Source organism: Dactylosporangium sp. NPDC005572 (assembly GCF_040605515.1).
Classification (GTDB): Bacteria; Actinomycetota; Actinomycetes; order Mycobacteriales; family Micromonosporaceae; genus Dactylosporangium.
Genome location: NZ_JBEXCY010000085.1, coordinates 1 through 45,562, shown reverse-complemented (window position 1 = coordinate 45,562; position 45,562 = coordinate 1). Strand labels below are relative to the sequence as shown.

Here is a 45,562-nt window from a genome sequence, read left to right as displayed (position 1 = left end):
ATATATCTCTTCCCCTACATCAATCTCTTCCTAACCGTGGGGTCGGGCTGCCGGGCGGGTGGCGCGGGCTGCCGGGCGGGTGGCGCGGGGAGAACATCGACGGCCGGCGGCGCCGGCGCGGCGACCGGAGAGGCGGTTGCGACGGGCACGGCGGCCACGGGGGCCGGCGTGACCACCGGCGCGGGCACCGACGCGACCACTGGCGCGGGAGTCGATGCGACGTGCGGCACTGGCCCGACGTCCGGTGCGCGAGCTGGCGCGACGACCGGCGCGGGAGCCGGTGCGACGGGCTGCGGAGCCGGCGCGACGGCCGGTGCGACGGGCGGCGCGGGTGCCGACGCACCGATCCGCGGAGCCGGTGCGACAGGCGGTGCGACGGGCGGTGCGGGGGCTAGGGCGACGGGCAGCGCGACCGATTTCGCGGGGGCGTGCAGCGCGCCCTCGGCGACGACGAGCTCGGGCTGGTCGAGCACCGTCGGCGCGATCCGCAGCGCCCGGTGCAGGAGCGTGGCGGCGAGCGGGATCCGCGACGAGCCGCCGACGAGGAAGACCCCGGCGACGTCCTCCGGCGGCACGCCCGCGGACTGCAGGACCGTGCGGGTCAGGTCGGTGGTGCGGTCCAGATGGGCCCGGGCGGCGGCCTCGAACTCGGTGCGAGTGAGATGGACGCGCCGGTCGGCCAGCGGCACGTGCAGGTCGCCGCGGGGGTGCCGGGACAGCTGCTCCTTGACCGACCGGGCGGCGGACCACAGCTGCTGCCGGGCCAGCTGGTCGGCCGCGGTCTGCGGCCAGTCCAGCCGCTGCCAGGCCGCGGCGGCGTCGGCGCCGGTCACGCCGCGGGCGTGGCGGACGACGACGGCGTCGAGGTCGAGACCGCCGACGTCTTCGAGGCCGGCCGATGCCACCACCTCGAACCCGATAGACCCGTCAGGCCCGGCAGACGTGCCAGGCCCGCTGGAGGCCGGCCGCACGACGCTGACGTCGAAGGTGCCGGCGCCGAGGTCGTAGACGACGACCGCTCGGCCCGGCCGGACCCGGTGGTCGAGCACCGTGGCGAAGTAGGCGGCGGCGGCCACCGGTTCGGGCACCAGCCGTACCGTGCCCAGGCCGGCCCGCTCGGCAGCCTCGGCGAGGATGCCCAGCCGGGCCCGCTGCCACGCCGCGGGGTGCGTCAGCACCACCTCGTCGGGCCGGCCGCCGGCGACGCGGGCGGCCTCGGCGCCGACCCGGGCCAGCACGGCGGCGATGAGGGCGCCGACCGGAACCTCGCGCTCGCCGAGCCAGACGGTGCCGTCGTCGATGCGCCGCTTCGGGTTGGCCTCCAGCCCGGCCGGCAGGCCCACCGCGGCCCGGACGGCGTCGGCCCCGACGAGCAGGTCCGCGTCGCCGTCGGCGAACACCGCCGACACCAGCAGCGGCGAGCCGTCGAAGAGCAGTGGCCGCGCCCGCCCGTCCGGGCCGGCCAGCGCGGCGACAGTGTTGGACGTGCCGAAGTCGATCCCCAACCGGTGCCCGGCCACAGTCACGCGCTCACTGTAGGGGACCGGCCACGACGTGAGCCAGGAGGCGGTCGGCGAGCTGGCTGCCCCCGTGCCTGGAGTCGGTGGTAAACCTGATGGATGGGGATGATGGGGGTGAAGGCGGTATACCGGTTAGCCGGTATAGGGGAGTTGTGCTGGCGTCGAGGTCGTACCTCAGTGGTACGAGAGAACGTGGATGTAGTAGTTCTACACCCCGTTGAACACGCCCCGTTTTGAACAGGTGATTCCCATGACGACTCGCCCGGTTGACCCGGTCCTGAGCATGGCACTGTTCGTCTCTGACGCTTCCGCATCCGGCGACCTGGACGATGTCACGGTTCGCGACACTGTGCACCGCACGCTCGACCAGCTCGGGCCGGACGAGTGCTACGCCCGCGCCGCTGAGGTGTTCGGTGACCGTCCCGAGGTGGCGCTGGGTCGCATCCAGTGGGCGCGTGAGCTGTGCGCCCGTGCGCTGACCCCGACCCTCGCCGGCGCAGCCGCCTGACGAACCGCCAGCGCCCCCACATACCAGTACGCCGAGCTGCGCTCGGCGTACTGTCGTCTCGGCCTGAGGGGCGGGCCGGGGCATCGTCAGGTGTGCGAGTGCCAGGTGTCGAACCACGTGAGCGCGTCCTCCTCCGGCACATCGACCTGGCCGGCCAGGTCGACGAGGGCCTTTCGGACCCGCTCGAAATCCGTGTCGCGGAGCTGCGCGTGGTCACGGCGGAGCTCCGTGAACGTGGCGAGGAACCTCCGCAGGGTCTGCCGGCCCCGCTCCCGCCGGCGGCAGACGCTGTACAGCGCGGTTGCGTACGCGCCGGAGGCGGTCACCCGCGCCGCGCGGCAGCACCCCCAGAACCGGAACGGGTTGTCGACGTTGGCCCGCAGCCACAGGCCCGACCGCACGTGCCGCAGGCGCAGGCTGACCGGCGTGTGGCGGTACCGGGCCCGCAGGTTCGCCGCATCGGCCCGCGAGACGCCGTCGACCAGCAGCTCGCGCAGCTCGGGCAGGTTGGGCAGACCGCCGGGGTCGCACCGGTGACCGTCGATGAGCGCGAGGCGGCGCAGCCGGGGCAGCGCCGCGAGTGCCGCGGCGTCGTCGAGCCGACCGCCGACGTCCGACCACGACACGGTGAGGTCCGTCAGGTTGGTGAGCGTCGAGAGCGGACGCAGCGTCACCCCGTGCCCGGCCGCGACGTGCAGCCGCTCCACTTCGGTGAGGCCGGGCGGGACGCCGATCCTCGACGCCGAGCCCCACGTGCGCAGGTCGAGGTGGCGCCCGGCGTCGAGCGCGGTGACGGACTCGGGCGCGGCACTCTCGCGAAGCACGCACGACCGGACGGTGTCCGGCAACGCCAGCGTGTGGACTCCGCCGCCGATCTCGACGGCGGCCACGGCGGTACCGGTGAGGTCGACCTCCGGCGGCGGCTCGCACCACACGACCGTGGTGATCCCCGGGCGGGACCCCACCGCGGCGCTGAACCCACGGTCGGCGCCCCACCAGGTGAGGGCGGTGACGTCCAGCGCGTCCAGTGCCTCCCACCGCACCGGACCGGTCATCGGTACCGGCACCGCGCTCCATGCGGACAGCTCCAGTTGCCGGATGCCGGCGGGGACGGCCACGGGTCCGGCACCGAAGTCGACTTCGACCGTCCGCGGTCCCGGGTCGCCGTCCCCGCCCGCCGATACGTCCACAGCGGCACGATACCGCCGGGTTACCGGAAGCCCAGGGCGCTCATGAGCAGCGCGGCGACGGCGTCGCGGTGTTCCGGGGTGTCCTGCCAGCGCAGTCTGCGGCCGGCCTCGACCACCACGCCGAAGCCGGCGTGGACCAGCACCCGGGCCCGGCGCGAGTCGAGCTCCGGGCGCGCCGCGCGCAGTTGCTGCTCCCATACGGCGATGTGTTCGCGCTGTGCGACGACCAGCGGCCGCTGCAGGTCGGCGGGCAGGCCGGCGAGCTCGGCGTTGGCGACGCTGGTGAGTGCGGTGTGCTCGAAGCTGTACGCCACGTAGGTCGCCGTCAGCGCGGCCACCGCGTCGTGCGGGTCGGCCGTCCCGCGGAGGTTCTGCTCCACTGCCTGGGCCAGCAGTGCCGCCGCCTGCAGGCAGGCCGCCGCCAGGATGTCGGCCTTGCCGGGAAAGTAGCGGTAGATCGCGGACGGGACCAGCCCGACGGCCTCGGCGATCCGGCCGTTCGTGACGTTGGCGAAGCCGTCGCGTTCGAACAGCGGGATGGCGGCGGCGAGGATCTCGGAGCGCCGGGTGCGTGCCACGGGCTGGGCGGGCAGGTCGACGAGGCGCGCGATGCCGGTCGCGGCCGTCGGGTCGGTCGCGACCACGCGCAGGGCGGACGCGACCAGCAGCTCTTCGAGCCGGCGTTGCGCGATCGAGGTGTGGTGCATCGTGATCGACGCGATCGCACCGAGGGCCGCCACGGTTCGCAGGTGCTCGCCGGGGAGTGGATGCTCCCGCTGTACCGCGGTCGTCACCCGGCCGACGACGTGCGCGAACTTCGCCCGGAGTACCTGCCGGTCGCCGCGCTCGAGGTACCGGGCCTCCCACCGGTAGACGCCGCCCGACGCGCGATGGGCGACGGTGACCCGGGCGGCGGCGGCGAGGACGTCCGCCAGGGAGGCTTCGGGGTGTACCTCGTCGAGCGCGGCGACGAGCCGGTCCACCATGACGTTCGCGCACTCGGCGAACAGCGCGTACTTGTTCGGGAAGTGCCGGTACAGGGCCGCCGCGGTGATGCCCACGCCGGCGGCGATCTCGTCCATGGACGCCGCGTGGTAGCCCCGCTCGCTGAACATCCGGCCGGCCGACTCGACGATGAGCTGCCTGCGGTTGCGCGGCCGGACGGCCGCGGCCGGCTCGGCGGTCACAGCGGCAACCGACCGGGCGCATGCGGGAACCGGCCGGGCGCCCCGGTCCTCGGCGGCGCGGCGACGTCCCATGGCATGTCGCCGATCCTGACACATGTCCGGGCGCCGGCCACGGCGCCGGCCGGAGGGGCCGAAATTCCCGGTGGAGACGCCTTGCCGACCGGCGGACCGCTTCGCTATGTTAACGAAGAATCTCACATCGATTGCCGTGAGATTGCCGCCGTCCGCCACGGTTTGACCCCTGCATGGGCAGTGTCCATGCCTTCAGAGAGCGGGGTAAGTTAATGAGCAATCTCAACAGACGCAGCGTCCTTACGCTCGGCGTCGCGCTGGGCCTGGTGAGCGCGGTCGGCGCTGTCCCGGCCGCGGCCGCGCCCGCCGCGGGCACCGACCCGTGGTGGGCCTGGGACGACGAGGTGGACCAGCTGGTCGCCGGCCTGCTCGACAACGGCCAGGTCCCGGCGGTCAACACCGCGATGCGGTCGTGGGTGAACAACAGCGACGCGCTGCCCAGCGGCCTGCCGGCCAACCTCAGCGCCTACCTCCAGGGTGTCAACACTCTGCCCTCCTGGGCCGACCGCACCAAGCTGCGGCTCGCCGCCGACTTCAACCGGCGCAAGGACACGTACCTGTTCATGCTGTACGGCCTCGGCAGCGGCATCATGAGCACGGTGATCCCGCGCGAGGCCAAGTCGGTCTACTGGTCCGCGGGCGGTGCCAACATGCAGGACCGCGCGGCCAAGACGTTCACCTTCGGCTACGACCTGAGCGAGCTGACCGCCTTCGAGCCCAGCGGCCAGTTCGTGGTCACCGCCAACAAGACCCGCCTGGTGCACGCCGCGGTGCGGCATCTGCTCCCGCAGTCGCCGCACTGGCGGGCGGTCGCGAACGAGCCGGGCGGGATCCCGATCAGCAACGGCGACATCCTGGTCACTTTCCACAGCCTCGGCACGTTCGTGCACAAGAAGCTCAAGGAGTGGCGCGTCCCGATGACGGCCGCAGAAGAGGCGGCCTTCCTGCACCAGTGGCAGGTCGCCATCCACCTGCTCGGCGTGCGCGACGAGTTCATCCCGCAGACGTGGGCCGCCGCGTACGCGCAGTCGGCGCAGGCGCTCACGCCGATCCTCGCCCCGACGCAGGAGGGCAAGGAGCTGGCCGAGGACCTGCTCGGGCTGACCGCGCAGATCGACCTGGGCGTCACCCGCGGCTTCCTCAACGAGTTCGTCCGCTACGTGCTCAGCAACGAGATCGGCGACTGGCTGCGCCTGCCGCGCGACTACGCGGCGGCGGCCCTCATCCGCACCGCGTGGCCCACCTACATCGCGTTCCGGGAGGGGCTCATCCCCATCGCGCCGGTCAGCTTCTACATGTTCGACCAGTTCATCCGGGCGCTGGCGATGCTGTTCCTCAACAAGGGCACCTCGGGCACGACGACGCTCATCACGATCCCCACCGGAAACCGGCCCTGAGCCGAGGAGCCGGGAGGGGTCTCCCTCCCGGCTCAGGCGATGAGCAGGCGGAGGCCGAGCTCTGCCGCGTCGAGATCGACGAGGTCGCGGTTGCGTTCGGCCCACCGGCCGGAGGCGAGGTCGGCCCGGAGGCTGTGCACCACCCGCTGCTCGGCGTCCGGCCCGACCCTGGCCCAGACCGACACTCCGCGACGGACGTCCTCGTCCAGGTATGCCTCGGGCCGGCGCCAGTAGGCCTCGAAGAAGCCGTCCGTGCAGTCCCACGGGATGGGCACCGGCTCCACGCGAGCGTCGATCGCACCGGCCAGCTCGGTCAGCGACGGCCGGCCGGCAATGATGTCCGCGACCTCGGGAAGGTAGTCGCGGGTCAGCCAGAACCGGTGGAGCCACCCGGCGGCACTGGTCTCGTGCGTGAACACCACCACGCGGCGCGCAACGCGCCGCATCTCGCGCAGGCCCGCGATCGGGTCCTGCCAGTGATGGATGGTGGCGAACGCCATCGCCGCGTCGAACGACTGGTCCTCGAACGGAAGGCACTCCGCGGCGGCAGCCACGCACGGCGCTGCGCCTGCGGGTCGCTGCGCCCGCATGAGCGCCGACGGTTCGACCGCGGTGACGTCACGGTCGGTGGGCTCGTAGGAGCCGGTGCCGGCCCCGACGTTCAGCACCGTGCGCGCGTCGCCGAGCGCGGCCCAGACCTGTGCGGCGATCCGCGGCTCGGTGCGCCGGGTCACGGTGTAGGTGGCTCCGATGGTGTCGTACAACTGCGCGCCTGGCATGTCGCCACCGTACAGCGCCGGGATCGGCGCTGCTGGCCCGTTCGTCAGGCGGCGGCGAGGGCCGGGGTCAGCGCACGGGCGCACAGCTCACGCGCCCACTGGATGCGACCCAGGGCCACCTCGGGACGGTCGCCGAACACCTCGGCGGCCCGGGCGTAGCACTCGTCCGGCCCGAGCTGGTCGAGCGTGTGGTGCACAGTGTCGCGGATGGTGGCGTCGTCCAGGTCGCCGGATGCGGAAGCGTCGGAGACGAACAGTGCCATGCTCAGGACCGGGTCAACCGGGCATGTCGTCATGGGGATCACCTGTTCAACGGGGTGTGTTCTACGGGGTGTGGAATGTCTACATCCACGTTCTCTCGTACCGTTGAGGGATACCTCGACGCCAGCACGACTCCCCGACTACGGGTTACCGCACCCGCCAGTACCTGCTAACCGGTATGCCGACATCACCCCGTTCATCCCCTTTCAGGGGGTTTGCGGCACGGTAGCAGTCAGGTGGACGCCGCGAGGCGGATCACCTCGACCTGGCCGTCCAGCAGGAGCGGGCCGGCGGCGTACGGAACCAGCAGCGTGTCCCCCCGCCGGAGCGGCAGGTCGTCGTGCTCGCCGATCAGCCGGCCCGCTCCGGCCGCCGCGATCAGCACGCTGCAGCCACGCTCCAGACGGTCGCCGCCGCGCAGGCGGCGGGCGCTGAAGAACTCGTCCGCGGCCTCGGGCAGCAGCCGGGCCGGAGTACCGCGGAGCTCGTCGAGGCGCGAGGGCGTCCAGGCGCGGCGGTCGACGCACTGCAGGGCCAGGTCGTAGCCGAGGCCCAGGTGCCCGTCGGCGAGGTCGAAGCCCTCGTACTCCAGCAGCACGGAGAAGTCGGTCGGCTCCTGGACCTCGGCCAGCAGGATGCCGTCGCCGATCGCGTGCGGCAGGCCGGCCGGGCAGAGGATCGCGTCGCCGGCCGCGACCGGGATCCGGTTGGTGGCGGCGAGCATCGCCCCGGTCTGCTGCCCGTCCACCCAGCCGGCCAGCTCGGCGGCCTCCACGTCGCGGGCAAAGCCCAGATGGACGTAGGCGTCGGGCCGCGCGGAGAGGATCACCCAGGCCTCGGTCTTCCCGTACGGCGAGGCGAGGTGCGCGGTGGCGAAGCGGCGGTCCGGGTGCACGTGCAACGGCAGCCGCTGACCGGCGTCGAGCAGCTTCACCAGCACGCCGGTGTCGGCGCGGTCCGGGCCGAGCCACCAGCGCGGGTCCGCGGCGATCGCCTCGGCCAGCACCCGGCCGTCGGCCAGGGTGGACAGGCCGGCCGGTGCGAGCCCGAACCGGCTGGTCATCGAGCCCACCCAGTCCTCGGGGCGGTCGGGCAGCGCCGGCCCGTTGCGGAACTCGGCGATCCGGCCGGCGCCGCGATAGAACGTCTCGGGCTGGTTGGCGGCCAGTGCTTCGACGGTCATCTCTGTCCCTTCAGAGCCAGCTCGGCGAGGAAGCCGCCGACGAACGTGTCGCCGAGCCCGACGGTGGTCGGGTTCTGGACGTCGAGCGCGAAGCCGGGAACACAGTCGACAGTCCCGCCCATGCGCGAGCGCAGCGCCGCCGCGAAGGCGACGGACTCGGGCCGCCGCGGCAGCCGGCGCAGGCGCTGGACGTCCTCGTCGGTGAAGTCGTCGCCGTGGCAGTAGCGGGTGGCGGCCATGACGGTGCCGGTGTCGAGGGCGTCGGCGTACTTACCGGCGCCGAGCGCCGCGGCCCAGTACTTCGTGTGCAGCACCAGCGTCGGCACCGGGATGACCGCGTGCACCGCCGTGAGCGCCTCCGCGACGTCCTCGGCCGAGAGCAGGTCGACCGGGCGCCCGAGGTACGACTGCAGCTCGTCCTCGTTCAGCCCGTACACGTCGATCTCGTCGAGCAGCGCGTCCCGGACCCGGCGGCTGAAGGCGGGCTCGTGGTACGCCGCGTCCTCGAAGTAGGTCACCGCCCCGTGCGGCAGCCGCCGCATGTGCGCCTTCAGGGCGGCGAGCCGCTCGTCGAGCTCCGCCTCGTCGCGCATGGCGTTGAACCCGGAGATCAGGAAGACCTCCGCCCGGCCCAACCGGTCGCCGAGATCGTCGGTGAGCCGCATGTCGCCGTTCGCCGGGTCGTTGACGTAGATCAGGCGGTTCGGGAACGGCGCGATGATGTCGATGTCGCCCGCCCGGACCCGCAGGCCCTTGTCGTACTGAACGATCAGGTGCGGGTAGAAGGTGTCCCCGGTACCGCTGTTGATGTACTCGCCGTCCGCCGGCAGCAGCCGGCGGAAGGTGTCGTTGACGCTGACCAGGTGCAGCGTCGACGGCACGCCGAGCCGGCTCATCAGGATCCCGGCCCGCACCGAGGTGCCGCCCAGGGTCTCCCGATGCGGGAACCGGTTCGCGAAGGTCGACAGCGCCGGGGCGGAGGCGACGAAGTGCTCGCCGCCTCCGCCCCGGGCCACGTATCCGAGGATCGACACCACGAGGTCCCGCTCACTGGTCACCGTGGCCGGCGACGTCAGTTCCGCGGCGACGATGCCGTGCTCGGCGACGAGCTGCTCCAGCACGCCGGCGGTCAGCTTCAACTCGTAGTCGACACAGCCGCCGAGGCCCAGGAGTACACGGGACGCGTCGGCCATGTCAGTAGAGCGAGGCCTTGCCGGCGGCGCCGAACAGCTCGATCTTCTGAGCGGCGACCACCTTCATGGCCTCGATGCAGGCGGGCTGGATGGCGTTCGGCTCGCGCACCTTCGCGTCGTTGCCCAGCACCTCGCGCATCTTGTCGTGGTACGCGACCTTGATGTCGGTAGAGATGTTGATCTTGTTGATGCCGATCCGCGCGGCCTCGCGGATCTCGTCGTCCGGGTTGCCGGAGCCGCCGTGCAGCACCAGCGGGATCCGCACCCGGCTCTTGATCTCCTTGAGCAGGTCGAGCTTCAGCTCCGGCTTGAGGTGGGCCGGGTAGAGGCCGTGGAACGTGCCGATGGCCACGGCGAGGCTGTCCACGCCGGTCTGCTCGACGAACGTCACCGCGTCGTCGGGGTCGGTGTAGATGATCTCGGCGGCGCCCGCCTCGGCGTAGCTGTCGTTCCCGCCGATCGTGCCGAGCTCGCCCTCCACCGACACGCCGAGGACGTGCGCGGAGTCGGTGACCTTTTTGGTGATCGCGACGTTCTCCTCGAACGGCTTCAGCGAGCCGTCGATCATCACGGAGGTGAAGCCGTACTGGATCGCCTGCAGGATCTGCTCATACGTGGCGCCGTGGTCCCAGTGGATCGCGATCGGGACGCTCGAGTTGTGCGACCGCTCGACGATGCCGGTGATCATCTCGCGGCCGATGTGCCGAACCTCGTCCGGGTGGATCCCGACGATCAGGGGGGAGTTCGTCTCCTCGCTGATCTCCACGATCCCCTTGAACATCGCCCAGTCGCTGATGTTGAAGGCTGGCACGGCGAAGCTGTGCTCGTTGGCGACGTCCAGGATCGCCTTGCCGGTCGTCAGCATTTCTGTGTTTCTCCTTTGTGTTGCTGGCTGTGTCAGGCCTTGACGGCACCGGCGGTGAGTCCGCCGATGAACCGTCGCTGGAACAGGAGGAAGAGGACGAGGACCGGGATGGACCCGAGGATGCTCATCGCCATCATCTGGTTCCACTCGTACGAGTGCTGGCCCATGAGCAGCTGGATGCCGATCGGCACGGTGCGCATGTCGTCGGTACGGGTCAGCGTGAGCGCGAACAGGTACTCGTTCCACGAGATCATGAACGTGTAGACCCCGACCGCGATCAGACCGGGCACCGAGATCGGCACCAGGATCCGCCACAGCGCGGTCCAGCTGGTGCCGCCGTCGACCTTGACCGACTCGTCCAGCTCTCGTGGCATCGTGTTCAGGTACGCCGTGATCATGATGATCGCGTACGGGAGGGTGAACACCATGTGCGTGAGGATCAGGCCGGCATAGGTGTTGTACAGGCCGAGCGCGACGACGAGCCCGAAGTACGGAATGACGAGCGTGATCGGCGGCACGGCCTGGACGCTGACGATCACGGCGTTGATGGTCTTCTGGAACGGGAACGAGAAGCGGCTGAACGCGAACCCGGCCAGGATGGCCACCAGCAGCGTCAGGATGGTCACCGCGAAGGCGACGATGTAGCTGTTGAGGAAGAACCGCAGCTGGTCACCGTTGCCCAGGATCTCCCGGTAGGCGTCGAACGAGAAGCTCTCGGTGATCAGCTTCGGCGGGTTCTGGAAGACCTCTCCGTTGCTCTTGAACGAGGTGGACAGCATCCACAGGACCGGCAGGCCGGCGAACAGCCCGCCGATGACGAGCCCGGTGATGACGCCGACCTTCGCGAGGGTGCGACGGGTCTTGACGGTGTTGGCCATGCGTCTCACCGCTCCCTTTGCTGGCGTACGTAGAAGAAGGCCAGGACCATCGTCAGCAGCAGCACGATCACGGCGGCGGCGGACGCGGTCGCGAACTCGTACTCGCTGAAGGCCTGCTTGTAGGTGTAGGTGCTGAGCATCTCGGTGGCGTTCAGCGGCCCGCCGCCCGTCGTCATCCAGATCAGCGCGAACTGCTGGGACGTCCAGATCAGGTCGAGCACCCCCATGCTGATGATCACCGGCCGCAGCTGGGGCAGCGTCACGTGCACGAACCGCTGGAACCAGTTCGTCCCGTCCACGGCGGCCGCCTCGTACAGGTCGTTGGGGATGCCCTGCAGCGCGGCGAGCAGACTGATCATGAAGAACGGGTAGCCGGACCAGATGTTGACGAACGTGACCGCCCAGAGCGCGATGCCCGGGTCGCCGAGCCAGTTCACGCCCTCCTGAATGAGACCCAGCGTGTGCAGCACGTGGTTGACCACGCCGGACGGGTCGAGCAGCAGCCGCCAGATGACGGCGATCACCGCGATCGTGAACAGCCAGGGCAGGATGTAGACGATCCGGAAGACCGCCTTGGTGACCCCGCTCAGCAACTGGGTGTTGAGCATCATCGCGAAGGCCAGGCCGAGGACCAGGTGGGCCACGGTGCTGACCGAGATGAAGACGGCGGTGTTCTTCAGCGCGGCCAGGAAGTCCGGGTCGGTGAGCACCTTGGTGTAGTTGGCGAACCCGGCGAACACCGAGTTCTCCTGGACGATCACGTTGTCCCGGAACGAGTAGCTGATCACCATGACGATGGGGACCACCATCAGGACCACGATCAACAGCATCGTGGGGGACAGATAGCCGTACGGGATCAGGCGCCGGGCCAGGGTGGAGCGGGTCCGGCGGGGCGTGACCGGCCCCTCGGTGGGCGCCGCGGTTTTCGGGGCCGTCATGGATGTCATCGCTGTCTCCTTGATCGGGCGCCGCGCCGGCGGACCGGCACGGCGCCCGGGCGGACTACTCGATCACCGAGGACCAGGACTCCTGCGACTTGGCGAGGGCGTTGTCGACAGTCGTCTTGCCGGTCAGCACGAGCTGGAGCTGCTCGTCGAAGCTGCGCATCAGGTCCTCGGACTTGGGCAGGCCGACGAACTCGTTGGCGGGGTAACCCTGCTGGTAGATGTCGAAGGCGGTCTTGAACATCGGGTCGCTGTTGCTGAAGTCGGGCTGGGCGTTCTTGTTGCCCGGGAAGCCGTTCGCGATCGTGCTCAGCTTCGCGTTGGTCTCCTGGCTGAGCAGGTAGGACACGAACTTGAACGCCTCGGCCTTGTGCTTGGTGGAGTTGGAGATGCCGATGCCCCAGGACGCGTACGGGATGCCGCGCTTGCCGGTGTAGCCGTCCTCGGACGGCAGGGCCGCCACCTCGAACTTCAGGTCGGGCTTGTTCTTCTTGATCAGGTTGATGTGCGCGAGCGAGTCGATCATCATGCCGACCTGGCCGTTGGTGAACTTCTCGACCTTGTCCTGTTCCTTCATGGTGAGCGAGCCGGGGGCGATGACGCCGGCGTCGTTCAGGCTCTTCACGTACTCGACCGTGCTCTTGACCTGCGGGCTGGTCAGGTTGGGCTTGCCGTCGGTCGTCAGCATGCTGCCGCCGGACGCCCAGAGCCAGGACATCACGTCGTTCTGGATGCCGTTGGGCACGGCGGTGTCGAGCGGGAGCGCCCAGCCCTTCACGTCACTGCCGATCGCGGTGATCTTCTTGGCCGCGTCGAGGAACTGGGTGCGCGTGGCGGGTACGTCGGCGACGCCGGCCTTGGTGAGCAGGTCCTTGTTGACGAAGAGCGGGTAGACGAAGTTGACCACCGGGATCATGTAGGTCTTGCCGTTGACCTGCACCTGGCTGGCGAGCTGGCCGGCGTCGTAGTTCGCGTCGGTCATCAGCTTGGACATATCGGTGATGGCGCCCTGCTTGGCGAAGTCGTTGACCCAGGCGCCGTCGAGGCCCACCACGTCGGGCAGGGTCTTGGACGCGGCACCGGTGATCAGCTGCTGCTTGGTCGACGCGTACGGCGCGCTCAGCAGCTTGATCTTGATGTTCGGGTTCTGGGCCGTGAAATCGTTGACGATCTTGTCGAACTCGCCGGCCGGAAGCTCGGCCCCCCACCACTGGGCGAACTCCAGCGTCACGCTGCCGTCCGAGGCGGTGTCGCCCGAGTCACCCGAGCCGCACGCCGCCACGACCGCGACCAGCGCGGCCGCTGTCACTGCCCCTATCACTCGCTTCAGCCGGGTTGCACGAACTGCCATGGCGGACTCCTTCTATATCGAGGTCCTTCTGTTCTGTGCCGCGTTGGCGCCACGTTAGCAGCGTGTTACAGATTAAGACAAGAGAAGAACGGCAGAAAGCTGCGGAGTACGGCATACTGTTGCGTCATGAGGCAGAACCCCGCACCCCAGGGCCGCCGTACTAGCTGGAGTTTGCCCAGCCGGCGCCGATCTCCGGCCGGCAGTGCCCATCCATGCGGCTTCTCACGGCTCTACGCGGCGATGTGCCCAGCGGACACGCATATGTGGCATACTGCCGCACTGACAAGGGGGAATCAGTGAGCGTTGGCAGGGACGAACGGCAGCGCCACCTACCTGCCGGACGCAAGGCGCAGCTGGCCGCGTACGTTGCCGACACCGGCCAGGTCACGGTGGGCGAGCTGGCTGAGCGCTTCGGCGTCTCCATCGACACCGTGCGACGCGATCTCGATCAGCTGGCCGCCGACGGCATCCTCGTTCGCACGTACGGCGGCGCCGTCAGCCTGTCCACGGTCTTCCGCACCGACCGCGCCGTCGACCAGCGGCTCACGGTGCAGGAGCAGGAGAAGGAGAAGATCGCGGTGCTGGCCGCGGCGCTGGTCCAGGACGGCTCGACCATCATGATCAACGGTGGGACGACCACGCTCGCGCTCGCCCGCAACCTCGGCCAGCACCGCGACCTCACGGTGGCGACGAACAACCTGCTGGTGCCGGGCGCGCTCCCACCCACGGCCATCCGCGACATCTACATCTTCGGCGGCGCGGTGCGCGCGCTGACCCTCGCCACGATCGGCCCGGTCAGCTTCCGCGCCAACACCGGCGCCGAGCTGGACATCAGCTGCGATCTGGCGTTGATCGGCGTCGGCGCGGTCGCCGCCGACGCCGGCTACACGACGAGCAATCTCGCCGAGGCCGCGATGATGCAGGAGATGATCTCCCGGGCGGCCCGCGTGGCGATCCTCGCCGACTCCTCCAAGTTCGGCCGCCGCCTGTTCGCCCAGGTGTCGGAGCTCGGCGCGGCCGACTATCTGATCACCGACGCCGCGCCGCCACCCGACCTGCGCGACGCCCTCAAGGCGAGCGGCGTGGAGCTGCTCACCCCCTCGGCCAGGACCCTGGCTCCACGGTAGGCGTGCCGACGCTCGCCCGAGGCGCCGGTCAGCCGCGGGAGCGCGGCAGGCAGCACTTCTTGTACTTGCTGCCCGAACCGCACCAGCACGGCTCGTTCCGCGCCGGCGGCCACGGGATCTGCCCGGGCCGCCCGGGCCGCCCGGCCACCTGCTCCGCGTAGCCGGCCCGGGTCTGCGGATCGGCCGGATCGGCGGCGTGCCGCTCCGCGTAGCCGGACAGCCCGTCGACCGAGCCGGCGAGCACGGTCAGCCCGGGACGGCCGGCGTCGGCGAGCCGCACCAGGTGCCGCTCCAGCCGGGCGCGGTGCTCGTCCCAGTCCCGCCCGTACGCGTCGCTCAGGGCCGGCCACTGCGACAGCAGGCGGTCGAAGTCGGCCCGCGGCCAGAAGAGCAGGGCAGCGGGCTCGGTGAGCGCCTCCTCGGTCCGGCGGGTCAGCTCGCTCTCCAGGCGGTCCGCCAGGTTGTCGTTCTGGTCGTGCGGCAGGGCCAGGTCGCGCCGGACCCGGTGCCGCTCGTGCAGCAGGAAGAAGAGCGCACCGGACGCCTCCACGTCGGACGGCTTCGGGGGCGCGCCGCGCTCGGCGAGCAGCGACTCGACGGCCTCGCTCAGCCACTGCTCGGCGAGGTTGGTGCGGCCACCCGCGTCCAGCGCCGCACTGAGGTAGGCGGCGGCGTCGGGTTGCTCGGTGAGCAGCGGCCGGAGGGCGTTGAGCTCGCCCATCGCCTCGTCCTCCCGGCCGCCGGAGCGGAACAGGAGCCGGGCGCGGAAGGCTCGGGTGAACCCGGCCCGGGTGTCGTCGTCCGTCCCGTACGCCGCGACGGCGCGATCCGCGTACCGCAGCGCGGCGTCCAGCTTTCCCCGGCTCTCAGCGATCTCCGCGGCCAGGGTCAGTGCATACCCGGCATCGTGCGGATCGGCCAGCCGGCCCTGGTCGGCCGCGCCGGCCAGTTCGGTGGCCACGCCGAGCGGGTTGGCCGCGCCGAGTGCGGATCGGTGGAGCTCAGCGAGGTCGGTACTGGTGAGAACGTCTGTCGTCGACACGATTTCACGCTACTGCGGCGGCGCGGTGCGCAACCGCTGCCCGCTGTGTTGCGCCCGTCTCATGAAAGCCCGGTCCGAACCGGAATTTCCACGGTCAGGCTGGTGCCCGCACCGTGCGGGCTGTGGAGGGCGATCCGTCCGCCGAGTGCCTCGGCGCGGTCTTTGAGGCCGAGCAGGCCGGTGCCGTGGGTGAAGTCGGCGCCGCCGGCGCCGTCGTCGTGGACGGCGACGTGCAGGACCGTGCCGGCGGTGTCGACGATGCCGGCGGTGTCGACGGTGACGGTGATGGTCGAGGCCTGCGCGTGTTTGGCCGCGTTGGTGAGTGCCTCGGCGACGATGTAGTAGGTGCTGACCTCGACCTGCTCGGGCAGCCGTCCCACGGTGCGCAGGTTGAGCTGGACCGGGATCGGTGAGCGGCGGGCGAGCGTGCGCAGGGCGGGGCCGAGTCCGCCCTCGGTCAGGATCGACGGGTGGATGCCGTGGGCGATCTCGCGCAGTTCGTCGGCGGCGGAGTTGGCCCCGGCGACGGCCCGGTCGAGCTGCCGGCCGAGGGTGTCGAACTGGGGCGGGACGTCCGCCTGCGCCGCGCGCAGTTGCAGCGCCAGGGCGACGAGGCGTTGCTGGGCGCCGTCGTGCAGGTCGCGTTCGATGCGGCGGCGGGTGTGGTCGGCGGCGGCGACGATCCGGGCCCGGGAGGTGGTGAGCTCGGCCCGGCTCTCGGCGTTGGCGATGGCGGTCGCGACGAGCTCGGTGAAGTCGGCCAGCCGTTGCTCGGTGTCCTCACCCAGCCGTTCGCGGCGGGCCGCGGCGCCGATGGCGCCCCAGAGACGCCCCTCGACCACGATCGGGCTGGCGAACGCGGAGCGGTGCTCGGTGGGAGTGGGCTCGGCCAGGCCGCCCGACAGCGGGCCGTGCACGCCGTGGCGGCGTGCCGCGCGGCCGGTGGCCTGGACCGCCGCCATGGCCGAACGGGCGTCGAGCTTCCCCCGCGTACCGGGTTCGCCATGCTTGAGGCCGTAGCCACCCATCACCGTCGCGTCACCGTCCGGCTCGAACCGCACGATCGCGGTGCCGTCGGCGCCGAAGAGCGCGCCGACCTCGTCGGCCACCGCGGCGAACACGGGGTCGGGGCCGGTGCCGCGGGCGACGAGTGTCGCGACCCGCCGGAGTGCGGCCTGTTCGTTGGCGATGCGGCGGAAGTCGGCGTAGAGGCGGGCGTTGTCGAGGGAGACGGCCAGTTGGCCGGCGATGAGTTTGACGGCGTCGAGTCGTTCGGTGCTGAACGCGCCGCGGATGAGGCGGTTCTCCAGCAGCAGTACCGCCTGCAGCGTGCCGCGGTTGAGGATCGGCACGGCCAGCAGCGAGCAGCAGATGAGGTCGGTGAGGTACGGGTCGCGGGAGAACCGCTGGTCGCGGGTGGCGTCACCCACGACCAGCGGCTCACGCGCCCGCCGGACGTATCGCAGCACCGACAACGGGACCACGTGTTCGTGGCCGGTGACGCTGCCCGCCGTGGTACCGCGGCCGCCCGGTGCCGCCAGCAGCCAGTGCTGCCGGTCGGCGCTCCACAGCACCAGGTGCACCTGGGTGGCGCCGGTGATCGCGCTGAGCACCTGGACCAGCCGGGAATGCAGCCCCTCGACGCTGGTCTGCGAGCTCAGCACCTGCGACGCGGACAGGATGCCGAGCAGGTCGATCGTGCCGGCCGTGACGGCCGACCGGCGATGGTCGAGGTCGCCGGGCCGGTCGGCGTGCGCGGCCGGCCGCAGGGTCGGGTAGGCCCAGTCGAGCTGGCGCACCTTCGCGGTCGCGCCCCATTCGAGGTACTCCCGGCGCGCCTCGAGCAGCAGGTGGTAGCCGGCGTGCTCGACGCCGTGGGCCAGATAGAAGCGGGCCGAACGCTCGGCGATCAGGGCCCGGTGCCACGGTCGCGGGAGCGGGGCCGCCTCGTGCCGTGCGGCGTCGAAGGCGAGGACGGCGGCGTGGAAGTCGCCGGCGGCCCACGCCCGCTCCGCCTCGAGCAGCCGCAGGAGGTGCTGGAAGTTGGCCGGCGCGTCCGCGGCGCGGGCGGCCAGCCACTGGGTCACCTCGTCCAGTTCGGACAGCAGCGCGCCGCGCTCGCCACCGTGGCTGTCCCGGACCTGCCCGGCGAGGGCCAGCCCCCGCAGCAGGTGGGCCAGGGCGGTCGGATAGAGGCCCGGGGCGGCCGGCAGCAGCGGCATCGCCGCCGCGGTGTGCCCCGCCAGGCCGGCCGGATCGCCGAGGACGGCGGCGGCGAGCGCGCGGTTGACATGCGCGTGGAACAGGGCCAGCGGGTCGCCGGCGTACCGGTCGGGCGCCGCCTCGCCGGCCGCGGGCGAGTACTCGCCGCGCAGCACGTCGGCCAGCCACCGGTAGGGGCCGAGCCACTGGCCGGCCTCGTCACTGCCGGAGCGCCGCATGAAGGTCAGCCCGGCCTCCACCTCGGCGACGCAGCTGTCCAGCGACGGCGCGCTGTCCAGCAGGCCCACCACGGTCGCGTAGTAGGTGAACCCGGCGTGGGTCAGGTCACCCCCCGCGATGAGCCCCTCCCGCGCCCGCCGCCCGGCCTGGACACCGTTCTCGATCGGCTCGAACCAGCAGCAGCGCAGCGCGGTCAGGAAGCGCGCCTGCGAGGTGTCGGGCTCGTAGCCGTGGAGCTCGCCCAGCGCCAGGACCCGCCGCAACACCCGGTACCCGGCCGCGTAGTCCCCGCGCAGCACCGCGACGGTGGCGGCGGCGCCGGCGGGCCCGACCAGGGTGGGGCCCGGACCGTGCTCGATCCAGGTCCGCAGCGCCTCCAGGCTCAGCCAGCTGTACGTGCCGTAGTGCGCGGCCAGGTACGCCGCCGTCAGGACCGCGGTGAGCAGATGGCTCGCGGCGAGGAGCGTGGGGTCGGTGATCTCCGGGCGGGCCAGCTCGTCGGCGCCGTCGGTGTGGTCCAGCCACCGGTACAGGTCGTCGAGCCCGTCGGGGAGCCGATCCGCCGCCGGGACGCTGACGCCGAGCTCACGCAGCGACCCGAGGCCGAGCTCGATCGCCTCCTCGAGACGGTTGCGGTGGGTCAGGCTGCGCACCTGCACGCACGTCGCGTCCGCACGGTCCAGGGCGCCGGTGCACAGCCCGTCGATCGTGCGGTACTCCTCGTCCGCCTCGTCCAGGCGCCCCAGGCCGTACAGGGCGGCGTGGCGGCCGGTGTGCACCTGGACGAGCGTGGCGGTCTCATCCGGGTCGACCAGCCGCAGCGCCGCGGCCAGCAGCGCGTTCACCAGCGCATGGTTCCCGATCAACGCGGCCTGGCCGGCGGCCCGGCGCAGCAGCCCCACCACCCGGCGCCGCTCCGCGGGATCGTCGACGGCGTCGACCACCGGCAGGTACTGCTCCGCCGCGACCGGGAACAGCTCCGGCACGGTCGCCAGCCGCCGCGCCATCGCCAGCTGCAGCGTGCGCCGCCGCCGCGGACCCACCCCGCCCAGGACCGCCTCGTGGATCCGGTCGTGGCGGAACCGCACCGCCGGGTGGGTCCCGGGCTCCAGCACCAGCAGGCCGTCGTCGAGGGCGGGCGCCAGCCGCTGCTCCACCACGTCCTCCGGTACGGCGGTCGCGGCCTGCAGCACGCTCAGGTCCGCTCGCCCGCCCAGGCACGCCATCGCCTCCACCAGCTGCCGGGACGCCGCCGGCATCGAGTGGACCCGCGCGGCCAGCAGCCCGGTGACTTCGGAGCGGCCCAGGTGTGCGCGCACGTCCGCCGCGTCCCACCGCCACCCGGCGGTCGTGGCGGTCAGCACGCCGTCGCGGCGCAGCGCGTTGAGCAGCTCCACCGTCTCGTACGGGTTGCCGGACGTGTACGGGTGGATCACCTCGCCCAGGTCCGCCGCCCGGCCCGGGTCCGCGTGGAGCATCTCGGCGACCATGGTGTCCGTGCCGGACCGCGGCAGGTTCACCAGCCGCAGGTGCCGCACCCCCGGCTGTTCCCGCCACCGGGACAGCGGTCCCGCCAGCGGGTGCGCCGCGTCCACGTCGGCTTCGCGGTACGCGCCCACCAGCAGCAGGCCGTCGATGTGCTCCTCGTTCAGCAGGAGGTCGATGACGCCCAGCGGCGTTCGCCCCACCCATTGCAGGTCGTCGACGAACACCACCACGGGCCGTTTGCGCGAGGCGACCGCTCGGAGCACCTCCACCGCCACGCGCTGGGCCCGGACCCGCGCGGTCAGCGGATCCCCCGGGTCGGGCGGCTCGCCCAGCAGTGCCGCGAACTCCGGTACCGCCGCGGCCAGCAGGCCCGCGTTCGGCCGGATCGCCGCCGCGATCCGTTCGCGCACCTGTCCCAGCTCGTCCTCCGGCTCGGCCAGCAGCATCCGGCCCAACGCCCGGAACGCCTGCCGGACCGCGTCGAACTCCAGATCCCGCCGGTACTGGTCGACCTTGCCCGCCACGAACCAGCCGTCACCGCCGGTCACCACCGGCCGCAGCTCGTCGACCAGCGCGGTCTTTCCCACCCCCGGCGCCCCGCCGACCAGCACCCCGCGGCACCGGCCGGACAGGGCGTCCTCGAACGCCGCCTCCAGCACCGCCACTGCCGCGTCGCGACCTACCAGCCGTGACGGCGGCAGCAGCCGCAGCGGAACGTCGTGCTCGCCGATCCGGAGCCCGGCCGCGGCCCGCGGGCCGGCGTCCCGGAGCCGTTCCAGGTCGTGGACCAGGCCTTCGGCGGTCTGGTACCGGTTGTCCGGCTCCTTCTCCAGCAGGTGCATGACGATGTCGGACAGCGGCTCCGGCACGGCCGGGTTCACGTCCTGCGGCGGGACCGGCACCCGGGCCAGGTGGGCGTGCGTGAGGCGCAGCGGGTCGCCGGTGCCGAACGGCGGGGCGCCCGTGGCCAGCTCGTAGAGCGTCGCGCCGAGCGCGTAGAGGTCGGCGCGCTGGTCCACCGACCGGCCGGTGCGCCCGGTCTGCTCCGGCGCCAGATACGCCAGCGTGCCCACGATCTCGGTGTGGTGCGTGAACTCCGGACGCAGCTCGGCCAGCGACGAGGCCAGGGCGAAGTCGACCAGGCACAGCGCGCCGTCGCGGGAGATCACGATGTTCGCCGGCGCGACGTCGCGGTGCAGCACACCCCGCCGGTGCATCCCCGCCACCGCCCGGGCCAGCGCCAGCCCCAGCGCGAGCAGGTCGTCGACCGCCAGCGGCTTCGCCAACGCGGCCAGGCACACGCCACCGACGTCCGCCACCACGACCGACCCCGGCCACCGCGGCGAATCCACCAGCTGCGCGACCCCCTCGACACCGCGCAGCCGCTCCAGGATCGCCACCTCGTGCTGCACCCGCCGCTGCGCGTCCGGCCCCAGCGGCTCCTTGCGGATGACCGTGCCACCCCCGGCAACGCACACCCGGGTCACCCGCGTGTGTTCGCTCTCGTGCACTGCCTGCCCCCGGGCAGACGGACCTCGCCCAGCCAGCTCTCGCCCTGCCAGGTCTCCGCCCGGTCCCATCCGACACCTCCGGCCGGTAGGTCACACCTAGTGCCCTGCTTACACCCATTTGACCCGCGGCGGCGAGGCGCCACCGTCGCAGCGCCGCACAGGAAGGCGGGGCGCTGTTCGCGATCTGGCTCACTGCCCATCCACCGGCCCGTTCACGCACAGCGGGGAAGAATATGATCGTGGACCTCGAGACGATCCTGCTGTTCCTGCTCGCCGCCGTCGTCGTCATCGTCTCGACCCGGTGGGTGGCCGAACGGACCGGTCTGCCCGCGGCCGCACTGCTCACCGTCATCGGGATCGGCTACGCGTTGCTGCCCGGCCCCAACGTCACGCTGGACCCGGCCTTCGTCCTCACGTTCGTCATCCCGCCGCTGCTCTACAGCGCCGCCCTGGACTCGTCGCTTCTGGCCATCCGCCGTCACTTGCGCACCGTCGTCAGTCTCTCCGTCGCCCTGGTCCTCGCGACCGCGCTGCTGATCGGGGCCGGTTTCCACTGGTTCGTCAGCGGCGCGACGCTGGCGGCCGGCATCGCGGTGGGCGCCGCGGTCGCGCCGCCGGATCCGGTCGCGGCCCTCGCCGTCGGCCGCAAGGTCGGCCTACCGCCCCGGCTCATCACGCTCATCCAGGGCGAGGGACTCCTCAACGACGCCACCGCCCTGACGATTCTCAGCGTGGCCGTCGCCGCCGCGGTCGGTGGCGGTTTCTCGGCGCCGGCGGCGGTCGGACAGTTCCTGCTCGCCGCCGCCGGTGGGGTGCTGATCGGCGTGCTCGTCGCGTACGGTGTTCGCCTCCTGCGCCCGCTGACGACCGACCCGCTGGCCGCGAACGCCATCTCGCTGGCCACCCCGTTCGTGGCCTACCTGATCGGCGAGCAGCTCCACGTCTCCGGGGTCCTCGCGGTCGTGGTCGCGGGGCTGATCGTCGGCCACAACGCGCCACGCGCGGGTTCGGGAGCCAGCCGCCTGCAGACCAGCGCGGTCTGGCGGCTGGTCGACTTCCTGCTGGAAGGATGCGTGTTCCTGCTGATCGGCCAGCAGTTCCCGCAGGTGGTGCGGGGACTCCTGCAGTACGACGCGAGCACGGTCGTGATCGCGGTCGCGATCACGGTCGGCGTGGTGCTGCTGTTCAGGCCGCTGTGGCTGATGGCGACCCAGTCGCTGCCGCGGTCGCTGCACACCAGGCTGGGCGGCGACAGCGACCTGGCGAACCCGACCGCCCGCGGGCGCCGCAACGCCGAACGACTGACCGGACGCGAGGTCGTGGCGCTCAGCTGGTCGGGGACCCGGGGCGTCATCAGCCTCGCGGCGATCTTCACGATCCCGCTGGTCACCGACAGCGGCGCGCCGTTCCCGGACCGGGACCTGTTGCTGTTCTGCACCTTCGTCGTCGTGATCATCACGCTGGTCGGGCAGGGCCTGACCTTCGCGCCGCTCGTCCGGCTGCTCGGCCTGCGCGCGAACACGATCGACCAGGCGCGTCTGCGCAACGAGGCGCGGGCCGCATCCGTCGAGGCCGCCCTCGCCCGGCTCGACGAACTCGAGGAGCTCGAGGAGGACGAGGACGCCGAGGCCATCGCGGCGATGCGCGGCCACCTGCACACCCGCCTGGCCCGCTACCAGGAACGGATCGACCTGCTGGACACCGCCGACTCGCCGACGATGCCGGTCTCCCCGCGGTACGAGGCGGCTGTGCGGATCCGGCACACGGCGATCGACGCCCAGCGCGCGGAGCTTGTGCGGTGGCGCGACGCCGGCCGGCTGCCCGACGAGGGTCTCCGCGTGCTCGAGCGGGAGCTGGATCACGAGGAGCGGCTGCTGCCCGACCGGCCGTAGCGGCCGGAAGCCGGTGCCACCGGCCGGCCACAGGTGCGTCGACGTCTCTACGTGTCCGACGCTGTCCGACCGTGTCCGGGATCCGGGGCGGCGGCCGCGGGTGGACGGCCACGATGCCGCCATGGACAAACATCGCCTCCCATTGCGGCTCGCGTCGGTGCTGGTGTCCGCCGCCGCGGTCGCCGCAGCCCCGCCCCCCGCGTCCGCCGCCGACCCCGCTCCCGCCCTGTCCTGCACCGCCCAGGTGATCACGTTCGCGCCCGGGTACCAGGCCGTCGTAAACGTCCGCAACACCACCGCGCTCCCGGTCACCGGCTGGCAGCTCACGTTCCAGCTGGCCGGCACGGCGACGATCGGCAGCTCCTTCGGCGGTACCGTCACCCGCTCCGGCTCCGCCGGCACCGTCACGCCGGCGGTGTACTTCGCGACGATCCAGCCCGGGGGACAGGCGAACGTGGGATTCGGCGGCTCGGCTGTACCTTTCACGCCGCCCACCGGCTTCACGCTGAACGGGACGCCCTGCGCGGCGTCCGGCTGGTAGTCCTGCCGCCCGGTGCCGGATAGCCTCCCGGCATCAACGGGCAGCCCTCGGCATCGGCCGCCGGGTCGCGCGGCGATCCGGCGGCCGGCATCGCGACGCTCGCCGACCTGGGCCGGGCCCTGCGCGACCTGCGCCGGCGCCACGCCCGGGCAACCGGGGAAGGCGAGCTGACCTACCGCCGGCTCGCCGCCGCGACGGGGTGGTCCCACGGCGTGATCGGCGGCTACCTCGCCGGCCAGGTCCTGCCGCCGACCGACCGGTTCGACACGCTCGTGCGGCTGCTCGGCGCCACGCCGGCCGAGCAGGGTGCCCTCGCAACGGCCCGGGACCGGGTCGCGGACGCCCGCCGCCACGCGAAGACCCCGGTCGTACCCCGGCAGCTCCCGCTCGACGGCGCCGGCTTCACCGGCCGCGAGCCGCAACTCGCCGAGCTCTCCGACGTCGCCGGCGGCACGGTCGTGCTCCTCGTCGGTACCGCCGGGGTCGGCAAGACCGCACTGGCCGTGCGGTGGGCGCACCGCGCCGCCGACCGCTTCCCCGACGGCCAGCTCCACGCCGACCTGCGCGGCTACGACCCCCGGCGACCGGTCCCGCCGGCCGACGCGCTCGCCGGCTTCCTGCGCGCCCTCGGCGTCGACGGCGCCGACGTCCCGCGCGGCGTGGCCGAGCGCGCCGCGCTGTACCGCAGCCTCGTCGCCGGACGGCGGCTGCTCGTGCTGCTCGACAACGCGTCCGGCGCCGACCAGGTACGCCCGCTGCTGCCCGGCGCCGCGTCCTGCCTCGCCGTGGTCACCAGCCGCGACGACCTCGCCGGCCTGGTCGTGCGCGAGGGCGCCCACCGTATCCGGCTCGACCCGCTCGGCCGGACCGAGGCGGCCCGGCTGCTGCGGGCGCTGCTGGGCGACCGGGTCGACACCGAGCCGGCGGCCGCCGCCGCGCTCGCCCGCCGGTGCGCGGGGCTGCCACTGGCGCTGCGCATCGCCGCCGAGTTCGCCGCCGGGCACGACGGGCTGCGCCTGCGCGACGTGGTGGCCGACCTCGACGGTGCAGCCAGCGCGCTGGACCGCCTGGACACCGGCGACCCGCGCAGCGCGGTGCGGGCGGTGTTCTCCTGGTCGCACCGGCACCTCGCCCCGCCCGCCCGGCGGCTCTTCGCGCTGCTCGGGCTGCACCCCGGCACCGACCTGGACGGCCCGGCCGTCGCCGCGCTCGCCGGGGTCGCCGCGGAGCCCGCCCGCGCCGCGGTGACCGAGCTGGTCCGCGCGCACCTGGTGGCCCGGGTCGGCGCCGACCGGTACGGCATGCACGACCTGCTGCGCGCGTATGCGGCCGAGTCCGCCCGCACCACCCTGTCCCGCGCCGCGCGCCGGGCCGCGCTCGTCCGGCTGCTCGACCACCACGTCACCGCCGCGACCGCCGCCGCGGCCGCGCTGTACCCCCACGACCAGCCCGGCGTCCGGCCCGCGCCCGGCGGTGCCGAACCGGCGCGCCGGGCGCTGGACCGGGAGCGCGGCAACCTGGTGGCGCTGGCCGGAGACGCCGCCCGGCACGGCCTCGCCGCGCACGCCGTCGGGCTGTCCGAGGCGCTGTGGCGCTACTTCGAGGTCGGCGGCCACGGCCAGGAGGCGCTCGCCGTGCACGGCGCCGCCGCGCGTGCTGCCCTGCAGGAGATCCCGCCGGAGCGGGTCGCCCGGGTGCTCGCCAACCTCGGCGGGACGCACTGGTGGCTCGGCGAGCACGCCCGGGCCCGGCGCTGGTTCGAGCAGTCGCTGGCCTGGCACGAGCGCGGCGGCGACCGGGCCGGCCGGGCCCGGGCGCTGGCCCGGCTGGGCCTGGCCCACGAGCGGCTGGGCGACTACCCGCGAGCCCGGGCGTGCCTGGTCGGGGCGCTCGCCGGATACCGCGGCATCGGCGACCGCCACGGCGAGGGCAGCCAGCTGCTCAACCTCGGCGGCCTGTACCGCCGCCTCGGCCGGTACGCGCCGGCCCGCCGGCACCTGCGGCGGGCGGCGGCGCTCTTCGCGGAGCTGGGCGACGCCCGGCTCGAGGGCTACGCGCTGGGCAACCTCGGCGCGCTGGAGAGCCTGGTCGGCCGGCACGAGGAGGCACTGGACCAGCTACGGCGGGCACTGGCGGCCTGCCGGTCGTGCCGCGACCGGGGCGGCGAGGGCAGCGCCCTCGCCGCGCTCGGCGCCGCGCAGCTGCGGCTGGGCCGGCCGGCGGAGGCGCTCGCCCGGTTCGACCAGGCCCTCGCGATCAGCCGCGAGACCGGCGAGGTCGGCCTGCGCATCGAGGCGCTGAACGGCCTCGGTGCGACGCTGCGCGCCGTCGGCCGGCCCGGCGAGGCGCTGGACCGGTACCGCGCCGCCCTGGACCTGGCCAGGCGTGCCGGCGACCCGCACGAGGCCGCCCGCGCGCTCGCCGGCCTCACCGACCTCGGCGCGGGTCAACGGACCGGGGCGGTCCCCTTGCGCCGGGTCGGCGGGACGATGCGGAACCAGTACGAGCCGTAGCCGGGCAGCGTCAGGAGGTACGCCCGCAGACCGATGGCCGGGAAGCGGGTGTTCCCGGTGAGCTCGACCGGTGTGTGGCCGTGGAACCGGGACCCGATCGGCAGCTGTACCGGCTGGGGGTGCCGGGACAGGTTGTGCACGCACAGCAGCACCTCGTCGCCGTGCTCGCGCAGGAACGCCAGCACCGACTCGTTCGTGGCGTTGAGGATGGTCAGGTCGCCGAGCGCGAAGGCGGCGTGCTGCTTGCGGATCGCGAGCATCTTGCGGGTCCAGTGCAGCAGCGACGCCGGCTCCTGCAGCTGCCGCTCCACGTTGACCGAATGGTAGCCGTATACCCAGCCGTTGTTCATCGGCAGGTACAGCTGGCCGGGGTCGGCGCGGGAGAACCCGCCGTTGCGGTCGACGTTCCACTGCATCGGGGTCCGGACCCCGTCGCGGTCGCCGAGGTACACGTTGTCGCCCATGCCGATCTCGTCGCCGTAGTAGATGACCGGCGAGCCCGGCAGCGACAGCAGCAGCGACGTGAACAGCTCGATCTGGTCGCGGTCGTTGTTCAGCATCGGGGCGAGGCGGCGCCGGATGCCGAGGTTCAGCCGCATCCGCGGGTCGTGGGCGTACTCGGTGTAGAGGTAGTCGCGCTCCTCGTCGGTGACCATCTCCAGGGTCAGCTCGTCGTGGTTGCGCAGGAAGGTGCCCCACTGGCAGCCGTCCGGGATGCGCGGGGTCTGCATGACGATGTCCGCGATCGGCACCCGCGACTCCTTGCGGACCGCCATGAAGATGCGGGGCATGAGCGGGAAGTGGAACGCCATGTGGCACTCGTCGCCGCCGAGGTCGTCGTCGCCGAAGTACTCCACCAGGTCGGTCGGCCACATGTTCGCCTCGGCGAGCAGGACCGTGCCGGGGTACTCGTCGTCGACGATCTTGCGGATGCGTTTGAGGTACTCGTGGGTCTCGGGCAGGCTGGCGCAGTCGGTGCCCTCGCGCTCGAAGAGGTACGGCACCGCGTCGAGGCGGAACCCGTCGATGCCCAGCTTCAGCCAGAAGCGCACGACGTCGAGCATGGCGTCGGCGACGACCGGGTTGTCGTAGTTGAGGTCGGGCTGGTGGTGGAAGAACCGGTGCCAGTAGAACTGCTGCCGGACCGGGTCGAACGTCCAGTTCGACGGCTCGGTGTCGGCGAAGATGATCCGGACGTCGGCGTACTCGGTGTCCGTGTCGCGCCAGACGTAGAAGTCGCCGTACGGCCCCGCCGGGTCGCGGCGCGACTCCTGGAACCAGTGGTGGGTGTCGGAGGTGTGGTTGAGCACCAGGTCGGTGATGACCCGGATGCCGCGGGCGTGCGCCTCGCGGATCAGCGTCGCGAAGTCGTCGATCGTCCCGTAGTCGGGGCTGATCGTGTAGTAGTCGCGGATGTCGTAGCCGCCGTCGCGGCGCGGGGAGTCGTAGATCGGCGGCAGCCAGAGGCAGTCGACGCCGAGCCACTGCAGATAGTCCAGTTTGGACACCAGGCCGAGCAGGTCGCCGACGCCGTCGTTGTTCGAGTCGAAGCAGGCCTGGGTCAGCACCTCGTAGAAGACGGCGCGCTTGTACCACTCTTTGTCGACCGGTAAAGCCGTCATCGGTACGTGCTGGATCGGGGTGAGGGTCATGAGGGATGTCCCGTCTCGGGGGTGGCGGGGGAGTGCTGCTACCGGACCGAGCCGGCGAGCATGCTGTTGACGAAGAACCGTTGGAACAGGAAGAACACCAGCAGCGGGACGGCCATCGACACGAGCGCGCCGGGTGCGACCACGTCGATGTTGGAGGGGAACGAGCGCATCTGCTCCTGCAGCACGGAGGTGATCGGCGCGTTGTCCGAGCGGGCGAAGACGAGCGCCACGACGAGGTCGTTCCACACCCAGACGAACTGGAAGACCGCCAGCGAGGCCAGCGCCGGCCGGCCCAGGGGCAGCACGATGCGCCAGAAGATCGCGAGCTCGCTCCCGCCGTCCATCCGCGCGGCCTCGATGAAGTCCGCCGGGATGCCCACGAAGAAGTTGCGCAGCAGGAAGACGGCGAACGGCAGCCCGAACGCGACGTGGAAGGCCACCACCGCGGGGATGGTGCCGGAGAGCCCGAGCATCCGGAACAGCTGCGCGTCGGGGATGATCGCCGTCTGCACCGGTACCGCGATGAGCCCGGCCATGACCAGCGTCAGCGCGTGGCGGCCGCGGAACTCCAGCCAGGCCAGCGGGTAGGCGGCCGCGGCGGCGATCGCCACCACCAGCACCGTCGCCGGCACCGAGATGAGCACGGTGTTCCACAGGGCGTGGACGATCCGGCCGTCGGCCACCAGACCCTCGTAGTTGCGCAGCGTGAGCTGGGTCGGCGCGGTCAGGACCGACCACCAGGGGGTGTCGCTCGTGTCGGCCGGGCCGCGCAGGCTGGTGACGGCCAGGCCGATCGTCGGCACCAGCCACCACAGTCCGATGGCGACGAGCGCCACCTGGACGGTGCCCCGGCCCAGCCGCCGCACGGCCCGCACGGCGAGGCTCACCCGGGGCCGGGGGTCGGGTTCGGTACCGGCGGGCTGCAGTTCCGGCACCGAGACCGGGGCGAAGATGCTCATCGCTCGCTCCTGCGCAGGCGATGGATGTTGAACAGCACACCGGGCAGGGCGAGGACGAGCAGCAGCACGCCGAGGGCGCTGCCCCGCCCGATGTCGGTGAACGACGAGCGCCACATCTCCAGCGCGAGCACCGACGCCGGGCCCTGCGCCGACTCCGGGGCGACGACCAGCACGAGGTCGAACACCTTGAGCACGTTGACCGTCAGGGTCAGCAGCACGACCACGATGGTCGGGCGCATCAGCGGGACCGTCACCCGCCGCAGGATCTGCCACTCACCGGCGCCGTCGACCCGGGCGGCCTCGAGGGTCTCCCGGGGGATCGCCGCCGCGGCGACCGTGATGAGCACCATCGCGAACCCGGCCCAGATCCAGATGTACACGCCGATCATCGCCGGGGTGACGAGCGAGGGCCCGAGCCAGGTCAGGCCGGCGAACGGCTCGGTGAAGTTGCCGGCCGCGAGCCGCACGACGTAGCCCTGACCGGTCAGCTGCGGTAGCTGGAACGTGCCGTCGGCCGCGGTGCGCGTGCGGGCGACGACCGCGCCGTCGTGGAGCACCTCCACCTCGACCTCCGGCAGGCCGAGCTCCCGGGCGTCGACGACGCCCGGCCGGCCGCCGGTCGCGGTGAAGTCGGACCAGACCACGCCGCGGACTCCCGCCCCTGCGCCGGCCGGGACGGCGGCCGGGCGCGCCGACTCCGGCAGCTGCGCGGGTGCGAGGCCGAGCAGCGGCAGCAGGACCGTCTCGCCACCGGCGACGGTCCGGGTGGTCTGCAGCGCGCCGCCGGTCTCGACCAGTCCCTGGCCCTCCCGGGGCCGCGCGCCGGGGTACGGCGACGGCCGCACGAAGGCGTCGTGGACGCCGACGACGGCCGCGTTGAGGATGCCCCGGTCGGGACTCGCGTCGTACACGAGCCGGAACGTGATCCCGGCGCTGACCAGCGAGATGGCCATCGGCATGAACAGCACGACCCGGATCGCGGCGGCCCGGCGGACCCGCTGGGCGAGCACCGCCACCAGCAGCCCGATCGCGGTGACGAGGTTGGGCGCGACGAGGATCCAGACGGCGTTGTTGAGCAGCGCCCGGCGGATGTGCGGCGTGGTGACGAGGTCGACGTAGTTGGCCGGGCCGACGAGGGCGCGGCCGTCCGCGTCGTGGAAGCTCCACCACACCGTGTGCCCGATCGGGTACACGACGAGCGTGGCGACGAGGAGCGCGGCCGGTGCGAGCAGCCAGACGGCCCGGGTGGTGCGGGTCATCACGCGGTCCTGTACGCGCCGGCGGCGGCGGTCTCCAGCCGGGCCGCGACGGCGGCCGGATCGGTCGTCGGCGCGGCCAGGTACTCCTGCAGCAGCCGCCACATGCTCGCCCCGTTGCCGCCGCCGAACCCGGCCGGGGTCAGGTCCGAGAGGTCGAACCGCAGCGTCGTCGCGTGCAGCAGGCTGTCGGCGAGCGCCCGGGTGGTCGCGTCCGGATAGACGGTGGGGTCCAGGTCGACGTTGACCGACAGGAAGCCGCCGCTGCGGGCCATGATCTCGGCGGCCTCCGGCGAGGCGAGGTATGCCATCAACGCCATTGTCACCGGCCGGTCGGTGAAGGCGACGGCGGCGTCCCCGCCCGCGACGACCGCGCCGGTGGTGCCGTCCACGGACGGCCAGGCGAAGTACCGTGCGCCCTCACCGACCCGGTACGAGCCGAGCTTGGCGATCTCGGTGGTGACGAAGTCTCCCTCGTACAGCATGCCGGCGCGGGGCCGGCGCCCGAACACGTCGGCGACGGACTGGGTGAACGTGGTCTGCAGCGCGCCGTCGGGGCCGCCCTGCAGGAACCGGGGCGAGACCCAGTACTGACCCATGGCGCGCAGCGTCTCCACGACCGTCGGATCGGTCCACGGCACACCTCGCGCGGCCAGGCGGTCGTACGCCTCGGCGCCGGCGAGCTGCAGATAGAGGTTCTCGAACCAGTCGGTGAGCGGCCAGCCGTCGGCGCCGGGCACCGCCATCGCCGTCGTGCCGGAGTCGACGAGCGTCCGCGACACGGTGGTCAGCTCGGCGAGCGTCACGGGTGGCGTCACGCCCGCCGCGGTGAACGCGTCGCTGCGGTACCAGATCACCGACTTGTTCGCGGCCTTGAAGTACACCCCGTAGAGGCGGCCGTCGACGGTGCCGAACCGCTGCCACTGCGGCGAGAAGTGCGCGCGGACCGCCTGCTCGGCCACGCCGGTGACCGGTTTCGCGGCGCCGGTGGACGCGTACCGCGCGATGACGCCCGGCTGCGGGATCATGGCGACGTCGAACGGCGTCCCGCCGCGGATCCGCCCGGCGACCAGGACGTCGAGGTCACTGCCCCCGGAGGTGTACCGCACCTTCGCCCCGGTCCGCGTGCCGAACGCCCGCAGCACCCGCTCGAAGTTCGCCTGCTCCGCGCCGGTCCAGGTGCCGGCGACCTCCACCGACTGCCCGGCGTATGGCTTGGCCGGCCCGTCGGCGGGACCGCAGCCGGTCAGCACGAGGATGGCGCACAGGAGCCCGGCGACCCGGCCGTGCCTCCAGTGCCTCCAGCGCCTCCAGTGCCTCACCGCAGCCTCACCACAGACTCAGGCCGCTCTGGGCGTCGAACACCATCAGGTGGCCCATGTCGATCGCGAGCATGATCGGGTCGCCGGCGCCGGCCACCGAGCCGCCGCTCAGCAGCGCCACCACGACGGGCGCCGGCTCCGCGAAGCCCTCGCCGTCGGCCAGCTCCAGCCGGACGATCCGCAGCGCGCCCGCGACGCGGACGTCGCGCACCGTGCCGTGCAGCACCAGCGCCGCCGATCCGGCCGGACCGGGCCGCCGCACGACGGCGTCCTGCACGTCCTCCGGCTGGACCCCGACGATGACGGGCCGGCCCAGGTAGCGGCGCAGCATCGGGCGGCGCCGCACCAGGGCCCGCGCCGGGACCTGCTGGCCCCGGACGGCGAGGACCGGCCGGCCGGGCTGCCCGACGAGCATCGCGGGAATCCGGTTGATCGCCGGCTCGGCCGCGGTGAGCGGGCCGGCGTCGCGCACGAGCACACTGCTGTCCCTCATCGGCCTACTCCGGTTGCGTTCGACGGCGTCCAGTCGAGTGTTGGCGCCCCCGGCCCGTGCACACCAGACACGGCCGCCACGTGTGACCGTGTTGCAAGTCGTCTCACAAGATCAGCAACCGGGCCGGCGGGCCCGGTCCCGTCTCAGGCGGCCAGCCGGTACCCCCGCTTGATCACCGTCTGCACCAGGTCGAGGCCGGGAAGCGCGCGCCGCAGCCGGGACACCGCCATCTCGATCGCGTGGTCGTCGACGTCGGCCAGGCTGGGCAGCAGCCGCCGGATGTCCGCGCTGGAGACCACCTTGCCCGGCTCGGCGGCCAGGATCCGCAGCACCTCGACGGGCCCCTGCTGGATCGGGTACAGCGTGCCGTCCAGCAGCGCCGCGTGGCCGCGCACCTCCAGCACGTGACCGGCGACGGTGGCGTGCACGGCCCGGTCCAGGACCGACCGGGCCAGCCAGGCGGCCGTCTCCTCGTCGAACGGCATCGCCGGGGTCGCCGGCTCCACGGCGTGGCGGCGCAGCACCTCGGCGCCGAGCGGGCCGCGGGAGATGGTCGGGACGTGGGTACCGAGCTGGGCGACCACGGCCGGCAGCCGCCCGTGGTCGTCGGCGAAGCGCAGGACGTGGCCGGCCGCGACCGGGTCGAGCCAGGCGACCGCGTCGACCTGGCGGCGTCCCATCAGCTCGACGACCCGCCGCAGGCCGACGATGTCGTTGGGCGGTTCGGTGACATACACGGGCACCTCGACCACGTCGGCGCCGCGCATGCGCAGCATCCGGCAGTACTCCGCCTGCTCCGGCGTGTCGAGCTGGACCGCGAACCGCCGCCCGTCGGCCCGGTTGGCCAGCACGTACCGGAACAGGCCGCCGACGGTGCCGGCCGAGGTCGACAGCACGTCGCGCAGGCCCTCGGCCCGCAACGCGTCGGCGGTGCGGGCGTCCGCGGCCAGCAGGCGGGCGGAGCCCAGGGCCGCGAGCAGCCGGCCCCGGTCGGGCGCCGCCCGCAGCCAGACCCGTGCCCCGGCGGCCGATGAGACCACCACGTCGTCGAGCGGCGCGTCGAGGCACGCGGCCGTCGCCCTTTGCAGCGCCGCCAGGTCCGGCTGCGGCACCGCGCGGACGCCCTGGATCGACACGGTCCGGGCGCCGTGCAGTTCGAGCAGGTCGGCGACGCGGTGCCGGCGACGATGACCGATCACGGCGATCGTGAACCCGCGCAGGAGGTCCGGGTCGACCGCAGCGTCGCCGGCGCTGCCGTCACCTGCCACGCTGCCGAGTCTGCCGGTCGGGGCGGGCTCACCGGAAGAGCCGCCCGGGCAGTACTGTGCTCGCTGTGATCGAGCGCAGTGAACAGCTGCCGGACCGGGCGAACGTGCGGTTGGACGTCGGCGGCGACGATCTCGCGGTGCCGTTCCTCACCAGGTCGATGCTGGACCTGTGGGTGCACGCGCTGCACGGGTCCAACCCGTTCCTGATCGTGGGCCGGACCGACGACGACCTGCGGTTCATCCAGACCTACCGCAACGCGCCGGCCGACTTCACCCTGCAGTACCGGGACGGGGCCGGGGCCGACGTCGTGTCCACCACGGTGGACGCACCCGGCGCGGTCGTCGACCTGATCTGGGACTGGGTCCACGACGACCGGACCCGGCTGGACCGTCTCGAGTGGGAGAACGCGTTTTGAGCTACGCGATCATGCCGTACAAGATCCGTCTCGACGCGTTGAACGACGTGCTGGCGGTCCGCGACGAAGCGCTCTTCGCCTTTGTCCGCGACCGCTGCCGGGCCGACCTCACCGACCTCGACCAGTGGTTCGGCACGGCGCGACCGGCGGCCGACTTCCTGGCCGACCTCATGCTCGGCCGCCCCCACGCCGACGCGGACGCCCACGTGTACGGGTACTGCGTGAAGACGCTGTGCGAGCTCTGGGGCGCGCCCATGCCGAACGACGGGTGGTCGGGGATGCGGTACGGCTGGTTCGACACCGTCTCCGGCACCGTCGCCCGGGCGGGCGTCAGCTACGCCTTCGCCGACCTCGTCGCCGGCGGGCCCGGCGTCGACGTCCCCGCGCCGGACGACTTCCCCGCCATGGGCCACATCACCCGCGACACCCTGCAGTCGCACCTCGACCGGCTGAACGGTGTCGACCTCGCCGGGATCGACGATCGGCAGGTCGTGGAGGCCGTCCGGCAGGTGCGGTCCTGGCTGCAGGTGTGCCGCCAGGACGACATGGACCTGGTCTGCTTCTACCACTGACGGCGGGCGCCGGGCCTACCTCGCGCTGAGCGGCACCGAGGCCGGGGTGACCGGGGCGGGCAGCCGTCCGCCGCCCCCCAGGTACTCGTGGACCGCCGCGGCGACCGACCGGCCCTCCGCGATCGCCCAGACGATCAGCGACGGTCCCCGGCGGGCGTCGCCGGCCACGAAGACGCCCGGCGCCTCGGTCTGCCAGTCGGCGCCGGCGTCGATCGTGCCGCGGCCGTTGCGGGTGAGCTTCGCCTGGGCCAGGTGCGGGCCGGGCAGCGTACCGCCGAAGCCGATCGCGAGCAGGGCCAGGTCGGCCGGCACCTCGCGGACCGTGCCCTCGACCTCGCTCAGCGTGAAGCCGGGGCCGATCAGGACGTCCACCAGCTCGACCGCGCGCAGCCGCCCCTCGTCGTCGCCGATGAAGCGGCGCACCGCGCAGCCGAAGTTGCGATCGCCGCCCTCCTCGTGCGCCGAGCCGCTGCGCAGCATGGTCGGCCAGGTCGGCCACGGGTCGCGGCCGCCGTCCCGCAGCGGCGGCGGCAGCGGCGCCACCTCCACCAGCTGCACGCTGGCCGCACCCTGCCGGTGCGCGGTGCCGAGGCAGTCCGCGGCCGTGTCGCCGCCGCCCACGACGATCACGTTCAGGCCGGCCGCGTCGATCGGCGGCGCGTCCAGCGAGCCGGCGACGACCCGGTTCGCCCCCTCCAGGTACACCATCGCCTGGTGGATGCCGCTGAGCTCGCGCCCGGGCGTGGTCGGCACGTCGCGCGGGTCGAGCGCGCCGCAGGCCAGGACGACGGCGTCGTACCGCTCCCGCAGCTCGGCCAGCGAGACGTCGACACCGACCTCGCAGCCGGTGACGAACGACACACCCTCGGCGGCGAGCTGGTCGGCTCGCCGGTCGATGTGGCGCTTCTCCAGCTTGAAGTCCGGGATGCCGTAGCGCAGCAGGCCGCCGACCGCGTCGCTGCGCTCGTACACGGTCGTCGCGTGCCCGGCGCGCGCCAGCTGCTGCGCGGCGGCCAGGCCGGCCGGCCCGGAGCCGACCACCGCCACGCTGCGACCGGACGGCGTCGCGACCGCGAAGGGCCGCAGCGGCCCGCCGTCGGTGACCCGGTTGATGATCTCGACCTCGACCTGCTTGATCGTGACCGGGTCGTCACCGATGCCCAGGACGCAGGCCGCCTCGCACGGTGCCGGGCAGAGGCGCCCGGTGAACTCGGGAAAGTTGTTCGTCGCGTGCAACGTCTCCGCGGCGCGCTCCCAGTCGCCGACCCGCACCAGGTCGTTCCAGTCCGGGATGAGGTTGCCCAGCGGACAGCCGTTGTGGCAGTACGGCACGCCGCAGTTCATGCACCGGCTGGCCTGCTCGTGGATCATCTGGCCGTCGACCCGCTGGTAGACGTCGCGCCAGTCGGCGACCCGCTCCGGTACCGGACGCAGCAGCGGCAGCTGCCGGCGGTACTTCATGAATCCCATCGGATCGGGCATGACTGGCCTCCGTTGCGTGGCGGTGCATCCGGAACGCGACGGGACAACGCTGGCCCGAAATGTGGGACAACTGTCCCACTGCCGTGGATGGCCACCCTAACCGAACAGCCCCGGTGTCTCACAAGACCCGGAACAGCCAAGTGCGCCACAGTTACGGCGCCGGGGCGCCCTTCGGTCCCCGTCCATCAGTCGATGAGCCAGCTGGCGCCACCGGCTTCAGTCCAGGCAGTGGACGCGAGCCGTTCGGTGCGGGCCACGTGCGGATCGTCCGCCAGCCACCCACCGCCCGCGCCGAGGAGCACTCCGGCGGCGACCAGTCCGAGCAGCGCCACGACCCGTCGTCCGCGCGGCGAGCCCGGCGGTCGCCCGGCGGGAACCGCATCGCCGACCGTCGCTGTCATGCCGGCAGCGTACGGGCAGTGATCAAGGCGCCCGCACGGCCGGGGGTGCCGGCCCTGCGGGCGCTCGGGGCGTGGTGCGGTGCGGTCAGCAGCAGCCCTTTCAGTTGTTGGTGAGCCGGCCGCCGACGCCGCCCTGCCAGATCTGGCAGTAGGCGCCGCACTGGTAGTACTGGAAGTACTGGCTGCCGGCGCCGCCGGTGTAGCCGGCCTGCTCGCTCACGCAGGCCTTCGCGGTGGGCAGCAGGGCCGAGAGCATCCGGTCGCCGAGGCGGTTCATCGTCCTGGTCAAGACTGTGCACTCCTTCCGGTTGCGGCCGGCACCACACCGGCCGCAGGTAACCTCGCCGATGCCTCTAACGTTTCGTTAACGCCGCGAGAGCCGACGCCGCGGGACAACGACCCCGATCGATCACGCCGGCCCGGGTGCTCAGCTCGGAGCGTGTTCCGTCGTGGACGGAAGGGCTCGGCGGTGACATCCCGCAGGCCCGGCCTGTATGCAGGCGGTGAAATTTTGAGGAAACCTTACTATTTCGCCGGAATCCATTGACTGTCGCCGATTTCTTGCGAGACTCGGAGGTGTCCGCCAACCCCTGAGGAGTGCGACCATGCCCCGTGTCCGGCGTGCCGGTCTCGCCACCATCGCCCTCGTCGGTGCGCTCGCGCTGGTGCCGACGTTCACCATCGCCGGCACCGCCAACGCCGGCGCGACCACGCTCGGGGGTGCCGATCCCAGCGTCATCAAGGTCGGCGGCCTCTACGTCGCGGCCAAGTCGGTCGACGGCGGCGTCGCGGTGCGGACCGCGTCCACCCTCGCCGGCATCGCCGCCGCGCCCAAGCGCCAGGTCTGGAACGACACCGGCAACCTCGGCGAGGTCTGGGCGCCCGAGATCGTGTACCACGAGGGCCGCTACCACATCTACTTCTCCGCGGGCCGCAGCGCCGCTCACCGGATGTACCACATCAGCTCGACCAGCCCCGACACCGGCTACGGCGCCGCCACCAAGGTCGCCCTGCCCGCCGACAAGTGGGCCATCGACGGCGTACCGTTCACGTACCAGGGGCAGCGCTGGTTCGTGTGGTCCGGCTGGTCCGGAGACACCAACGTGGAGCAGAATCTGTACATCGCCCGGATGAGCAGCCCCACGGCGACCACCGGCGGGCGGTATGTCATCTCGCAGCCCCGCGAGCCGTGGGAGCGCGTGGTCGGCAACCCGTACATCAACGAGGCCCCCGAGCCGCTCCTCGACCCCCAGGGCCGGCTGCACCTGGTGTACTCCGCGAACGGCAGCTGGAGCAGTAAGTACTGCCTGGCCGAGCTGCGCCTGCGGGCCGGCGGCGACCCGACGTACGTGTGGGACTGGTACAAGAGCAACGGCTGCCTGTTCGGCTCGTACGCGCCGAACATGATGCCCGGCTGGGACCCGACCCTGTACGTCGACGGCCCCGGCCACAACACGTTCGTCCTGGAGCGCGGCGACATCGCCACCAGCCCGCCGTCGGGCAACCGCTTCCCGACGATGTACCACGCGGTCGCCAAGGGCACGCCGTACTCGTGGTCGGCCCGCTACTGGTACATCGGCTCGGCCGTCTGGTGGGGCAGCGTCACCTACAGCCGCGCCAACGTGCCCGGCGCCACGACGGACACCGGCTTCGGCCTGAAGTTCTTCGAGTGACCCACCTTCGGCTCCAGGTAGGCGCTGCCGTAGGCGCCCCAGGTGTCGTCGCCCGGCCGGCGGTTTCGGCTATGCCCGGGCGGCGACGCGGCGCCGACGGACGGCCCGGAGTACCACGACGACGGCGGCTGTCGCCGGCACCAGCAGGCACAGCGCTGCCTGCGCGATCACCGACCAGCGGGCGGGCAGCGCCGCAGGGTCGGGCACCGGGCCGCCGAACCGCCCGTCGCGGAGCAGGTACTGCGCGATGTCGATGGAGCTGACGTCGCCCGGCGGGTCCAGCACGACGCTCACGGCGCCGTCCGGCTGCAGCGCCAGCACGCGGACGTGCCGGGTCTCCGACCAGCCCGTCTCGTCCGGTTCCAGCAGGGTCTCGTCCTCGAGCTCGTACTGCACGACGACGAGGGTGCCGCCGCTCCAGCCGAGCACTCGCACCGCTGGACCGGTCACCGCGGGCAGTGCTGGCCCTTCGCGGTCCGCGCCGGTGGCGGCGTCCACGTAGGAGACGCCCCACCGCCGGGCGGCGAGCTGGTCGTGGTCGCACTCCTTCGTGTTTGTACAGCCGTCGATGGTCAGCAGTGCCACGGCCGAGCCGTCCGGCGTGTAGGCGCCCGCGCCGGCCAGCCGTTGCCGGTCGTCGAGGTGGCGGGTCCACAGCCGCCGGCCGGTGGCGTCGTAACCACGCAGCTCGGTACCGCTGGCGGCGGGCCTCGTCGCGACGAACCCGTGGCCGTCTGGGGCGAACGCCGCCACCCACGCCGAGGCGACGGGGTCTCGCACGAAGACGTCGTCGACCGGGACCTCCGCGCCGGAGGCCAGGTCGACCAGGACGTACTGCGCCGGCATACCGGGTTCCTGGTTGGCCCCCGTCAGCACGACGCTGTCTTTGCGGTGCAGTACGAGGACGGCGCCGCTGTCCGGTCGCCACGCCGCGACCTCGAAGCAGCAGGCCGGCGGCCCGTCGCCGTAGCCGCGGCTGCGGCCGGTGCGCAGGTCGGTGACCACCAGCCACCCGGCCGGCCCGCCGGTCAGCATGCTCTGCGCGACGAGGTTGCCGTCCGGCGACAGCCGCACATCCTGTCCAGCGCGCAGCTTATCGTCCGGATAGCGCAGCATGCGGTAGGCGCCGTTACGGCCGACGACGGCGAGCTTGCCGCCCTCTTCCTCGAAGGGGTAGGGGTCGCTGGTCAGCCCCCAGCTGTCGCCGCCGAACAGCACGGTGGCCGGGCCGGGCGGCGCCATGTCGACCGTCGCCTGCCAAAAGTAGGGAAGCTCGACGCTGCGAGGGATGGCCGGGCCGTCCGACGCCGGCTGGGGCTCGACGTGCAGGCCGGGCACGACGGCGGCGGTCGCGCAGAACAGCGCCGCGATGCCGGCGGCGATGATCTTTCCCCGGTGCTTGCCCGGCTCGTGCGGCGTGTCACGTAACGGCACGGTCATGACGTCACCTCCGTCAGGTCGGCCAGCTCGGGCGCCTTGGTGCGAGCGCCGTCGTGACGGCGTCCGCGCTGTCCGGCACCATACGGCCCGGCGGCTGCTCACTGAGCTGCCCGTGCCGCCGGCGCCGCCGAATACGGGTCCTGGCGTGCCCGACGCCGACCGCGGAAGCCGCCTGACCGGTCATCCGGCCTGAGTGCCGCGTTCACCGGCACGTCGATCAATGTCGGCAGGGTGGGGCCATGAAACGCCATCTGCTGATCCTTGCCGCCGCAGTGATCGCCCTGCTGCCCTCCGCCGCGCAGGCAGGAGAGCCCGCTCGTGGCCCGGAAACCGTCTGGCGCGGTGACTTCGACGGTGCCAGCAACGCCTGGAAGATTCAGACCGACGGTGCGCCGGCCGGCTGGCGCGGCTGGACCTTCGCCCAGCGCGACGACTGGTTCGCCGCGGCCGCCCCGGCCGGCGTCGGCTGCGACCCCGAGCAGAACCGGCCGCTCGACCAGCGCTGCTTCCTCGACCAGCGCCAGCAGTTCTCCCGCTCCCGCGGCGTGCTCGCGGTCGCCGACAACGGTGTGGCCGCGGCCAAGGGCGCCACCGTCGACGGGGACCACCCGGTCAACAGCACGCTCGTCAGCCCCGGCGTGCCGGTCGGCGGCAAGCGCGCCGTCGAGCTGGTCTTCTCGTCGCACTACCGGCAGGCGCACAAGGCGGTCGGTCGCGTGACGGTGGCGTTCGACGGCGGGGCGGAGCAGGAGCTTTTGCGGTACTCCGCGGCGCGGATCAGCGCGAACGGCGGCGGCGACGTCATCTCCGGGCAGGAGGTGCTCCGGGTCGACGTGCCGGCCAAGGCCCGCACCGCCGTGTTCCGGTTCGGGTACAGCAGCAACCGCCCGCAGCTGTACTGGGCCGTCGACGACGTCGTGGTCCGCACGCCGCTGCCGGCGCTGCCCCGTGGCGCCAAGCCCACGACGTTCATGGTGCTCAGCGACATCCAGGTGGAGGGCCTGCCGTACACCGGCGGCGCCCTGGAGCTCCTGCGCCGTCAGGCGCCGGGCGCGAAGGCGCTGCTGGTCGCCGGCGACATCATCAGCGGGCCGCGGGACCAGACCCAGGAGCAGCAGGTCCAGGAGTACAACGACGTGAGCGCCGCGTTCGCCGGCCACCGGCTGCCCACGGTGCTGCCCGCCCTCGGCAACCACGACGTGCGCAGCCGGGTGCTGACCCGCCAGCAGCAGCAGGACAACTTCCTCGCGTTCGCCAACAAGTGGGGCGCCGGCATCACCAAGCCGTACTACGAGAAGGTCGTGGGCGGCGTGCCGGTGATCGTGATCGGCGAGGAGGCCGGCGTCGCCGAGGAGGCGAAGCAGGACATCAGCGACGCGCAGGTGGCGTTCCTGACGGCTCGGCTCGCGTACTGGGCCGGCCAGCGCAAGCAGGTCCTGGTCATGCGCCACTACCCGTTCGAGTGGACGGTGTCGGGCACGTACGGCAACTTCTACGAAAACGGCCCGCGCGACTTCGAGCTGGAGGCGATCGTCGGCCGGTACTCCAACGTGATCTTCCTCAGCGGCCACACGCACTGGTCGCCATACCGCCGGGACTGGGCCGCCCGGGTGGTCACCCAGGGCGGCCACCCGGACGGCTACACGGCGGTCAACACCGGCGCGCTGGCGATGGAGTTCGCGCCGAGCCCGGACGACCCGTGGGACGAGGACTCGGCCACCGACCGGCCCGAGTCGCCATCGGTGCTCACGGTCACCGTGTACCCGGACCGCACGATCGTCCGCGCCTTCGACGTGCTGACGGGCGAGCAGATCAACCAGGTCGAGGTGGCCAACCCGGCCGCCGGTCGCTGACCCCTAGTCGGCCCCTTCGCTGGAGCTCCCGGCGGAGGGGCCGGACTGCCGCCGCCGGTACTCGGCGACCGGCAGGCCGCCGACGCCCCAGTCCTCCAGCTCGACCTCGTCGATGACCACGAAGGTCGCGGCGGGGTCCTTGTTGAGCACCCGGACCAGCAGGTCCGTCACCCCGGCGATGATTTCGGCCTTCTGCTCGGGCGTGGCGCCCTCGCGGGTGATCTTCACATTGACGTACGGCATGCCTACCCCCGCCGACCCGTGACGTGACCGCCGTCCACGCGCAGCGCGTGACCGGTGACGAACTCCGCGCTCGCGAGGTATACCACAGCCTCCGCGACCTCGGCCACCTCGCCGATGCGCTGCAGCAGCGCCAGCCCGCCGAGGGCGTTCTCGTCCGCGCCCGCGTGCAGCGGGGTGCGCACGATGCCGGGGGCGACGAGGTTGACGCGGATGCCGTCGGCGGCGAGCTCCGCGGCGAGCGCGGTCGTCAGGGCGTGCACGCCGCCCTTGCTGACCAACGGCGCCGAGGCGGTGAAGCCGGCGACCGCGTGGTCGACGAGCACCGTGCCGATGTTGACGATGCTGCCGCCGCGCCCCTGCTCCCGCATCCGGCGCACGACCGCCTGGGTCGTGAGGTACGTCCCCTTCAGGTTGCCCGTCAGGTACCCGTCCAGTTCGTCCTCCGTGACCTCGGTGAACGGCCTGGGCGTGAAGCTGCCGGCGTTGTTCACGAGCACGTCCACGCCCCCGAACCGCTCCACCGCCGCCCGGACGAGCGCCGCACCGGTGGACGCGGTGGCGATGCTGCCGGCCACCTGGGCGACCCGGTCCGGCTGGCCGAGCCGGGCCGCGGCCTTGGCGAGCCGGTCCGGGTCACGGCCGTTGATCACCACATTGGCGCCGCGGGCCAGGAACGCCTCGGCGACGCCGAGCCCGATGCCGCTCGACGCCCCCGTGACCACCGCGGTGATGTTTGTCGACACGCTCAACCACTCCTCAAAACGAAAGACGCTCGTATGTGCACTCACGACGCTAGGAGCGGTCAACCGATAACACCACGTCGAAGTTCGAAGCCTGCGATAAGGTCAGGTTATGAGCGTTGAGCTGCGCGATCTCGAACTGCTGGCCGCCACCGCCGACGCCGGGTCGCTCACCGCGGCGGCCGAACGGCTGTACGTCAGCCAGCCCGCACTCAGCCAGCGCCTGACCCGCCTGGAGGACCGGCTCGGCATGCCGCTGTTCGACCGCACCGGGCGCCGCCTCGTCCCCAACGCCGCCGGCCGGCGCATGCTGGTCGCGGCGCAGCACGTCCTCGACGAGCTCGGCTCGGCCATGCGCGACCTGCAGGAGCTGCGCGACGGCCACGACCGCCGGGTCCGGTTCGCCGCCCAGTGCAGCACCACCTTCCAATGGCTGCCGCCGGTCATCCGCGCCTTCCGCGAACGCCACCCGCAGGCCGAGGTCCGCATCGAGTCCGTCCCCGACGACGCGCCCGTCCCCGCGCTGCTCGCCGACCGCATCGACGTCGCCCTGGTCACCAAGCCCGACCGCGAGATGGACCGGGTGCACCTGACCCGCGCCTTCGACGACGAGATGGTCGCCGTGGTCCCCGCCGACCACCCCTGGGCCGCGCGCCCCTACCTGACCGCGCCGGACTTCACCGACGCGCACCTGATCCTCTACGAGGCCTACGACCAGACCCGGATCCCCTCCACGCCGCTGCCCCTGCCGCCGCAGGCCCGGCCGGCCCGCATCACCACCATGCCCGTGATCACCGACCTGGTCATCGAGATGGTCGCCGGCGGCCAGGGCGTGACGATCCTGCCCAACTGGGTCGCCGCGCCCTACGCCGACTCCCACCGCCTGGCGCTCGTCCAGATCGGCGCCGAACCCATGACCCGGACCTGGTACGTCGCCACCCGCCGCGGCCCCCGCTCACCCCTGATGGACGCGTTCGCCGAGGAGCTGACCGCTCAGCTGGCCACCTTCTCCACGTTCGCGCCGGAGTAGGTGCAGTCCGCGTCGAGGACGCCGCGGTGCGCTACACTTCTCGCATGCATCTCAGGCGCACCACCGCCGCGGCCGCGCGAGCTTCCCGCTCGCCGGGCGCCGCTGCCTGATCTGAAGCCTTCCTTCAGCCGGCGACCGGAACACGGTTCGCCGGCTGTTCTGTGTCCTGTGCGTGCCGTGGTCCGGTCTCTTCCCGAGAGGACCACCCCGATGACCAGCACCGCGCGCATCGTCGACACCTTCCTCGACTTCTACCGCGAGCGTGGCCACGCGCTCGTCAGGGACGCCACGCTCATCACGCCCGACGGCGATCCGGTGCTGTTCACCAGCGCGGGGATGCACCCGCTCACCCCGTACCTCGAGGGGCGGCCGCATCCGCTCGGGCGGCGGCTCGCGGGGCTGCAACGCTGCCTGCGCACGACCGACCTCGACGAGGTCGGCGACGACACGCACCTCACCGTGTTCCAGATGCTCGGGTCGTGGTCGCTCGGTGACTATCCGGGCGAGGTGAGCCTGCGCTGGGGCTACGAACTCCTCCGCGACGGCTTCGGCGTGCCGCCCGAGCGGCTGCACGTCACCGTGTTCGACGGCGACGAGAACTCGCTGCGGACCTGGGAGCAACTGGGGGTACCGGCGGAGATCCTCGGCGAAGCGGACAACTGGTGGTCGAATGGGGCGACCGGACCGTGCGGGCCGGATTCGGAGATCTTCGTGTGGACCGGCGAGGGGCCGCCGACCGGGACGCCGTCGAGCGACCGCCGGTGGGTCGAGGTCTGGAATCACGTCATGATGCGGTACCGCAGCAGCGACAGCGGCGGCACGGAGCCCCTCGGACAGTCCAGTGTGGACACCGGGATGGGCCTCGAACGGATGGCCATGGTCCTGCAGGGGTGCCGGTCGGTGTTCGACATCGACGTGTTCGAACCGTGGACGCGGGTCGTCCCGGACCGGGTCGTCGCCGACCACCTGCGCTCGTCCGTCGTGGTCGTCGGCGACGGCGTGCACCCGTCGAACACCGGCCGCGGATACGTGCTGCGCCGCCTCGTCCGCCGGGTGCTGACCCGGCTGTGGCGGGACGACCCGAAGCGCTCGCTCGGCGACCTGCCGATCGACCCGATCGGGGCGACGGTCGAGCAGTTCCGCCTGCGCGTCGATCCGGAGTACGTCCGGGATGTCCTGGTGTACGAGGAACGTCGCTTCGGCGCGCTGCTGCGCCGCGGCCGCCCGCTGGTCGAGCGGCTGCTCGCCCGGGGCCCGCTCACCGAGGAGGACCTGCACTACCTGCACGACACCCACGGGATCCCCCGCGACCTCGTCGAGGAGGTGTTCGCGGGGGAGCCCGCCTGAGGCCGGCCCGCGGCGACCTGACGGCCGCTCCCCGCACAGTCAACGGTCGATCGGTCACCGTCGCGGCGCCGTGTCGCTGGGTGCGTGCACAGCGAGTGCACCCCTACGATCGCGCCATGGCGGATTACTGGCTCGGCGTCGACTACGGGACGTCGAACACGATCGCGATGATCCGGTGGTCCGACGGCCGGGTCCGGCAGATGGTGTTCGACGGCTCGGCGCTGGTGCCGTCCGGGATCTTCGCCTCCTCCGACGGGCGTCTCGTCGCCGGGCGGGACGCGCAGGCGTCGGTCCGGCTGGACCCCGCGCGGTTCCTCGCCAACCCGAAGCGGCACATCGACGACGGTGACGTCCTGCTCGGCGACCGCGTCGTCGCCGTCGCCGACGCGATCGCCGCCACGCTCGGCCTCGTGCAGCGCGAGGCCGAGCGCATGGGCGCCGGCGCACCGGTCGCGACGACGCTCACCTGTCCCGCGTCCTGGGCCGGCCCCCGGCGGGCGACCCTGTTCGACGCGGCGGCCCGGGCCGGCATGCGCAACGTGACCCTGCTGCCCGAGCCGGTCGCCGCCGGCCGCTACTTCGCCGGCAACGTCGCCGCGCTGCCGGACGGCCGGCTGCTGCTCGTGTACGACCTGGGCGCCGGCACCTTCGACTGCTCCATACTGCGCCGGACCGGCGACGGCTTCGACGTGGTCGCGCTCGGCGGCCTCGACGGGTTCGGCGGGCTGGACATCGACGCGATGGTCGTGGCCCAGGTCGAGGCCGGGCTGGCCCCCGCGGAGCGGCCGCTGTGGGCGCGGCTGACCAACCCGCAGACCCCACCCGATCGCCGCCACCACCGGCTGCTGTGGGACGACGCCCGGACGGTGAAGGAGCAGCTGTCCCGGCAGCCGAGCGCCGAGATGGCGGTACCGCTGGTGGAGCGCGACACGTACGTGAGCCGCGAGGCGCTCGAACGGGCCGCCGGGCCGCTCCTGCAGCAGACGGTCGACCTCAGCGTGAGCCTCGTCCGGGAGGCGGGCGCGACCCCGGCCGACCTGACGGCCGTGCTGCTGGTCGGCGGCGCGACCCGGATGCCGCTGGTCTCCACGCTGCTGCACCGGACGCTGGGGATCGCGGCGACGGTCACCGAGCAGCCGGAGATTCTGGTCGCCGAGGGCGCGGTCACCGTGCCGGCCCGAACCGCTCCGCCGGCCGGGTTCGTACCCGGGCCGCTGCCCGCGCCGTCGTCCGGGCTGCCCGCCGCGGCCGTTTCCGGGCCGCCGGCGGCGGCGGTCTCCGGGCCGCCACCGTGGGGGGTCTCCGAGCCGCCGCCGTGGGGTGCGCCGGTATCCGGCATTCCCGCCGCGCCGGTGTCCGGAGTGCCCACTGTGGCCGCTCCGATGTCGGCCGTGCCGGGCGCGGCCGGTCCGGTGTCGGCCGTGCCAGGGCAGGCCGGTCCGGTGTCGGCGCCGCCGTCGCCGGTCGCTCCCGTCAGCCCGCCGTTACCGGTCGGCAGCTGGCTGATCACGTCCTCGGCCTTCTTGGCCTC

General features: G+C 72.6%; 37 protein-coding genes and 1 pseudogene. 13 read left to right on the top strand and 25 right to left on the bottom strand.

Translation table 11 applies throughout. From position 1 onward, the window contains the following. Positions 1-14 precede the first annotated feature (14 nt). Positions 15-1,526: an Hsp70 family protein gene (locus tag ABZS66_RS32810; protein WP_354764506.1), complete on the bottom strand. Its 1,512-nt coding sequence runs from the start codon at positions 1,524-1,526 to the stop codon at positions 15-17. A 244-nt stretch (positions 1,527-1,770) separates the two neighbouring features. Here ABZS66_RS32810 and ABZS66_RS32805 point away from each other — a divergent pair, with 244 nt between their 5' ends. Continuing rightward, positions 1,771-2,028: a hypothetical protein gene (locus ABZS66_RS32805; protein WP_354764504.1), complete on the top strand. Its 258-nt coding sequence runs from the start codon at positions 1,771-1,773 to the stop codon at positions 2,026-2,028. 86 nt (positions 2,029-2,114) lie between these two features. Here the strand turns inward: ABZS66_RS32805 and ABZS66_RS32800 are convergent, their stop codons facing one another. Beyond that, positions 2,115-3,218: a hypothetical protein gene (locus ABZS66_RS32800; protein ID WP_354764502.1), complete on the bottom strand. Its 1,104-nt coding sequence runs from the start codon at positions 3,216-3,218 to the stop codon at positions 2,115-2,117. Positions 3,219-3,238: 20 nt separating this feature from the next. After that, a complete protein-coding gene (locus ABZS66_RS32795; protein WP_354764500.1) occupies positions 3,239-4,405 on the bottom strand; it encodes a helix-turn-helix domain-containing protein in 1,167 nt (388 codons plus the stop codon). A 284-nt stretch (positions 4,406-4,689) separates the two neighbouring features. Between ABZS66_RS32795 and ABZS66_RS32790 the strand changes: the two genes are divergently transcribed. After that, the gene (locus ABZS66_RS32790) at positions 4,690-5,874 is read left to right on the top strand and encodes an oxygenase MpaB family protein (protein ID WP_354764498.1); all 1,185 of its coding nucleotides are present in this window, start codon (positions 4,690-4,692) and stop codon (positions 5,872-5,874) included. A 32-nt stretch (positions 5,875-5,906) separates the two neighbouring features. On the opposite strand, the pseudogene ABZS66_RS32785 reads toward ABZS66_RS32790, so the two are convergent. The 8 genes and pseudogenes from ABZS66_RS32785 to ABZS66_RS32750 all read right to left on the bottom strand — a co-directional run. After that, positions 5,907-6,653 (bottom strand): annotated as a pseudogene (locus ABZS66_RS32785) (methyltransferase domain-containing protein); the annotation flags it as partial. Positions 6,654-6,697: 44 nt separating this feature from the next. Further along, the gene (locus ABZS66_RS32780) at positions 6,698-6,949 is read right to left on the bottom strand and encodes a hypothetical protein (protein ID WP_354764496.1); all 252 of its coding nucleotides are present in this window, start codon (positions 6,947-6,949) and stop codon (positions 6,698-6,700) included. A gap of 197 nt (positions 6,950-7,146) precedes the next feature. Further along, the gene (locus tag ABZS66_RS32775) at positions 7,147-8,097 is read right to left on the bottom strand and encodes a class I mannose-6-phosphate isomerase (protein WP_354764494.1); all 951 of its coding nucleotides are present in this window, start codon (positions 8,095-8,097) and stop codon (positions 7,147-7,149) included. Beyond that, positions 8,094-9,290 (bottom strand): ADP-dependent glucokinase/phosphofructokinase, encoded by a 1,197-nt coding sequence (locus tag ABZS66_RS32770; RefSeq protein WP_354764492.1) that lies wholly within the window; start codon positions 9,288-9,290, stop codon positions 8,094-8,096. Before ABZS66_RS32770 ends, ABZS66_RS32775 begins: the two co-directional genes overlap by 4 nt. Position 9,291: 1 nt before the next feature. Next, positions 9,292-10,155, bottom strand: coding sequence for a ketose-bisphosphate aldolase (locus ABZS66_RS32765; RefSeq protein WP_354764490.1), 864 nt, complete (start codon positions 10,153-10,155; stop codon positions 9,292-9,294). A gap of 32 nt (positions 10,156-10,187) precedes the next feature. Next, on the bottom strand, positions 10,188-11,033 hold the full coding sequence (locus ABZS66_RS32760) for a carbohydrate ABC transporter permease (protein ID WP_354764488.1): 846 nt from the start codon (positions 11,031-11,033) through the stop codon (positions 10,188-10,190). A gap of 5 nt (positions 11,034-11,038) precedes the next feature. Continuing rightward, positions 11,039-11,980, bottom strand: a complete 942-nt coding sequence (locus ABZS66_RS32755) for a sugar ABC transporter permease (RefSeq protein ID WP_354764486.1) — start codon at positions 11,978-11,980, stop codon at positions 11,039-11,041. Positions 11,981-12,035: 55 nt separating this feature from the next. Next, complete coding sequence (locus ABZS66_RS32750; RefSeq protein WP_354764484.1) at positions 12,036-13,328, bottom strand: sugar ABC transporter substrate-binding protein; 1,293 nt, start codon at positions 13,326-13,328, stop codon at positions 12,036-12,038. A gap of 296 nt (positions 13,329-13,624) precedes the next feature. Here ABZS66_RS32750 and ABZS66_RS32745 point away from each other — a divergent pair, with 296 nt between their 5' ends. Continuing rightward, positions 13,625-14,455 (top strand): DeoR/GlpR family DNA-binding transcription regulator, encoded by an 831-nt coding sequence (locus ABZS66_RS32745; RefSeq protein WP_354764482.1) that lies wholly within the window; start codon positions 13,625-13,627, stop codon positions 14,453-14,455. A 28-nt stretch (positions 14,456-14,483) separates the two neighbouring features. On the opposite strand, the gene ABZS66_RS32740 is transcribed toward ABZS66_RS32745, so the two are convergent. Continuing rightward, positions 14,484-15,497 carry an SEC-C domain-containing protein gene (locus ABZS66_RS32740; protein WP_354764480.1) on the bottom strand — a complete coding sequence of 338 codons (1,014 nt, stop codon included), beginning with the start codon at positions 15,495-15,497 and terminating at the stop codon, positions 14,484-14,486. 59 nt (positions 15,498-15,556) lie between these two features. Beyond that, positions 15,557-20,938, bottom strand: a complete 5,382-nt coding sequence (locus ABZS66_RS32735; protein WP_354764478.1) for an AAA family ATPase — start codon at positions 20,936-20,938, stop codon at positions 15,557-15,559. Between the two features lie 233 nt (positions 20,939-21,171). On the opposite strand from ABZS66_RS32735, the gene ABZS66_RS32730 reads away from it, so the two are divergent. The 3 genes from ABZS66_RS32730 to ABZS66_RS32720 all read left to right on the top strand — a co-directional run bounded on the left by ABZS66_RS32730 (position 21,172) and on the right by ABZS66_RS32720 (position 25,884). Then, positions 21,172-22,830, top strand: a complete 1,659-nt coding sequence (locus ABZS66_RS32730) for a Na+/H+ antiporter (protein ID WP_354764476.1) — start codon at positions 21,172-21,174, stop codon at positions 22,828-22,830. A 121-nt stretch (positions 22,831-22,951) separates the two neighbouring features. After that, positions 22,952-23,371 carry a cellulose binding domain-containing protein gene (locus ABZS66_RS32725; protein WP_354764474.1) on the top strand — a complete coding sequence of 140 codons (420 nt, stop codon included), beginning with the start codon at positions 22,952-22,954 and terminating at the stop codon, positions 23,369-23,371. A gap of 32 nt (positions 23,372-23,403) precedes the next feature. Beyond that, a complete protein-coding gene (locus ABZS66_RS32720; protein ID WP_354764508.1) occupies positions 23,404-25,884 on the top strand; it encodes a tetratricopeptide repeat protein in 2,481 nt (826 codons plus the stop codon). On the opposite strand, the gene treS is transcribed toward ABZS66_RS32720, so the two are convergent. From treS to ABZS66_RS32690, 6 genes are all read right to left on the bottom strand, one after another. After that, entirely contained in the window at positions 25,818-27,506 is a 1,689-nt protein-coding gene (gene treS, locus ABZS66_RS32715) for a maltose alpha-D-glucosyltransferase (RefSeq protein ID WP_354764472.1), read from the bottom strand. The two genes, ABZS66_RS32720 and treS, sit on opposite strands and share 67 nt — an antisense overlap. A gap of 68 nt (positions 27,507-27,574) precedes the next feature. Further along, the gene (locus tag ABZS66_RS32710; protein WP_354764470.1) at positions 27,575-28,495 is read right to left on the bottom strand and encodes a carbohydrate ABC transporter permease; all 921 of its coding nucleotides are present in this window, start codon (positions 28,493-28,495) and stop codon (positions 27,575-27,577) included. Continuing rightward, positions 28,492-29,754 (bottom strand): sugar ABC transporter permease, encoded by a 1,263-nt coding sequence (locus tag ABZS66_RS32705; RefSeq protein WP_354764468.1) that lies wholly within the window; start codon positions 29,752-29,754, stop codon positions 28,492-28,494. Before ABZS66_RS32705 ends, ABZS66_RS32710 begins: the two co-directional genes overlap by 4 nt. Beyond that, a complete protein-coding gene (locus tag ABZS66_RS32700; protein ID WP_354764466.1) occupies positions 29,754-31,073 on the bottom strand; it encodes an ABC transporter substrate-binding protein in 1,320 nt (439 codons plus the stop codon). Before ABZS66_RS32700 ends, ABZS66_RS32705 begins: the two co-directional genes overlap by 1 nt. Positions 31,074-31,080: 7 nt before the next feature. Beyond that, positions 31,081-31,566, bottom strand: coding sequence for a TOBE domain-containing protein (locus ABZS66_RS32695; RefSeq protein WP_354764464.1), 486 nt, complete (start codon positions 31,564-31,566; stop codon positions 31,081-31,083). 143 nt (positions 31,567-31,709) lie between these two features. Beyond that, positions 31,710-32,834 carry a uroporphyrinogen-III synthase gene (locus tag ABZS66_RS32690; protein ID WP_354764462.1) on the bottom strand — a complete coding sequence of 375 codons (1,125 nt, stop codon included), beginning with the start codon at positions 32,832-32,834 and terminating at the stop codon, positions 31,710-31,712. A 65-nt stretch (positions 32,835-32,899) separates the two neighbouring features. Between ABZS66_RS32690 and ABZS66_RS32685 the strand changes: the two genes are divergently transcribed. Together ABZS66_RS32685 and ABZS66_RS32680 are read left to right on the top strand one after the other, a co-directional pair. Next, positions 32,900-33,250 (top strand): hypothetical protein, encoded by a 351-nt coding sequence (locus tag ABZS66_RS32685; RefSeq protein WP_354764460.1) that lies wholly within the window; start codon positions 32,900-32,902, stop codon positions 33,248-33,250. After that, positions 33,247-33,822 carry a hypothetical protein gene (locus ABZS66_RS32680; RefSeq protein ID WP_354764458.1) on the top strand — a complete coding sequence of 192 codons (576 nt, stop codon included), beginning with the start codon at positions 33,247-33,249 and terminating at the stop codon, positions 33,820-33,822. Before ABZS66_RS32685 ends, ABZS66_RS32680 begins: the two co-directional genes overlap by 4 nt. Positions 33,823-33,837: 15 nt before the next feature. Here the strand turns inward: ABZS66_RS32680 and ABZS66_RS32675 are convergent, their stop codons facing one another. From ABZS66_RS32675 to ABZS66_RS32665, 3 genes are all read right to left on the bottom strand, one after another. Next, positions 33,838-35,304, bottom strand: coding sequence for a glutamate synthase subunit beta (locus ABZS66_RS32675; protein ID WP_354764456.1), 1,467 nt, complete (start codon positions 35,302-35,304; stop codon positions 33,838-33,840). 185 nt (positions 35,305-35,489) lie between these two features. After that, positions 35,490-35,705 (bottom strand): hypothetical protein, encoded by a 216-nt coding sequence (locus ABZS66_RS32670; protein WP_354764454.1) that lies wholly within the window; start codon positions 35,703-35,705, stop codon positions 35,490-35,492. 100 nt (positions 35,706-35,805) lie between these two features. Beyond that, a complete protein-coding gene (locus tag ABZS66_RS32665) occupies positions 35,806-35,994 on the bottom strand; it encodes a hypothetical protein (RefSeq protein WP_354764452.1) in 189 nt (62 codons plus the stop codon). A 316-nt stretch (positions 35,995-36,310) separates the two neighbouring features. Between ABZS66_RS32665 and ABZS66_RS32660 the strand changes: the two genes are divergently transcribed. Then, a complete protein-coding gene (locus ABZS66_RS32660) occupies positions 36,311-37,378 on the top strand; it encodes a glycoside hydrolase family 43 protein (RefSeq protein ID WP_354764450.1) in 1,068 nt (355 codons plus the stop codon). Between the two features lie 69 nt (positions 37,379-37,447). Here ABZS66_RS32660 and ABZS66_RS32655 read toward each other — a convergent pair whose 3' ends face one another. Beyond that, a complete protein-coding gene (locus ABZS66_RS32655) occupies positions 37,448-38,818 on the bottom strand; it encodes a hypothetical protein (protein ID WP_354764448.1) in 1,371 nt (456 codons plus the stop codon). Between the two features lie 239 nt (positions 38,819-39,057). On the opposite strand from ABZS66_RS32655, the gene ABZS66_RS32650 reads away from it, so the two are divergent. Continuing rightward, positions 39,058-40,671, top strand: a complete 1,614-nt coding sequence (locus ABZS66_RS32650) for a metallophosphoesterase (RefSeq protein ID WP_354764447.1) — start codon at positions 39,058-39,060, stop codon at positions 40,669-40,671. Between the two features lie 3 nt (positions 40,672-40,674). Here ABZS66_RS32650 and ABZS66_RS32645 read toward each other — a convergent pair whose 3' ends face one another. Beyond that, the gene (locus tag ABZS66_RS32645; RefSeq protein WP_354764445.1) at positions 40,675-40,914 is read right to left on the bottom strand and encodes a 4-oxalocrotonate tautomerase family protein; all 240 of its coding nucleotides are present in this window, start codon (positions 40,912-40,914) and stop codon (positions 40,675-40,677) included. Between the two features lie 2 nt (positions 40,915-40,916). Then, positions 40,917-41,657, bottom strand: coding sequence for an SDR family oxidoreductase (locus ABZS66_RS32640; protein WP_354764443.1), 741 nt, complete (start codon positions 41,655-41,657; stop codon positions 40,917-40,919). 109 nt (positions 41,658-41,766) lie between these two features. Between ABZS66_RS32640 and ABZS66_RS32635 the strand changes: the two genes are divergently transcribed. From ABZS66_RS32635 to ABZS66_RS32625, 3 genes are all read left to right on the top strand, one after another. Further along, a complete protein-coding gene (locus tag ABZS66_RS32635; protein ID WP_354764441.1) occupies positions 41,767-42,684 on the top strand; it encodes a LysR family transcriptional regulator in 918 nt (305 codons plus the stop codon). Between the two features lie 210 nt (positions 42,685-42,894). Then, complete coding sequence (locus ABZS66_RS32630; RefSeq protein ID WP_354764439.1) at positions 42,895-44,031, top strand: alanine--tRNA ligase-related protein; 1,137 nt, start codon at positions 42,895-42,897, stop codon at positions 44,029-44,031. Positions 44,032-44,147: 116 nt separating this feature from the next. Then, positions 44,148-45,562, top strand: a 1,415-nt coding sequence (locus ABZS66_RS32625; protein WP_354764437.1) for an Hsp70 family protein, incomplete at its 3' end; no start/stop codon positions are given.

What these genes read in the sequence shown, in the direction of transcription:
- ABZS66_RS32650 (WP_354764447.1), top strand. Translation starts at nt 39,058, where the DNA reads ATGAAACGCCATCTGCTGATCCTTGCCGCCGCAGTGATCGCCCTGCTG.
- ABZS66_RS32710 (WP_354764470.1), bottom strand. Translation starts at nt 28,495, where the DNA reads ATGAGCATCTTCGCCCCGGTCTCGGTGCCGGAACTGCAGCCCGCCGGT.
- ABZS66_RS32780 (WP_354764496.1), bottom strand. Translation starts at nt 6,949, where the DNA reads ATGACGACATGCCCGGTTGACCCGGTCCTGAGCATGGCACTGTTCGTC.
- ABZS66_RS32755 (WP_354764486.1), bottom strand. Translation starts at nt 11,980, where the DNA reads ATGACATCCATGACGGCCCCGAAAACCGCGGCGCCCACCGAGGGGCCG.
- ABZS66_RS32775 (WP_354764494.1), bottom strand. Translation starts at nt 8,097, where the DNA reads ATGACCGTCGAAGCACTGGCCGCCAACCAGCCCGAGACGTTCTATCGC.
- ABZS66_RS32635 (WP_354764441.1), top strand. Translation starts at nt 41,767, where the DNA reads ATGAGCGTTGAGCTGCGCGATCTCGAACTGCTGGCCGCCACCGCCGAC.
- ABZS66_RS32675 (WP_354764456.1), bottom strand. Translation starts at nt 35,304, where the DNA reads ATGCCCGATCCGATGGGATTCATGAAGTACCGCCGGCAGCTGCCGCTG.
- ABZS66_RS32760 (WP_354764488.1), bottom strand. Translation starts at nt 11,033, where the DNA reads ATGGCCAACACCGTCAAGACCCGTCGCACCCTCGCGAAGGTCGGCGTC.
- ABZS66_RS32770 (WP_354764492.1), bottom strand. Translation starts at nt 9,290, where the DNA reads ATGGCCGACGCGTCCCGTGTACTCCTGGGCCTCGGCGGCTGTGTCGAC.
- treS (WP_354764472.1), bottom strand. Translation starts at nt 27,506, where the DNA reads ATGACGGCTTTACCGGTCGACAAAGAGTGGTACAAGCGCGCCGTCTTC.
- ABZS66_RS32630 (WP_354764439.1), top strand. Translation starts at nt 42,895, where the DNA reads ATGACCAGCACCGCGCGCATCGTCGACACCTTCCTCGACTTCTACCGC.
- ABZS66_RS32765 (WP_354764490.1), bottom strand. Translation starts at nt 10,155, where the DNA reads ATGCTGACGACCGGCAAGGCGATCCTGGACGTCGCCAACGAGCACAGC.
- ABZS66_RS32655 (WP_354764448.1), bottom strand. Translation starts at nt 38,818, where the DNA reads ATGACCGTGCCGTTACGTGACACGCCGCACGAGCCGGGCAAGCACCGG.
- ABZS66_RS32750 (WP_354764484.1), bottom strand. Translation starts at nt 13,328, where the DNA reads ATGGCAGTTCGTGCAACCCGGCTGAAGCGAGTGATAGGGGCAGTGACA.
- ABZS66_RS32670 (WP_354764454.1), bottom strand. Translation starts at nt 35,705, where the DNA reads ATGACAGCGACGGTCGGCGATGCGGTTCCCGCCGGGCGACCGCCGGGC.
- ABZS66_RS32660 (WP_354764450.1), top strand. Translation starts at nt 36,311, where the DNA reads ATGCCCCGTGTCCGGCGTGCCGGTCTCGCCACCATCGCCCTCGTCGGT.
- ABZS66_RS32730 (WP_354764476.1), top strand. Translation starts at nt 21,172, where the DNA reads ATGATCGTGGACCTCGAGACGATCCTGCTGTTCCTGCTCGCCGCCGTC.
- ABZS66_RS32695 (WP_354764464.1), bottom strand. Translation starts at nt 31,566, where the DNA reads ATGAGGGACAGCAGTGTGCTCGTGCGCGACGCCGGCCCGCTCACCGCG.
- ABZS66_RS32725 (WP_354764474.1), top strand. Translation starts at nt 22,952, where the DNA reads ATGGACAAACATCGCCTCCCATTGCGGCTCGCGTCGGTGCTGGTGTCC.
- ABZS66_RS32645 (WP_354764445.1), bottom strand. Translation starts at nt 40,914, where the DNA reads ATGCCGTACGTCAATGTGAAGATCACCCGCGAGGGCGCCACGCCCGAG.
- ABZS66_RS32805 (WP_354764504.1), top strand. Translation starts at nt 1,771, where the DNA reads ATGACGACTCGCCCGGTTGACCCGGTCCTGAGCATGGCACTGTTCGTC.
- ABZS66_RS32790 (WP_354764498.1), top strand. Translation starts at nt 4,690, where the DNA reads ATGAGCAATCTCAACAGACGCAGCGTCCTTACGCTCGGCGTCGCGCTG.
- ABZS66_RS32705 (WP_354764468.1), bottom strand. Translation starts at nt 29,754, where the DNA reads ATGACCCGCACCACCCGGGCCGTCTGGCTGCTCGCACCGGCCGCGCTC.